This is a genomic window from Candidatus Rokuibacteriota bacterium (genome assembly GCA_030647435.1).
In the GTDB taxonomy this organism is placed as follows: domain Bacteria; phylum Methylomirabilota; class Methylomirabilia; order Rokubacteriales; family CSP1-6; genus AR37.
Map to the genome: position 1 here is coordinate 56,162 of JAUSJX010000155.1, position 48,038 is coordinate 104,199.

Below are 48,038 nucleotides of genomic sequence, written 5' to 3' on the forward strand. Positions count from 1 at the left end.
GCTAAGCACGGGACACAAGCCGATGGAGGCGGTTCACGCCGACGACCGGCCGTGGGAGACGCTGCGCTGGCCCGGTCAGTGGAGCAAGATGCTCTTCCACCCCGATCCCCACTTCGAGCCGCCGCTCGTGACGAAGACCGGCGGGCTGATGCTCTTCTGCCAGTACCAGGGACCGACGACCCAGGGCCGCCCGATCTACGACGGCCGCTTCAACATGACCGCCCGCAAATCCGTCGCCGAGGAAAACGTCGACATCTGATCCGCAAATGATCCGGAGCGGTGGTAGGATGGCCGCTCGATGCCCTCGGTCACGCAGATCCGCGTCCGCTACAAGGACACCGACACCATGTCGGTCGTCTACTACGGCAACTACCTGACCTACTTCGAGGTCGCCCGCGTCGAGTACCTGCGGCAGAGGGACCTGCCGATGTCCGAGGTGGACAAGCGCATCCACATGCCCGTCGTGGAGGCCTTCGTGAAGTACGTCAAGCCCGCCAAGCTCGACGACCTCCTCGAGGTCAGCTCGCGAGTCAGCGAGCGCAGGCGGGCGAGCTTCACCTTCTCGTACGAGATCAGGAACGAGGCCAAGGAGCTCGTGGCCACGGGGTTCACGCGGCACGCCTGCTGGGATCCCGCCACGGCCAAGATGATCGCGCTGCCCGACTGGCTCAAGGAGATCATGCCGGATGCCGACCTCGACCCGACCGATCGCTGACATCGCCCGCGAGCTGGGGCTCGCGGCGGAGGAATGGCTGCCGTATGGCCGCGACAAGGCCAAGGTGCTGCTGCCGGCGCTCCACGCCCGGAGCGGCAGGCCCGACGGCAAGCTCGTCGTCGTCTCGGCGATCACCCCGACGCCCGCCGGCGACGGCAAGACCACGATGACGATCGGTCTCGGCCAGGCGCTGTGGCGCGTGGGTGCGCGGCCCGTCATCGCGCTCCGCGAGCCTTCGATAGGCCCCACGCTCGGCATGAAGGGCGGCGGCACGGGCGGCGGCCGCTCCCAGGTCGTGCCGATGGAGGACATCAACCTCCACTTCACGGGCGACTTCCACGCCGTCACCTCAGCCCACAACCTCCTCGCCGCCGCCGTGGACAACCACCTTCACCACGGCAACGTGATCGGCATGGACGTGCGCCAGGTGCTGTGGGGGCGCGTCCTCGACCTCAACGACCGCGCGCTGCGCAACGTGGTCGTGGGGCTCGGCGGCCGGATGGACGGCGTGCCGCGCGAGGCGGCCTTCCTCATCACCTCGGCCTCCGAGATCATGGCGGCGCTCTGTCTCGCCGAGGACCTCTCGGACCTCAAGGCGCGGCTCGGCCGCATGCTGGTGGCGCTCAAGCCCGACGGCACGGCGGTCCTCGCCGACGAGCTCAAGGTCACGGGCGCCATGGCCGCCCTGCTCCGCGACGCCGTCCACCCGAACCTCGTCCAGACCATGGAGGGCACGCCGGCCCTCGTCCATGGCGGGCCCTACGGCAATATCGCCCACGGCTGCAACTCAGTCGTCGCGACGCGCATGGCGCTCAAGCTCGGCGACATCTGCCTCACCGAGGCCGGCTTCGCGACCGATCTCGGCGCCGAGAAGTTCTTCGACATCAAGTGCCGGCTGGCGGGGCTCCGGCCCGACGCGGCCATGATCGTGGCGACGGCGCGCGCGCTCAAGTACCACGGCGGCGTGCCGCTGACCGAGCTGGGCAAGGAGAACGTGGAGGCGCTCGTCCGCGGTCTCGACAACCTCGACGCCCACGTCGCCTGCGTCCGCCAGTTCAAGGTGCCGGTGCTGGTCGGGCTCAATCGCTACCCGACCGACACCGAGCGCGAGTACCAGGCCGTGCTCGACCGCTGCGGCAGGCTCGGGGTGCAGGCCTACGTGGCGGATGTCTTCGGCAGGGGCGGGGAGGGGGGCGAGGACCTCGCGCGTGGGCTCCTCAAGCTCCTCGAGACTGAGCGCTCGGCCTTCGCGCCGCTCTACCCGCTCGACGCCTCCGTGAAGGCCAAGCTGGAGACCATCGCCACCCGCATCTACGGCGCCGACGGGGTCGAGTACCCGAAGAAGGTGGACCGTCAGATCGCCCAGGCCGAGGCGCTTGGCTACGGCCGGCTGCCCGTCTGCGTGGCCAAGACGCAGCGGTCGCTGTCCGACGACCCGACCCTGCTCAACCGGCCGCGCGGTTTCCGGATCACGATCAACGACCTGCGGATCTCGGCTGGGGCGGGGTTCCTCGTGGCGCTGGCCGGCGACATCACGACCATGCCGGGGCTGCCGCGCAAGCCCAATGCCGAGGGCGTGGACGTCACGCCGGACGGGGTGATTACGGGGCTCTTCTAGCCGTGTGATATACTGCGCGATGGCCCAGGCGGAAAACGGGCCAACTCCATGATCCAAGTCGACCGACTGACGAAGAGCTACGGGCCGGTGACGGCCGTCCACGACGTGTCGTTCAACGTCGAGAAGGGGCAGATCGTCGGCTTCCTGGGTCCCAACGGGGCCGGCAAGTCCACGACGATGAAGATCCTGGCCTGCTTCATGGCGGCCAGCGGCGGCAGCGCCCGGGTCGCGGGTTTCGACGTCTTCACCCAGTCTCTCGAGGTGCGCCGGCGCATCGGCTACCTTCCGGAGAACTCCCCGCTCTACACCGACCTGCCGGTGGCCGCGTATCTCGACTTCGTTGCCGAGGCCAAGGGCGTCCCGCGCGGGGTGCGCCGGTCCAAGGTCGCCGACGTGATGGACCGCTGCTCGATCACCGACATGCAGCACCGGCTCATCGGTAAGCTCTCCAAGGGATACCGGCAGCGGGTGGGGCTGGCGCAGGCGCTCTTAGGCGACCCGGAGGTGCTGATCCTCGACGAGCCCACCATCGGGCTCGACCCGCGCCAGATCGCCGAGATCCGCGCGCTGATCAAGTCGCTGGGCGGTCAGCACACGGTCATCCTCTCCACGCACATCCTGCCGGAAGTTTCCATGGTCTGCGACAGCATCATCATCATCAACCGCGGCCGAGTCGTGGCCAAGGGCACCCAGGCGGAGCTGGTGGAGCAGGTCTTCCCCGCGGCGCGTGTGGAGGTGGAGGTGGCCGGCCCCGGAGAGGCCATCGCTTCATCTCTAAAGACCCTGCCCGGCGTGACGTCGGTGGAAGGGGTCGGCGCCCGTGACGGCGCCTCCCGGTTCGTCGTCGAGTCGCCGCGCGGGCGCGACGTGCGCGGGGAGCTGGTGCGGCTCGTCGCGGGCCGCGGCTGGGAGCTTCTCGAGCTGCACCAGGTCGGGCTCTCCCTCGAGGAGGTCTTCATCCGCGTCGTGGCGGGCGAGGAGCACGCGCCGCAGATCCTGGAGTCGGTGGTGGAGGAGACGCAGTGAGGGGCTGGCTCCCGGTCTTCAAGAAAGAGATGCGCCTCTACTTCGGGTCGCCGGTTGCGTATGCCGTCGGGACCTTCTTCCTCTTCATTGCCGCCTTCTTCTTCGCGCCGAACTTCATCCAGTACGCGGACGTCTCGATGCGCGCGGCCATGCAGCCGCAGATGGGACAAAGCCTCAACGCCACGGAGAGCATCCTGCGCCCGCTCACGTACAACATGGCCGTGGTGCTGCTCTTCTTCATCCCGATGCTGACCATGCGCCTGTTCGCGGAGGAGAAGCGCTCGGGTACCATGGAGCTCCTGCTGACCTACCCGCTGCGCGACGGCGAAATCCTCGCGGGCAAGTTCCTGGCCGCCCTGTCCCTCTACGCCTCCATACTCGCGCTGACGCTCTCGTACCCCATTACCGTCGCCTGGTTCACCCGGATCGAGTGGGGCGCCGTCCTGACCGGCTACCTCGGCCTCCTGCTCGTGGGCGCGGCCTTCCTGTCCATCGGGCTCTTCGTGTCGTCGACCACGGAGAACCAGATCGTGGCGGGCTTCGGCACCTTCGGCGCCCTCTTGACCCTCTGGCTGCTCGGCTGGTTCGCCGACTCGGCCCAGGGCACGCTCCGCACCGTGATCCAGCAGGCCGCCATCATCGAGCACATGGAGAGCTTCGCCAAGGGCGTCCTCGACACGAAGGACCTCGTCTACTACCTCTCGGTGACCGCCTTCGCGCTCTTCCTTACGCTCCGCTCGCTCGAGTCGAAGCGGTGGCGGGGTTAGGGTAGTCCCCATGACGTTGCTCATGACGCTGCTCAAGCGCTGGGGGATGTGGGGCGCCGTGCTCTGCCTGCTGGGCGCCGGCGGGCTCGCGCTCTTTGCGTCGTGGATGACGCGGCTGCAGTGGGCGCTCGTGATCGCCGCCGCCGTTCTGTTCGTCGCGGCGGCCGCGCTCAACTGGCGCGAGGGCGCCTCGCTCCTCGGCCGCCGCGGGATGCGCCACGGCGCAAGTGCGGCCTTGCTGGTGCTGATGGCCCTGGGCGTGGCGGTGCTCGCCAACGCCGTGTCGCTCCGCTACAACGCGCGCTGGGACCTGACCGAGAACAAGCGCCACAGCCTCTCGCCACAGACGGTCAAGCTGGTCCGGGGGCTCACCGCGCCGGTCGAGGTCATCAGCTTCTTCCGCTCCGACATGCCCGGCAAGCGCACGGCCGAGGACCTGCTCAAGCAGTACGCCCAGGCCTCCGGGGGCAAGTTCACCTACCGCATGGAGGACCCCGACCGCTCGCCGGGGCTCGCGCGGCGCTACGGCGTTGAAAGCTACGGCACGCTCGTGATGCAGAGCGGGGACAAGTCCGAGAAGGTGCTCGACGCCGATGAGGATCGGCTGACGAATGCCGTCGTCAAGGTCACCCGCTCCGGCAAGCCCGTGATCTACGTCGTCAAGGGGCACGGGGAGCGCGATCTCTCGACCGCCGAGCGGGCGGGTCTCAGCCAGGCCAAGGAGCAGATGGAGAAGGCCAACTACACCGTCAAGGAGCTCGAGCTGGCGCGCCAGGCCAAGGTGCCGGCCGACGCGGCCGTCGTCATCGTCCCGGGGCCGAAGACCGATCTCCTGCCGCCCGAGCTCGCGGCTCTCGATGCGTACCTCGCGCAGGGCGGCCGTGTGCTCTTTATGGCCGACCCGCTCCAGGCCGACGGCCTCGTCAAGTACCTCGCCAAGTACGGCGTCGCGCTGGGGAACGACATCGTCGTTGAGCCGAGTCCCATCGGCCAGCTCTTCGGCGTCGGGCCCGAGGTGCCGATCGTCACGGGCTACGAGCAGCACCCGATCACCAAGGACATGGCCAACGTCATGACGGGCTTCCCGGTCACGCGCTCGGTCGCGCCGGCGAAGGAGGAGCGCCCGCTCGAGGGAATCAGGGCGACGGCGCTGGCCAAGACGAGCCGCGATTCTTGGGGCGAGACCGACCTGGCTGGGCTCAGGCGCGGGCAGCCCGCGCGCCGGGATCCGGCGGATACACCGGGGCCCGTGTCCGTGCTGACCGCCGTCACGATCGTGCCGGCGCCGGGCGCCAAGACCGAGCCCAAGGCCGAGCCCAAGGCCGAGCCCAAGACAAATGGTGACGCGGCCAAGAAGCCCGAGGGACGCCTGGTCGTCCTGGGCACCTCGACCTTCGCCGCGAACCAGGGGCTCGGCTTCCAGGGCAACCGCGATCTCTTCCTCAACATCGTTTCCTGGCTCGCCGGGCAGGAAGGCGAGATCGCCATCCGTCCGAAGGACACGCGCCAGAACCCGATCTTCCTCACCAGCGCCCAGAGCCGGACCGTCCTGTGGCTCTCCATCGTCATTCTGCCGGGCGCCGTGATGGTGTGCGGGATCTGGTTGGTTGTCCGCCGCCGCCGCATCAACTAGCCGCCCAGCGATGAGCTGGAAGACCCTGACCGTCCTCGCCGTTCTCGCCGCGGGCCTCGGCGGCTTCCTCGTCGTAGACAGCTACTGGCTGACCCCGAAGCGCGAGAAGACGGCCGGCGTCAAAGGACGCCTGTGGACCATCGAGCCCAAGGACGTCCTAGGGCTGACCATCAAGCGCAAGGACGACACGATCAAGCTCAAGCGCGCGGGCGACGGATGGGAGATGCTGGAGCCGGTGAAGACGCGGGCCAACAGCGGCGCCGTCAACGAGATGGTGACGGGGCTCGCGACCGTGAGGGTGGACCGGGAGATCGACGCCAACCCGTCCAAGCCGAGCGACTTCGGCCTCGAGCCGCCGGAGGCCCTGGTCACGCTCGAGGTCAAGGGCCAGGCCGCGCCGCTCACCCTCGCCGTGGGCGGCAAGAACCCGACGGGGGTCTGGGTCTACGCGCGCGAGGGAAGCAAGCCGGCCGTGGTCGCGATCGGCGACTCGGTCTCCCGCGATGTTACGCGCCCGGTCGCCGAATTCAGGGACAGGACCCTCTTCGCCTTCGACCGGCGGAACGTCAGCGCGGTCGACCTCGACCTCGACGGGTCGAAAATGACGTTCGAAGCGGAGGAGGGGGGCAAGTGGCGCATCGCCAAGCCCGGCCCCTTCCGGGGCGACGCCGAGATGATCACGGAAATGCTCGACAAGCTCGCGAGCGTCACGGCGAAGGAGTTTCTCGGTCCACAGAAGTCGCCGGCAGCCTACGGCCTCGACAAGCCCTCGCGGGTGACGCTCTGGCTCGGCAAGGACAAGGACCGCACGTCCAAGACCCTCCTCCTGGGCAAGGTCGACGCCGCGAAGAAAGGCGTCTACGTCCAGCGCCAGGGCGAGCAGGAAGTGCTGTTGGCCCCCAGCGAGACCTGGGACAAGCTGCCGAAGACCGTCGCGGCGGCGCGCGACAAAGTGGTCTTCGCCTACGCCTACGACAAGGTCAACCGCGTCGAGATCGAGAGCGCGGCGGGGACCGTTAAGCTCGAGCGAGATGGCATCAACTGGAACATCACGGCGCCAGAGGCTCTCAAGGCCGACAGCGGCGCCGTCAATGGCCTGCTCTGGCGCATCCGCGACCTGCGCGCCTCGGGCTTCCTCGACGAGTCGCCGGCCGGCGTCGCGCGCTACCTGTCCAAGCCCGACGTGACGGTGAAGATCTGGGAGGAAGGCGCCAAGGAGCCCAAGATCCTGCTCCTGGGGCTGTCCAATGCGGTTAAGGTCGGCGAGCCGACGGGCGTGGCGGCGCCGAGCGCGAAGGGTCCGGTCTTCATGGTCGAGGCCAAGGACATCCGAGATTTTTCCAAGACGACGACGGACCTGCGCGACAAGAGCGTGGTCGCCTCCTTCGATATGAAGGAGGTCAAGCGCGTACGCCTTACGGTCGGCGACAAGCGCCTGCTGCTGGAGCGCCGCGGGGAGGACGAATGGCGGGTGCTCGAGCCGTCGAAGGGTCCGGCCAAGGAGATCAAGGTCACGGGCCTGCTCCTGACGCTGCGCGCCCTCAAGTGGAAGGAGATCGCCGCCGCGGACGGCGCCGACGCGGCGCGGTTCGGACTGGACAAGCCCGAGGTCGAGATCGCCGTGCTCAAGGCGGACGGCAAAGAGATGGCGGGCCTGGCCATCGGACGGACCGACCCCAAGCTGAGCTACGTGCGGAGCAAGTCGTCGCCGGTCATCTACGCGGTCGACCCGAAGTTGCTGGAAGACATCCGCAAGGCGCCCTCCGAGATCCCCGGCTAGCCTTTCGACAGCGCCATGACGTCTCCCTCCGCCGGCGTCTACCTCAGGCAGATGGAGCTGGGCCCGATGCAGAACTTCGTCTACCTCATCGGTGACCCGGAGACGCGGGACTGCGTCGCGGTGGATCCGGCCTGGGAGATCGACGCCATCCTGGAGCAGGTCAGGGCCGACGGGATGCATCTCACCGGCGCGCTCGTCACCCACACGCACCAGGACCACGTCGGCGGCCACCTCTTCGGCCGCGACATCCCCGGGATCGAGGATCTCCTGGCCAAGGCCCCGGCCAAGGTCTACGTCCACGCGGCCGAGCGCGAGTTCCTCCGCGGCTTCGGCTCGGACCTCGTCAAGGTGGGCGGCGGGGACACCCTCGACGTGGGGCGCATGAAGATCACGTTCGTCCACACGCCGGGGCATACGCCGGGCTCCCAGTGCTTCCTCGTGGACGGCCGCCTGATCTCGGGCGACACGCTCTTCATTCGCTCCTGCGGCCGCACCGACCTGCCCGGCAGCGACCCCAGGGAGATGTACACCTCGCTGACCCAGCGGCTGGGCGCTCTCCCGGACGACACGGTGGTCTTCCCCGGCCACAACTACGGCGGGACCGTCACCACGATCGGTGACGAGAAGCGCCACAATCCAATGATGCGCTTCCCCACGATGACCGAATTCCTGAGGGCGATGGGCCGCGGCTAGACTCACGCGAGCGGCTCAAAGACCCACAGGCCGGCGAGAAGGGTTCAGATGCGAGGCGGCGCCCCGCTGTTCGAGTTGAGCGACGGCCTGTGCCGTCGCGAGACGAGGGCTGGGTTGATTCCGCACGCGAGGCGTACGATCGTCTCAGCCCTCGCCTCGGGGCTCCGCCCCTCAGCTCGAACGGCCACGAGCGTGCGGCCGAGGGCGCCCCAACAGTCTTCTTGCTAAATGGCGCAGATGGGCCCTTATCGGCGGCCTGCTAGACGGTGGTCGCGCCTCCGTCTACGTAGAGCACCTGGCCCGTGATATAAGCCGGGCAGGTGGCGAAGAAGCGCACCGCCGCCGCCACGTCGTCCGGGTGCCCGAGCCTGCCCATCGGGATCTTCGCCCGCAGCCGCCGCTTCGACTCGCGCGGGAAATCCTCGGGCAGGAGGACCGCGCCGGGTCCCACCGCGTTGACCTGGATCCGGGGCGCCAGCGCCGCCGCGAGCCCTCGCGTCAGCATCACCACGCCCGCCTTGGAGATGGCGTAGGGGATATAGCCCGGCCACGCCCGCTCGGCGCCCACATCCGCCAGGTTGATGATGCGGCCCCCCCGACGACCCATCGCGCGCGCGGCGGCCTGGGAGCAGAAGAAGGCGCCCTTGACGTTGACGGCGATGAACCGGTCGAAGTCGGCAGGGGTGACGGTGTCCCAGGGCGTGCGCCAGAAGACGCCCGCGTTGTTGACCAGCAGGTCGAGCCGCCCGAGCCGTCGGACGGTCTCTGCCACCAGCCGCCGCGCCTCCGCCGGCTTGGCCACGTCGGCGCGGATGCTCACCGCGCGGGCGCCCAGCGCGCCGATCGCGGCGGTCGTGGCGCGCGCTCCGGCAGCCGAGCGGTGAAAGTTGACCGCGACGTCGAAGCCCGCCCGGGCGAGCTCGAGCGCGATGGCGCGGCCGAGGCGGATCGCGCCGCCCGTTACGAGAGCGACCTTGCGGGCCGTTTTGTTGACTTGTTTAATTCCCTGTGGTGTCATGAATTTATCATGTCCGGCCCGCTTCGAAACTGGGTCAAGGTCCGCTTCATCACCGGTTTCTTCGTCACGGTCCCCGTCATCGCCAGCGCATGGCTCCTGTACGTGTTCTGGGATTTCATCGACACGTTTTTCTCCCCCGGCTACGAGCGGCTCTTCGGCCGGCGCATCCCCGGCCTGGGCTTCCTCACCGCCGTGCTGTTCATCCTGTTCATGGGCACCATCGCCACCAACGTCGTGGGCCGCCGCATCCTCGCGCGCATCGAGCGCGTGTTCGCCCGCGTGCCGATCTTCCGCAGCATCTACCCGTCCATCAAGCAGCTGATCGAGTCCTTCTCGCCCGAGAAGCGCCAGTCCTTCAAAGCCGTCGTTCTCGCCGAGCACCCCCGCGAGGGCGAGTTCGTCTTCGGCTTCGTCACCTCCGAGGTCCTCGTGGAGACGCCCGGCCGCAAGCGAGAGATGGTGACCGTCTTCGTCCCGACCAACAACCTCTACCTGGGCGACGTCATCATGGTGCCGCGGCAGGACGTCATCTCCACCGGGCTCACGGTCGAGGAGGGCATTCGCATCATCCTCTCGGCCGGCACCGCCACCCCCTCCCGGCTGCCGCGCGAGCGGCTCTGATCACAGCCCCAGCGGGTCAGATCACAGCCCCCGCGGGTCAGATCTAGGGCGCCCACGTCCGCAGCCACCGTTCCACCGCCTCGCTCAGGGGGAACAGCTTGCCGAAGAAGAAGTGCTCAGCGCCCTCGATGATCTCCGCCCTGGTGCCGAGCCGCATCCCCAGCCGCTCGAGCGCCTCCGCGGGGCAGTACTGGTCTCGGCTACCCGACACGAGCAGCGTATGCGAGGGCGCGTGGCCGAGGAAGTCCAGAGCGTACATCCCGAGGGGGGGCGCCAGCAGGGCCAGCGCGGGCAGGGCAGGCATGGCCGCCGCGACACGCGCCGCTACCCAGGCGCCGAAGGAGTAACCCGCGAGGCCTATCGGGCTCTTCGCGGGCAGCCGCCCGGCCAGCGCCGCGAGCGCCGCGGCCACGTCGTCCTGCTCGCCCTCGCCGCCTGCATGGACGCCGCCCGATGCTCCCACTCCGCGAAAATTGAAGCGGAGGGTCGCCATGCCCACGCCTTGGGCAACTTCGGCGACCCGGACCACCACGGGATTGTCCATGTCACCCCCGTAGAGGGGGTGGGGGTGGCAGATCACCAGGCCGGCCTTGGGGCTCTCCGGTACGGCTAAGAGGGCCTCCAGCCGCAGACCGCCCCGGACGTCAAGCGCTACAGGCGTTTCCACCTCACGACCTTAGGGTGGTGGGGGCAAATATTCAAGGGTGGATAGCCGTCCAAGGCGTGGAGGTATACTGCCGACTATGGGGAGTATGAGCTGTGCTTGGGTACGTCCCCGCCTCGAGCGGCACATTGATGGTGCCCTGGGGGTCCGTGCCGGGCGCTTCGTGGCGGGTCACCTTGAACGCTGCGCCGGTTGCCGGGCCGCCTCGGAAGACCTGGCTCGGCTGAAGGCCTTCGTGCGACAGGCGAGCCCCCAGGTGGTCGAGCCGGACTGGTCGGGCTTCTGGGCCACCGTGCGGGCGCGCCTCATGAGCGAAGAGCCCCGTCCGGTGCGCGAATCGTGGTGGTTCCCCTTCTGGAAGCCTGTCTGGGGGCATCCGCGGCTGGCATTCGGCGCGGTGCTCCTGGCGGTCCTCGTCACCGCGTTTACCTTCTGGCCCGCCGACGACACCGCGTATGCCTCGCCGGTGCGCGTGCAGGACGTCTCGGCCGACGACCCGGACCGGAGCGTGATGGTCTACTCGAGTCACGCCCACGGCGTCACCGTCATCTGGGTCTTCGGCTCCAACGACACCTATGACCCGGAAGGCGACGCGCCCTGAAGGATCTACTGGCCTAGGTTCTTGAGGCGCTCCCGGGCGAGGGGCGCCTCCTCCGACTGCGGGAAGTTGTCCACCAGGTACTGCAGTCTCGCCTGCGCCACCTTCACCTGCTTGAGCTCGACCAGCGCCAGCGCCTCCTTGTAGAGCGCGGTCGGCACCTGGCGCCCCCGAGGATAGTTTACGAAGACCTTGCGGAACTCCTGCACCGACTGCTCCAAGGCCTCCCGCGCCTTGTCCGCCTGGCCGGCCGAGGCCGCGGCGCGCCCCATGCTGAAGTAGGACTCGCCGATCCAGTACTGGGCGCCGTCGGCCTGTGACGCGTCCGGGTGGCGCCGGACGAACTCCCGGAACTCCGCGATGGCGAGCGTGTAGTTGCCCTTGGTGAAGTCCAGGTAGGCTGCCTTATAGCTCTCCGCGGCCGTGCCGTCACCCGGCGAGCGGGCCCCGCCCGAGGGCGATGGGGTCGGAACGGGCGACGGGGCCGGGCGCCCGCCCGGCCCGTCGCCCTGCGGGCGGTTCTGGCTGTCGAGCCGCTGTGCCAGCTCGTCGAGCCGCGCGGAGAGACGATTCATCTCGGCCGTGAGGCCGTCGGTCCGGGCGTTCATCGCCGACAGCTGGCGCGCGCTCTCTCCCGATTGCTCGCGGGTGCGCCGCTCGAGCTGGCTCAGCACGGTCCCGGTCTCGCCTCCGCTCCTGTGCAGGGCCAGGTTGAGGGCGTCGAGGTCCCTCCGCATCTGCGCCAGGTCCTGCTGCACAGCCTCGTCCGCGCCGCTGGCGCACCCGGCGGCCGCGAGGGCGACGGAAAAGACGAAGGGGAGCCACAGGCTCCCCTTCGTCACCGCGGACTGCATCACCACCGACCCTGTGACGCTAGCGGGCCTTGGTCAGGAAATTGTCGCGCCGGTTCTTGGCCCAGCAGGCTTCGGTCTTCTCCGTGCACACCGGCCGCTCTTTGCCGTAGGAGATGATCGTGATGCGGCTGGCCTGGACACCCTGCGCCACGAGGTAGTTCATGGCCGCCTTGGCGCGCTTCTCGCCGAGGGCCAGGTTGTACTCGTTGGTGCCCCGCTCGTCGCAGTGGCCCTCGATCAGCACGAGGTTGTTGGCGTTGGCCTTGAGCCAGGCGGCGTCGCCGTCGAGCGTCTTGGCGTCATCCGGCCGGATGTTGTACTTGTCGAAGTCGAAGTAGATGGTCTTGAGATTCGGGTTCGGAGAGAACTCGCTGGGCTTCACCATCGGGGCTGGGGCCGGAGCCGGTCTCAGGGCCGGAGCGGGCGCCGGGGCCGGAGCGGGGGCCGGGGCCGGAGCGGGGGCCGGAGCCGCCTGCGACGCCGAGGGAGCCGGGGCTACAGCGCCCGTAGTGGCGGGCCGCTTCGGGCACCCCACGAGGAAAAGGGTGAGAGCAAGAAGAGGCACCACCAGATACGCGTGAGCCCGTGGCTTCGCCATAGCGTCACATCCTCCTTGTCGAGCTTTGGTGAACAGTCCAACGCAAACGCCACGATTCTATCACGGAAGTCGGGGCGACCAAGCCGGACTTGACGCCTGCCCGGGCCCCCCGGTCAGGACCTGCTGCTCCGACCCGTCGGCCAGCATCGTGAAGAGCTGCGTGCCCCCGAGGCGGCTCGACTGGAAGACGAGGTGTCGCCCGTTCGGCGACCAGGAGGCGCTCTCGTTGTCACCGGGGCCCGCCGTCAACCGCCGCAAGTTCGAGCCGTCCGGGCTGACCGCCCAGATGTCGTGGTTGCCATGCCGGGAGGTGAAGGCGATCGTGTCGCCCTTGGGCGACCATCGCGGCTGGGTGTTGAACCCGCTCGAGGTCACGCGCCGGACGTTGGTGCCCTCAGCGTCCATCACGAAGACCTGCGCCGCTCCCGAGCGGTCGGACACGAAGGCGAGCTCTCGCCCCGTGGGCGACCACGTCGGCTCGGTGTCGATGGCCGCGTGCGTCGTCAGCCTCCGGAAGGCGCCCGTCGCCACGGTCAGGAGGTAGATCTCGGGGTTGCCGTCCTTGGACAGGGTCAGCGCCACCGTGCGGCCGTCCGGGCTCCAGGAGGGCGAGGTGTTGATCCCCGCGTAGCCCGCCAGGAGCTGCACCGGCCGCCGCTCGAAGGGGAAGATGCGGTACAGGAACGGGTATTCGTTCATGTACGAGGTGAAGGCGAGCGAGCGCGAGTCGGGGCTCCAGTTCGGCGACATGTTGATGGACTTGTTGGCCGTCACGGCCGCGGGGCCCGCGCCGTCGTAGTCCATCACGTAGAGCTCCTTGACCCCCGAGCGCGTGCTGGCAAACGCCATCTTGGTGTCGGCGACGCCGGGCTCACCGGTGACGAGCAGTACGACTTCGTCGGCCATCTTGTGGGCGGCGCGGCGGGGCTCCGAGACGTGCGCGAGGAGCTTCTTCGATCCGATCAGGCGGAAGTCGGGCGAGGTCAGGTCGTACAGCCGCATCTCGACTTCGAAGCGGTCGCCGCGCACCGCCAGGAGCCCCTGCAGCGCCTGCAGGGCCCCGGCCGCCGCGAACTCCTGGAGCCGCGGCCTGAGCGCCTCGGCGCCGCCCTGCGGTAAGGCGGGCGTGCCCGACACCACGCTGAAGAGCGAAGTGAAGGCAAGATCCGCGGAGGTGATCTCCGGCAGCCGCTTGGCCCAGTTCTGCGGGTCGGCGCCGCCCACGATCGTGAAGTCCGGGACGGCGATATTGATCTTCTTGATCTGCCCCGGCCGGACGTTGAGCTCGACATCGGGATTCTGCGAGCGGGCCGGCGCGGGACCCAGGACCGCCGCGGCGAAGATCGCGAGCGCGGCGGCGGCCGGAGCAGCCAGCCGGCGGGCAGGGCGCGGGAGGCTCGTCATCCGCGCTTCAAGTCGAAATTGAAGAGCACGCGGAGGGAGGGATTGGCCCAGTCCGCGGGAAGCGGCGGGAACGGGCTCGCCTCGGTGATGGCGCGAAGCGCGGCCCGGTCGTAGAAGCTGCTGCCCGAGGTCTGCTCGATGCGGGGCGGCGCGATGGAGCCGTCCCGCCGGATCTCGACGTAGATGCGCGGCTTTTGGGCGGGCTCGCTGGAGCGGTTCTGCGTCTGCCAGCGCTCCTCGACCTTCTGGAGCACCTGCCGCAGGTACCACGCGTAGGGGAAATCGGTCACGTCGAGCGTGAGCGAGCCTTGCCCGGAAATGGAGCCCGTCGCCTGCCCGAGCGCCGCCGCCGACGGCCTCGCAGCCGGCTCGGCCGCCGTCTTGCCGCGCCGGTCCGACGGAGTGGACATCGGCGGGAGGTCGCGCTCGCCCGGGCGCGGCGTCACCGCGCGTGAGGGCAGGGCCGCCTCCGTGGGCTTCACCGCCTCGCGCGCGGTGACGGCGCGGGAGGGCAGGGCGGTCTCCGGGGGCTTCACCGCCTCCCGCGCGCGCGGCTCGGGGTCGGGCGCGAGCTCGCGGGTGGTCGGCTTGAGCGTGCGCGCCGGCAGGGACGCCGCGCTCCCCGCCGGATTGCCGATGGCCGCGATTGACGTGACGAGGTTGACCACGTGCACCTTCGGGCGGTCCCAGATGCCCGAAAGGGCCACGCCCACGAGCGCGGCGATGATGACGACGTGGGCCAGCACGGAGAAGGCCAGCGCCTTGACCGGCACCGGCGCCGGCGCCGGAGCCGCCGCCGCCCGCCAGCGCGTCGCGTGAAGGGGGGAGGGCATGGGCAGCCCGCGGGCGACGGTCAACGCCCTCATGATCCCCGCACGGGTTCGGTGACCATGCCCAGCTTCTCGATGCCGGACTTGCGGATCCTGTCCATGGTCTCGACGACGAACCCGTACTGAAGGGCCTGGTCCGCCTTGAGGTAGAGCGTCTTGTCCGTGCGGTTCTTGAAGGTGTCGCGCAGCGTCTGCTCGAGCGTGGCGAGCGCCAGCGGCTTGCCGTTGAGGTAGATCTGCTGGTCCTTGGTGAGCGTCACCTCCATACGCTCTTCCGTCACCGTCGGCTTGCCGGCGGTTCTCGGCAGGTTGACGTCGATGCCCCGGTACATGAGCGGCGCCGTCAGCATGAAGATGAGCAGCAGCACGAGGACGACGTCCACGAGCGGGACGATGTTGATCTCGGCCAGCGCGCCGCCGGCGCGGCGGCCTCCACCGCCGCCGTTCCCGTGGTCCATGGTGAAGGCCATGGCTACCGGCTCGCGGCCTTTGCGGGCGCGGGCCGCGCGAAGATGTTCACGAGATCGAGCGTGAAGCCGTCCATCTCCGTCGCCAGGCGCCTCGTGCGATTGATGAAGAAGTTGTAGCCCATGACGGCCGGGATCGCCGCGCCCAGCCCCGCGGCCGTGGCGATCAGCGCCTCGGAGATGCCCGGCGCCACGACGGCCAGGCTCGCGGAGCCCTGCTGCCCGATGCCGTGGAAGGCGCTCATGATGCCGACGACCGTGCCGAAGAGGCCGATGAAGGGCGCGGCGCTGGCCGTTGTCGCGAGGAAGGGCAGGTAGCGCTCCATGCGCGCCACCTCGATCTCCGTCGCGCGGCGCATCGCCCGGTGCGCGGCGTCGAGCGCGTCACGCGGCAGGCCTTCGCCGTCCTCGAGCGCGGCGTCCACCTGGTCCACGCCGCCGTAGACGCTCGACAGCTCGAGGCCCGCGGCCGAGTAGAGCTGAGCGAGCGGGCTCGAGCGGAACTTCTTCGCCGCGCCGTAGATGATCGAGAATCGGCGCCCCTCGCGGTAGGCCCGCGTGAAGCCTTTCGCGTCGCGCTTGATGGCGCGAAACTCCCACCACTTCTCGACGATGAGGGCCCAGCAGATGACCGAGAAGAAGAGGAGCACGCCCAAGACGAATCTGGCGAGAGGACCCGCCTGAAGGATTGGGTCGAGGACGTCGGAAGACATCGCGGCCTGAGGTGGCAAGCGGGACTCCTCTATTGACGGAGAGTGATACCAAGGGGCACAATTGATGATACCCAAGCAGCGCGATGAGTGTCAACGAATTTGGCCAGGAATGCCCGATTTATTTGACAGCGCTGGGAGCGGGCCGTATAAGGGAAGCCGTATGTTCCACTCCCCCGGCGCCATCGTCGCGCAGCTGGGCCCCCTGACTTTCCGCTGGTACGGCATCCTCATGGCCAGCGCCATGGCGTTGGGCCTCTGGCTCGCCTACCGCGAGGCGGTGCGGCGAGACGTGGACCCCGACAGCCTGCTCAAGGCTTGCGAGCTGGGGCTCCTCGGCGGGCTCGTGGGCGCGCGTCTCTACTACGTCGCCTTCAACCTCGACTACTACACCCGCTCCCCGGCCAAAATCCTCGCGGTGTGGGAGGGCGGGCTTGCCATCCACGGCGGGGTGCTGGGCGGACTCCTCCTCGGCGGCGGCTACGCGCTGTGGCGCGGGTTACCGGCCGTCACGTACCTGGATATCGCCGCGCCGAGCCTCGCGCTGGGACAGGCCATAGGCCGGTGGGGCAACTTCTTCAACGAGGAGGCCTTCGGCACGCCCACGGACCTGCCGTGGCGGCTCTACATCTCGGCGCCGCACCGACCCGTCCAGTACGCCCAGGATGAGTTCTTCCACCCGACGTTCCTCTACGAGTCGGTGTGGGACCTCCTCGTCTTCGTCGTCCTGGTCTGGGTCTTCCGGGACCGGCTCGAGCGGGCGCCGGGCGCGCTGTTCCTGACCTACCTCGGGCTCTACTCCGTCGGCCGTTTCATCACCGAGGCTCTCCGGACCGACGCGCTCATGCTCGGGCCTCTTCGGGTGGCACAGCTGGCCAGCGTCGTCGGCGTGGCGCTCGCGCTCGTGGGCGTCCCGCTGCTTCTGCGTCGGGCCCGCGCCGCCGCCTGACGCCGTGCACTTCGTCTTTCTCGGCAGCTCGGGGGCCATCCCCGGGCGGAACCGCGACACGACATCCCTCGTCTTCGTCAGTGAGCGCGACGCCGTCCTCGTGGACTGCGGCGGCAGTCCGGCCCAGAAGCTCATGCTGGCGGGGACGGACCCGCGCGCCCTGAGCCGCGTGGTGATCACCCACATCCATCCCGACCACGCCTACGGGCTGCCTTCCCTCGTCCAGACGCTCTTCCTGTTGGGCCGGACGACGCCGCTGCACCTTGCGTGCCGCGAAGAGCACGAGGCGCCGCTCCGCGCGCTGCTGGGCCTCTTTGGGCTGCTGGAGCGCCCGGGGCTATTCCCCGTCGTGTGGGAGCCGGTGCCTCCGCGGGAGGGGTTCACTATCGGTACGCCGGGAGACTTCGCGATCACGGCGTCGCCGAATGCCCACGGCGGCATGCCGAACATGGCGCTGCGCTTCGAGGCGCCCGGCGGGCCCGCCGTCGTCTACTCCTCCGATACCGAGCCCTGCGCCGCCGTTGAAGCGCTCGCGCGCGGCGCCCACACGCTCATCCACGAGGCGACGTTCTCAGAGCGGCGGCCGCGCGGCATCGGCGCGCACTCCACGGCCGCCCAGGCCGGGGAGATTGCGGCTCGGGCGGGCGTGACGCGGCTCATCCTCGCCCACATCGATGCCGGCCTCCACGGCGAGCTCGACGCGCTCCGAGAGGAGGCGCGCGCCAGGTTCTCCGGCGAGGTGGAGATCGCCCGGGAACTCGTGCCGTACCCGCTGTGACGCCGCGCATCGTCCGCGCCCAGGCGGTGCAGGCGCGGCTCCGCTCCCGCGTCCGAGCCAGCGGCGGGCCCCGGCGCGTGAGGCTCGTGGCGGGGGCCGATCTGGCTTATCGCGGCGACGGATCGCGCGCGTGGGCCGCCGTCGTCCTCTGGTCGCCCCGCGACGGCGCCGTCGTCGAGACCGTCACTGCGGCCGGTCGCCCGCGCTTCCCGTACGTACCCGGCTATCTCTCCTTCCGCGAGGGGCCGCTGCTCCTGCGTGCCTTCGGGCGCCTCCGGCACAGGCCCGATCTCGTCCTCTTCGACGGGCAGGGCATCGCGCACCCGCGCGGGATCGGTCTCGCCTCGCACTTGGGCGTGCTGCTCGACCTTCCGAGCGTCGGCTGCGCCAAGTCGCGTCTGGTCGGAGAACACGACGAGCCCGGGCCGCGGCGCGGCGACTGGACGCCGCTCGTGCTCGCGGGTTGTCAGGTAGGGGCGGTGGTGCGCACGCGGGACGGCGTCAAGCCGCTCTGGATCTCGCCCGGCCACCGCATCGGCGTCCGCCAAGCCATCAGATGGACGCTCGCCTGCTGCCGCACGCGCGTGCCCGAGCCGATCCGCCTGGCCGAGCAGGTCGTCAACCGTCTCAAAGCCGGCTGGCGCCTCAAGGCCGGCCGGTGATCGCCTACGGGAGCAGGGACGGACGGGCGCAGCTCTACCAGGGCGACAGCCGCGATCTCTCGCCGGTCCCGACGGCGAGCGTGGGCGTCATCCTTACGTCACCGCCCTACTGGATCGCAGACAGCGGCCGCGCCGCCGCCGACCGCTACGCGCGAAGCCTGGCCGTCGGCTTCGGCCGCGAGTGGCGTCGGGTGCTGGCACCCGGCGGCGACCTCTGGCTCGTCCTTGGTGACCGCCACGACGGCCGCGAGTGGGTGGGCTTCGACGGGCTGGTGACCGCATCGCTCAGGCGCACGGGCTGGCGGCTCCAGTCCAAGGGAATCTGGGTGCAGACGCGCCCGCGCGAGCGCTGGGACAACCGCATCAACTACCTGCTGCGCTTCCGCAAAGCCGGGAGCCGCGTGCGTCCGACGGGCGCCACGCTCTGCTGGATGCTGCCGCTGCCGCGCACGCACCCGGAGAGCATCTGGGACGCCACGCCCGAGCCCGTGCTGCGCGCGCTGCTTCTGGCGAGCCGGAAGCGCGGGGCGGTGCTGGACCCATTCTGCGGCGCGGGGACGGTGGGGCGCGTGGCGCTCGGCCTCGGCCGCGAGTGGATCGGCGTCGAGCGCGACCCGCGCATGGCGCGCCTCACCGCGCGACGGCTCAAGCTCGTCCGCGCGCGCTGACTCCGGCTGCCGGGGTCAGGTCTTGACACCCGGGGTCTGACACCCGGACACCCGGGGTCAGGTCTTGCAATCCGACATCAGGCCACTGCAGATGAACGCTCGCCGCCGCGGAGTCCGGCGGGCAATGTATGAATGCAAGACCTGACCCCGGTGCCGCGCCACTCTTGACGACTGCCCGCGCCCGGCGCACTATCGGTCCCGAGTGGAACCCGGCTTTGTCCGCGCTGTGAGGAGGCTTTCCCGGAGGGTCCGTGGCTGATAACGGTCTTTGTGCCTATCGGGTTGACTCCGAACGATCCCATGGGTGGGCTCGGCGCCACGGCACGGGCCCCCCTGCCTACGACCAGTTGTGTGCTTCGGAGTCAACCCGATAGGCACAACGGTCCTTATGTTTCCTACGCGCACCGTGTTCATGGTCGCGCCTCGGAGTCCGGGTCCCACCCGCTGGTGGCACGCTGCTATTCCTAGTGAACCGTTTACTCTGGCGTGATCTTCGGGATCTCGATGCGGCTCGCCTCCACGGACCCTTCGTGGATTGTGCGACCGATCACGACCACGAATGTTCCCACGGGCCATCGGTAAATACTCGTCGCCCGTTCGCGCCACGTCCAGGGGTCCACGGGGTCGCGCCAGACGCGAACCACCTTCGCGCTTTGAATCCGTACCTCGAGTACCTCGGAGACGCCATCCCTGCCAAGCTCTTCGATGATGAGCATGCCGTCCGAAGGCCGTACGGAATGGATGTGTCCGGCATGCCGGGCAACCCCACCACCGCCGGCCAAGGCATCGAGGGACGTCAGTGGCAGGAACAGGACAGCACACACGATCTGAACGATCCGGACAAGTTTCATGATCCTCTCCTACGAGTGCGTCTTATACCCGCGAGAAGATGCCTATCCCCTAGTACGCCCCCGGCAACAGGAGAAGCTCAGGGGTCGAGCAATGGCATCAGGCCATCGCCTGATGATTGCTCGCGCACGTGCAAGCCATCGCGTTCTGAGGACGTCGCGCAGCAGTGCCCGCATCTCAGCGTCGTCATCGACGATCATCACGCTTGGCCGATGAGCCGGGTTCGAACTCGTCGCTCCCTGGTCCACAATTGCGTTGCCGTCCAGCGCCGTTGCAACGCGCGGACCACCAGCCCCACGGATGGGCTGGGTGCCGCACGCCGCGGGAAACGCTTGGGTTTGGCGTGGCCGGGCAGCGAGATCGGGCGCCGGTGCGCGTCGCCCAGTGCGACATCTTGTCGTCTCGGCGACAGCCTGTCATCATGCGGCGAGGACGACCGGGCGAAATGAGTAGCCGCTTCGTGATCGTCGCGCTATCGTAGGCAGTGGCCATGCGATCCTTCCGGACTCATCCCGGCATCGCGTCGTTCTTCGTGCTGGCAATTCTGATCCTCCCGGCGAGCACAGGCGATATCGGGCCCGACCCCGCCCTCGTGTCGCGCCGCGTGTCGCCTGGCGGCTCGCCATCGATCAAGACAACGGTGCTGAAGTCGCGGGAAACTCTCGAGATGGCGCTCCGGCGGAGCGGAGTGTCCCGACTCGACGCACTGGAGATCAGCGCTGCCCTCCGTCGCGAAATGAATCTGCGGCGACTGACGCCCGGCGAGCAGCTCGTCTTCGAACGGGGGAACGACGGAGAGTTGCTGGGCGTGGTGCACCAGCGATCCCCCATCGAGCGTTACGAGATCCGGCCCCACAGTGCGCCGGAGCCGAACAAAGGCGCGGATGGTTCAGGGGGGCGGACCTGGACCGCGAAGGCGTACCGGCTCCCGGTCGAGACGCGCGTCGACACGGTCGCGGGCCACCTCGAGGACTCGCTCTTCGCCAGCGTGGAACGTCTCGGTGAGGGGCCCGTGCTGACCGCAAAGTTCGTCGCCCTGTTCGAGTGGGACTTCGACTTCGCGGCGGATGCCCTGCCCGGCGACGAGTTCCGGATGCTCGTGGAGAAGCGCTTCGCCAAGGGCGAGTTCGTCGGCTACGGCGACATCACGGCCGCGGAGTACCGGAGCGCCGACCGCCCGACGCTCTCGGCCGTCCGCTTTCCCGACCGCGACGGGTCATCGCGGTACTACGACTTCCAGGGCCGGGCGACCCGGAAGATCTTCCTCCGCGCCCCGCTCGAGTTCACCCGCATCACCTCGGGCTACTCGCATGCCCGGCGGCACCCCATCCTCGGCGGTCTCCGGCCCCATCTCGCCATCGACTACGGCGCGCCCATCGGGACACCCGTGCGCGCCGTGGCCGACGGCGTGGTGACAGCCGCTGGCTGGGCGGGAGGATATGGTCTTAGCGTGACCGTCCACCACGCCCGGGGGTACGAGACGATGTACAACCACCTTTCCAGGACGCGGGTCCGCCACGGCGATCGCGTGCGTCAGCGTGACGTGATCGGGCATGTCGGTGCCACCGGACTCGCCACGGGACCGCACCTCGACTACCGGTTGCGCAAGAACGGCCGGGCGATCGATCCGCTGAGCGAGACGTTCATCCCCGGGGAGCCGGTGTCCGCCGCGCGCCTGTGGGAGTTTCAGGCCTACGTGCAGGCCGTCAGGGACCGGCTCGCGCTCGCGCCGGCGGAGAACCGCGCGGCAGATCCGCTCTCCCGGTAGGCCTCAGGCCGGAGTCGACGCCTGCACACCGCCGTCAAGCGGTTGCCGCCAGGAAACCTTCGCTGGAGCGTCCGCACCGAAACGCCGAGGATCTTCGCCGCCGCCCCCTTGTCGCCGCGCACTTCTTCGAGCACACGTCGCACATACTTGCCCCTCGAGCTTCGCGTCGGCCGGAGGGGGAAGCTGGCCTGGTCCAGGGTGAACTCGGTACCGAGTCGGCTCGCGTGATTCTGGCGTCACGCGCCAGCACGACCGCGCGCTCGACCACGTTCTCGAGCTCCCGGACATTTCCCGGCCACGTGTGCCGCTCTATCCACTGCACCGCCGTCTCGTCGGATCCGGCAATCCTCTTCCCGAGACGGGCAGCCGTCTCCCGGAGGCAGTGCTCGGCGATCGGCATAATGTCCTCCAGCCGCTCGCGGGGCGACGCCAGCCGGATGGGGATCACCGCCAGACGGAAGTAGAGGTCCTCGCGGAACCGACCATCGTTAACCATGGCGGGGAGGTCCTTGTTGGTGGCCGCCACGATGCGAAGATCCAGTTGCACCGATGCCGTCCCTCCGAGGAGGCGGACCGCGCTCCTGGAGCACGCGAAGCAGCTTGGCCTGGGTGGCCAAGGACATATCGCCGATCTCGTCCAGGAACAGCGTGCCCCCGTTGGCCGCGGGCGAACAAGCCCTTCCCGCCTCCGATCGGCTGGATTGAGCCACCATTGGGATCATGATGACCTCCTCCGCGACGGCACCCGGAAGCAGTGGCTTTATGTTGCGGCGAATTGCGTGCTGCTGCGCGATGTGGGTGAACAATCTCGGTGACAGGAGTCCGACCGGATTCGAACCCGTGTTTACAGTCTGCCGCGCGCTTCTTCAACTGTTTCCGGCAGTTCTTGGACACTGCGGCCCTGGGCCTTGTCATAGTCTGGGCAACTCACGAAGGTCGAGAAGGAAGGGCGGACCCACGGGCACTGGGCCGTTCTCGGCGCTCGTGGTATCTTGGGAACCTTCAACTTCCTCCCCAGTCGATCTTCCTCAGCTGTCTGCGCCGATCACGGAGCGCCCGACGCCGATCCCGACCGTACTCGACCGCGAGCCACATGAGGCCACACACGAGCACAGCCACCACCCAGGCGCCGTGCCTCAACAGCGACGGCACGCTGCCCGCAGGATCGGCGAGCATCCAGGGCAGCCCTACTACGATCCCGGCACCGACCGCCATCAATAGCGTCACGATTCCGATGCGATGTCCCATGGTCGTGCCCTCCGTGGTGTTTATCTTTTCCATAGTCTCGCGCGACCGTGTAGGACTCCCGTTCCCGATTTTCACGCTTGTGCGTTCACTCAAGTAGGGAATCTGGCCTTCTGCGGGCTCGACCACTCAGCGCCGACGTCTGACGTCCCCTATCCCGAGGGCGTTCCACCAAACCCACGAGGAGCAACACCGCCCCCCCCCCGATCATCGCGGCGTCGCGTACCGGTGAACTGCTGGAAATCACTACCTGTACCAAAGTCAGGACGACTGCCCCCACGAACAACCCTTTGCCCATCGGCAGCTCCTTCTCGGTATCCTTAGCTCCGAGGCACTGGAAGTGGAGTTTTGATGGTTCGGGGCGCCTGAGCTACTGCCTGAGCTACTGGTTGATCAGTTTGGCGCACTCGTCGGCAACCCTGCTATCCGCTTCCCCTTCGCCAGGCATCTTCGCCCACCCGTGCTTCTTCACATAATCCCCTCTCTCGTACGCATTCATTTCTCTCAGCTCTTTCAGCTTCTGACTTTTCGCCGGATCCTGCGGGAACTGGACAACACAAATTGGCGCCAGGTGCTTGACGACCGCATCCTCAGCCTCTGCCTCAGCCATGCTCCGCGCCGTAGCCCCCCGAACCCATCCACCCCACGTGAAACCGACGATCATAGTCAGCACTGCACAGGCCACCCACGACCAAAAGACAATCGTTTTCGTCGGTCGAGCCTTTAGCCACCGCTCTCTAAGGCCCATTCTCTCGTTCCTTCCTTCCATGGATCTCCTCCGTCACCGAAGTATTGTCCGGACATCTTCTCCATACGGCAGCCTCAGCCCGACCGGTCATCGAGCAGCAGGGTGGACAGGAGCATCGAAAGTACGATCCCCGCGAACGCGGCGTACAGTCGGTCTTCCTCCCGAGAAACGGTGTCTCACCGGCCCAACGAATGAACGCTCCAAGCGAACGCGATCTGTGCCAAGAGGTCGATGGCCGCCGCCCGGTCGACGACCCAATAAGGTGTCGCGGCTGCCAGCCGCCCGACGTGTACCGCATAGCCATGTTCTCGAAGCGCCAGATAGGCGTCCTCATCCGCGTCGTCATCGCCAAGGTAAACGACGACTGGCTGACCGCGTCCCTCCCGCACCCATTGCTCCAGGATCCAGAGAGCACTGGAGCCTTTCCGCCAATCCAGGTCCGGGAAAAGGTCTACCGTTGACTCGGACTGGCACACCTTGAACTCGGACGCGGATTTCCGCCTGAGCTCCTCCGCCTGGGCAATGATCACAGGAACGGCTGAAGGGTCGACTCGGCGAGTATGCACCGTGACGCCGAGCTCTTTGATCTCCACTTCTACACCCGGCAGGGGCGCAAGACATTCCGACAGCTCTTGAGCCAGGAGCGGTAGCATCTCTCTCAGTCGGGCGGCGGCAGGGTGATAAAAGGCTATCCCCGCCCCTTGGATCTGAAGTCCTCGGCAGCCGGCGTAGATGACACCCGGCACGTTGATGCGGGTTTCGAGATCGCACGCATCCTCTCCAGAGATGATGACGACTCGCGTGGCGGGTGTTGTCGCCAGGGCCACCAGAGCGCCACGGACCAGCAGCGGCAACCCGACGCTGCGTCGATCCCGCACGCTTGGGCAGAGCATGCCGTCATAGTCCGTGAAGAGCAGCAGCCCCCCGCGTGACCGAGCTTCCCGCGCAATTTCCCGGGCCAACTCGGCTGGATCCGCAGGCTCATTCTTCGGATAGGCCGATCGGGGCAGATTCACCTGACTATGTCCGGTCGCCATTCACAACCCAGATTCGCCCTGCCGGCGGATCGCTCTCCCGTGTGGCCTGGCTGACCACCGCTCGCAGCACCTCGAGCAATCGGGCAACCCGGAAGGGCTTGTCCATGTAATAGGCCGCGCCGAGTCTCAGCGCCTCGGCCTCGACCTCCGACCCGCCAAATGCGGTGACGAGCACGACTGGCGTGCGCGGATGGCGTCGCCTGATGTCCGGCAGCAGATCGAGCCCGTTCGACCCCGCCATCTCCGTGTCCAATACGATGGCATCAGGAATCCAGTCCTCGAGCAGTGGCACGAGCCCATCGCCCGCTGAGTGTTCGTGTACGAGGAAGCCGTCGCGTTCAAGGACGTCACGCAGGAGGGCCCGCATCTCGGCGTCGTCATCGACGATCATGACGCGCGGCTGAAGATCAGGGTTCAGCTTCGGGGGCCCCTGGTCTGCCATATGTCGTACGGACATTGCAACGAGCAGACCACCGGCTCGGTGTGGCAGCGGTGCACCCTACGCCGTGGAAATGCTCTGCTTTCTTCTGGTGGGCTTGCGGCGCCCGATCCTGCTGCCCCCGGTGGGCACGACAACCTGTCGCTTCAGCGACAGCGTGTCATCGAGAACAGAGAGCCCGTAGGCGCAGCTACAGCTCCTTGAACCTTCGCTGGAGCGTCCGCACGGAGACGCCGAGAATCTTCGCGGCCGCCACCTTGTCGCCTCGCACTTCTTCGAGGACGCGGCGGACGTATTGCCCCTCGAGCTTCGCCAACGTCGGCCGAAGCGGGGAGTTGGTCTCATACAGGGTGAACTCGGTTCCGAGGTCGGCCCGCGTGATTCTGGGCGTATGCGTGAGAACGACCGCCCGTTCGATCACGTTTTCGAGCTCGCGAACATTTCCCGGCCACGTGTGATGTTCCATCCAGCTGAGCGCCGTCTCGTCGAATCCCTCGATCTCCTTGCCGAGCCGAGCGACCGTCTCTCTGAGGTAGTGCTCGGCGATCAGCCTGATGTCCTCTGGCCGTTCGCGGAGCGAGGGCAGCCGGATGGGAATCACCGCCAGCCGGTAGTAGAGATCTTCACGGAACCGACCGTCCTTGACCATGGCCGGAAGATCCTTGTTGGTGGCGGTTACGATGCGAAGGTCCAGCTGCGTCGATGCCGTCCCTCCCACTGGCCGGACGGCTCGGTCCTGGAGCACGCGAAGGAGCTTGGCCTGAGTAGCCGGCGGCATGTCCCCGACTTCATCCAGAAATAGCGTTCCTCCGCTCGCCGCGGCAAAGAGTCCTTCCCGACGGCGGTCGGCGCCCGTGAACGCGCCCTTCTCGTGGCCGAAGAGCTCCGACTCGAGCAGGGTCTCGGGCACCGCAGCGCAATTCACCGCCATGAACCGCCCGCCGCGCCGCGGGCTGGCCCAGTGGATCGCCTGCGCCACGAGCTCCTTCCCGGTTCCGCTCTCCCCCAGCAGCAGCACCGAGGAGTCACTCCCAGCGACGGCGCGGATCTGGCTCACGGTCTCCTGCATGATCTTCGAGCGTCCCAAGATTCGGTCCAGTCCCTGCTGCCGCTCGACCTCCGCGCGCAGTCGTGCGTTCTCGCGGCGCAAGCGGTGGTCGTCCAAGGCCCGGCCCACCGCCACTGTGACCTCGGCCAGCTTGAAGGGTTTCGCCAGGTAGTCATAGGCGCCCTGACGCATGGCCTCGATGGCCGTCTCCAGGGTGCCGAACGCGGTCATGAGGATGATGCGCGGCGCGGGTCGGCACCGGGTGGCGGCGGCCAGCACCTCGAGGCCACCAACATCGTCCATGACGAGATCCGTGATGACCACATCGAACTCCTGGGAGGTAAGCGCCTTCAACGCCTCCCGGCCGCCCGTCGCGGCCACGACGGCCATGTCTTCGCTCTCCAGATGGCGCGCCAGCATTGCGCTCATTTCCGCATCGTCGTCGACGACGAGAACGCGCCGCTCGGTCATGCCAGCCCCTCCCACGCGGGCAGCCAGACGGAGAAGGTTGAGCCGTGGCCGGGACGGCTCTGCGCGAGGATGAGGCCTCCATGATCGCGGATGATGTCGCGGGTGATGGCGAGGCCGAGCCCCGTGCCCTCTCCGAGGGACTTCGTCGTGTAGAACGGCTCGAAGATCTGACCCACCGCGTCCGGAGGAATTCCTGCTCCAGTATCCGTGACCTCGATCGATACCCCGGCACGCCCATCATTCGGGCATGGCTCTGCCTTGACGCTGATCATCCCGTCGGGTGGCGTGGCTTCGACCGCGTTCATCATGAGATTGATGAAGACCTGCTGGAGCCGGCTGGGATCTCCGGCCACGTCGCGCAAGTCCTTCGGGATGCTCGTCGTCATGGAGACCCCGCGCTTGCGCACCACGTGCTCCAGCAAGAGGAGCAACTGGCTAATCAGCGTCTCGACGGACACGCGTTGCACCTCGAGCTTGCCGAGCCGCACCGTGTCGAGCAGGGATCGAACGATGTTCGACAGGCGGTCAATCTGATGAATGATCCGCTCAAGATCCTGGCGGCCGGGATGCTCCGGGGGAAGCGAGCGCAACACCATCTCGGCGCGCCCAGAGATGATGTTCAGCGGCGTACCGACCTCGTGGGCGATCCCGGAGGCAAGCTTTCCGGCCACCGCCAGGGTCTCCGACCGGCGCAACTTCTGCTCGAGGTCCAGAGCGTACTCGGCCTCCGCCACCATGGCCTGCCGGGCCTCTTCGAGACGCTCTGTCATGCGGTTGAATGCCGCCGCTAGGTCTCCGAGCTCATCTTGCCGTTTCACCGGCAGGGGCGGCCCTCGACGGCCTTCACCGAGGGCCCGGATCGAGCGGGCCAAGTCCGCCACGGGACGCAGGACCTGACGCTGCAGCACGACGGCAATCAACAGCGCCAGACTGACAGTCAAGACCCCGACTCGCAACAACACGTCGCGGATGGCCTGGCGAGCCATCATCCGGCTGTTCGGCGGGACGAAGGCGATCTCCAGCGCCATCCGCGCGGCGGCCGAATGGTCGCGGCCCCCCAGGGGGGAGTACCTGACAGGCAAGATGTACACCCACGAGTCTTTGTCGCGGACATGGCTCTCGACGAGGTCGCCTGTCCCCCTCTCGATCACCCGTGCTACCGTCTCAGCGCTCGGAGGTAACGCCGCCGTTCGGGCATTCGAGGCAGCAAGGACCTGGCCCGTTCGGTCGAAGACGCGAATCCGATCGATCGCCGTCTGTCCGAGAGTCAAGTCATCCAACAGGCCCACCAGTTCGGTGTGTGGCCGACCACGCACGGCCAAGGCGCTCTCCACCGCGATCTGGATCGTGCGCGCCATCCCTGCGGCGCGCTCGCGCTCGTCCTCCACCTGTGCGCGCGTTTCCTGCTGCACACGAACCATCCCGTAGACACCGCTCATGACCAGGAGCGGCACCATAAGGAGCACGACGAGGCGGAGTCGAAGCCTCATGGATTCGGGCCAATGATAACGCTCGCTTGTCAAGGTAAGCAATCGAGGTTCTGAGGGCAGGACGTCGCATCACGCGCAGGCGGGCCGACCCGCGGACAAGTTGTCGTAGCCACGACAAGCTGTCGTGCGCGGCGTCGCCACACGGCGGCGTCTTGTTCTCGCTCCGGCCTCCAATGACTGAGGATTGCTGCGCTGAACAGGCACGCTCACCGGGCGTGGGGTTGGCCTCAAGGTTGCAGCAGTGACTCAATCTTCGGTGCCCTCAACGCTCCTCGACGCGGAGGTGGTGGCGATGAGACATTCTCGCGCTCTCTTGCAAGCCTTCCTGGCACTGCTGCTGGTTGGGTACGCGGTGTCGCCTGCGACCGCTGCTGACGGCAACGTGACGTGGGGCGTGCACGTCTCCCTGGCCCCGACCTGGTTCGACCCGGCCGAGGCGCCCGGCATCATCACGCCGTACATGATCTACTACGCCCTGCACGACGCGCTGGTGAAACCCATGCCCGGGCAGCCCGTGACGCCGAGCCTCGCGGAGTCATGGTCGGTGTCCAAGGATGGGCTCGTCTACGAGTTCGTCCTCCGCAAGGGCGTCAAGTTCCACGACGGCGAGCCTCTCACCGCCGAAGACGTGAAGTTCTCCTTCGAGCGTTACCGCGGCAGCGCCAATAAGACCTTGAAGGAGCGGGTGGTCGCCATCGAGACGCCCGATCCGAGCCACGTGCGATTCCGGCTCAAGGCGCCGTGGCCCGACTTCCTGACCTTCTACACCGGCGCGAGCGGCGCGGGGTGGATCGAGCCCAAGAAGTACGTGGAGAAAGTGGGTGACGAGGGCTTCAAGAAGGCGCCCGTGGGCGCCGGTCCCTACAAGTTCGTCTCGTTCACGCCCGGGGTGGAACTGGTCCTGGAGGCCTACGACCAGTACTGGCGGAAACCCCCACACGTCAAGCGCCTCGTCTTCAAGGTGATCCCCGACGAGGCGACGCGCCTGGCTGCGCTCAAGCGCGGCGAGGTGGACATCGTCTACTCGGTACGCGGGGAACTCGCCGAGGAGATCCAGCGGACACCGGCGCTGAACCTCAAACCCACCGTGATCCAGGCCCCGTTCTGGCTTTACTTCCCCGATCAGTGGGACGCGAAGTCGCCGTGGCACGACCAACGCGTGCGGCTCGCAGCCAGCCTCGCCATCGACCGGCCGACGATCAACCAGGCGCTGACGCTCGGTTTTTCCAAGGTCACCGGAAGCATCATCCCCAACAACTTCGAGTTCTTCTGGCAGCCGCCTCCGCCCGTCTTCGACCCGGCCAAGGCGAAGAAGCTCCTGGCCGACGCGGGCTACCCGAACGGCTTCGACGCGGGCGACTACTATTGCGACGCCTCGTACTCGAACCTCGCCGAGGTCGTCCTCAACAATCTCCAGGCCATCGGCATCCGGGCCCAGCTGCGGCCGCTGGAGCGGGCGGCGTTCTTCAAGGCCTATGCTAAGAAGAAGCTCAAGAACATCATCCAGGGCGCTAGCGGAGCTTTCGGCAACGCCGCCACTCGCCTTGAGGCCTTTGTCATCACGGACGGCATCTACGTCTATGGCAGCTACCCTGACCTCGACGGCCTCTTTCGGGAGCAGGCGGCCGAGAGGGACTCCAAGCGACGCGAGGCGACCCTGCAGAAGATCCAGCAGCTGGTGCACGACAAGGCCGTGTACGCGCCCATCTGGCAGCTCGCGTTCATAAACGGCGTGGGGTCACGGGTGGGAGAATCGGGCCTTGGGCTGATTGCAGGCCACGCCTACTCGGCCCCCTACGAGGACGTCACGCTGAAGGGAAAGTAGAGGAGGAATTCGAGCCCCGTGCCCGCGCGACGTTGTTGAGATGTTCCCGGCCGAGGGAGATTGCATCTCCGGAGATGGTGGACGGAAAGGCTACCGAAGCCGGAACCCCATCCTCTCGGAACCCGAAGCGTGTTCCATGACGCGTCATAATCCAAAGTCCCACGCCCGCTGGAGGTGTCAGATGACTGCCAAAATTCGACGGCATTGGACGTTGCTCACACTCGCTCTCGTCGCGCTCCTGGTCGGCTCCGCGATCGTGGCGACGCCCCCCGTGGTCCAGGCGGCGGAGACCCCACGCCAGTGACACCCGGGGTCATGACACCCGGGGTCAGGTCTTGCAATCCGACATCAGGCCACTGCAGATGAACGCTCGCCGCCGCGGAGTCCGGCGGGCAATGTATGAATGCAAGACCTGACCCCGGTGCCGCGCCACTGCTGGATGCTGCCGCTGCCGCGCACGCACCCGGAGAGCATCTGGGACGCCACGCCCGAGCCCGTGCTGCGCGCGCTGCTTCTGGCGAGCCGGAAGCGCTGGGCGGTGCTGGATCCATTCTGCGGCGCGGGGACGGTGGGGCGCGTGGCGCTCGGCCTCGGCCGCGAGTGGATCGGCGTCGAGCGCGACCCGCGCATGGCGCGCCTCACCGCGCGACGGCTCAAGCTCGTCCGCGCGCGCTGACTCCGGGGCCCGCTACGACGGCGGGGAACTGTCCGGGCCGCGAGCGGAAGGGAGCGACCCGAATGCTCCCACCACCACCGCGCGGGCGCGCGCGGCGTCGACATTGTTGGCGCGCTGACAGGGCGTGGTCTCGGCGAGGACGCGCTCCGGGTCCTGCCAGAGGCGGTACTTCTTGAACTTGTCCTCGAACTCGATGCCGAGCCCGCGGCCGAAGACGGAGAGGTAGTGCTCAATGGCGATGGGGCTCTCGGGCTCGAAGACGCAGAGATAACGCTGGCAACCGTGGTAGATCGTGGCGAGGGTGTCGGCACCCACCGCCCGGGCGCGGTCGATCTCTTCGCGCGCCATCTGGTTCCACACCTCGGGTCCGACCTGTTGCTGGACGGACGGCGTACAGCTCCGGCCGAAGCGCGGGTTGGGCTCGATGTCCACGAAGCGAAGCCCGGGCACCGCCTCGAGCAGCCGCTGCCCCGCGAGCCCCTCGCTCCGCCGGGGCTGATTCACGTTGTGGTAATGCAGCGCGACCGTTGCGTTCACCCGCCCGGTGAACCGGATCTCCGGGAGCTTCGACACGAGGAACTCGGCGGCATGACTGACCTTGAAGGGAAGCCGGGCCTGTCGGATTTCATCGTAGAAATAGATGCAGGACGGGCACCACACCACGACCTCTTCGGGCTCATAGCGCTCGAAGAGCTTGATGGTGTGATCCGCCATGCCGCCGGCCGCGACCGTATCGCCCTGCTGATGGTGGACGATCCCGCAGCAGTACGTCGGGCCGCCCACCGCGACGTAGTCGAGCCCGAGGCGGTCGAAAATCGCGATGACGGTCTGAACCATGTGGGAGGTGCGGAAGACGTTGCACCCGAGGTAGAGGACGATCCGGTGGCGCTCGCCGTCCTGCGCCGGGGCGGCGGTGCGCCACTTCATCTCCTCCGGCATATTGGTCAGGTCGCGGATGACCGCGATCTCGTCGAAGTAGCGCTTGTAGTCGTAGGCCATGTCACCCTCCTCCGGGGATGCTAGGCCGGGGGGCCGGCCAAGTCAATCGAGGCACGAACTTTCTGCAGCGTCCTCAGCGGCGCGGAGGATGGATGACATGCGTGGGATCGGGCTGCTCTTCCGGCGGCCCCTGGCTGTAGTCGGCGAACGGTCCGTCCCGCTCGGCGATGACCGCGCCGACCCCCTCGCGCGCGGCGAGCCCGATGAAGCGGAGAGCGTCCGGCGTGTTGCGCATGAGGAGCATAGGCGAGATAAAGGCTATTATCAGACCGGGCCGGGGCTGGCGGGGTCCGGCGGCGGGGTGGTTGGCGCCGAGAGAGCCACGCGGACCGCAGCATCGATCCCCCAGCCAGGGCAGTCATCAACGGCGATCGTGCGCCGGCGACCGCGGGGCAGTCAAGCTACGGTCTTCAGGGGCAGAGTCCCAGTCGGAGGTTCGAGCCCTCCACGGCCCACCATCTGACGATCGGGCGCTTCCAGAGAATCGGGAGCGCCCGATTTGCTTTTGGTGCCGAAGTCCGACCTGTTTCGGTGCCTCGCGGGTTGAGATCGTACTACGGAGTTCGTGTGGGGCTCAGTGCAGCAGCAGGGAGTTCATGGCAAGAAACGGCTGCCGTTCTTTCACTGTGGAAAACACGACGTCCGCGGTCGACGGGACAACCGGCGCTGGACCTTGACGAATATACCACAATACGTATACTCGTATAATGAAGAGTGACGTAAAGCCAATAATCTGGATGGGCTCAAGCCGGGATGACCTGCGCAGCTTCCCGGAGCAGGTCCGCCGGGATATGGGCCAGGCGCTCTACACCGCCCAGCAGGGCGAAACCGATCCGGCAGCCAAGCCGCTAAAGGGCTTCGGGGGAGCCCGCGTGATGGAGATCGTCGACCGTCACGACACCAACACGTACCGCGTGGTCTACACAACGCAATTCGCCGGCAGGGTTTATGTCCTTCACGCTTTCCAGAAGAAGTCGACGAAGGGCATAGCAACACTGCAGAAGGATATCGAACTGATCCGCCGCCGGCTGATGGAGGCCGGGCGGCTTCATAGAGAAAGGCAGAACTGAGATGAGGAAGAACAGGAAAGAGAGAATCCGCTTCGAGGAGGGCAGCGGCAACGTGTTTGCCGATCTGGACCTCGAGCAGCCCGAGCAGGAGCTTCTGAAGGCGCGCCTGACGCTGCAGATCTACAAGCTCATCAAGGCGCGCGGCCTCACCCAAGCCAAGGCCGGCGAGATCCTCGGGACTAAACAGCCGCACGTCTCCGCGCTGATGCGCAACCGGTCGGGGACGTTCTCGGTCGAGCGTCTGATGCAGTTTCTAACCGACCTCGGGCAGGACGTCGAGATCACCGTGCGCCCGACCCGCAAGGAGCATGGGCGGCTCTCGGTCATCGTGGCGGCGTGATTGACGTGATCGACACACCCATAATGGATTCGTAGGGGCACGCCTATGAAGGTTGATCTGGCGGGCAAGATCAAGAACAGAGGCCCGGTAGCTGGGACGGGATGAACACCTCGACGAGAGAGGGTTGAAGCTTCTTCAGAATGAGCGCATGACGCGAACATGCGTTCGCGCCGCCCCAGAGCCTCGATGCGACGAGCCCGACTTGGGCCGATGCGTGAGGCTGCACTGCCGGGGATCGTTGAGCGCCGCCATGACGTGGTAGATTCGGGAGCATAGGCGACATAAAGGCCATTATCAGACCGGGCCGGGGCCGGCGGGGCCCGGCGGCGGGGTGGCGGGCGCCGAGAGAGCCACGCGGACCGCAGCATCGATCCCCCAGCCAGGCCAGTCATCAACGGTGATCGTGCGCCGGCGACCGCGGGGCAGTCAAGCTACGGTCTTCAGGGGCAGAGTCCCCGAGAGTGGGACGGATTACTGACGGGAGGGGGCAGCAGCGGGAGCCCCATCCACATCGGCACGCTCCGCCTCGAGCACCGGCTCATCATGGCCGCCATGGGCTCGGGCTTCGCGAGCGCCGAGGGGCACGCCACCGATCGGCTCGTCCGCTACCTCGCGCGGCGCGCCGAGGGCGGCATCGCGCTCGTGACCACCGAGGCCACCGCGGTGGACGCCTCCGGCGCGCCCTTCCCGGTGGCGCTCCGCGCCGACGACGACAGCATGATCGAGGGTCTGCGCCGGGTGGCGGAGGCCGTTCACGCCCACGGCGTGCCGATCTCCATGCAGCTCTATCACGCCGGCCGGCAGATGAGCCTGCGCGTCTCCGGGCGCCAGCCGGTGGCGCCCTCGGCCATCCCCTGCCCCATGGTCCGCGAGATGCCGCGCGCGCTCGAGGGCGAGGAGATCCCGGCCCTCGTGGAGCGCTTCGCCGAGGCCGCGGCACGCGCCCGGGAGGCGGGCTTCGACGCCATCGAGCTGCATGGCAGCCACGGCTATCTGATCCACCAATTCCTCACCCCGCTCGCCAACCAGCGCACCGACCAGTGGGGCGGCGACCTGGCCGGGCGCGCCCGCTTCGCGCTGGCCGTGGTGCGCGGTCTATGGTGGAGTGTCCAGGACCTCACGCACCTTCCGGGCGAGGGCGTGGAGCAGGAACGGCTTCTGGAGAAGGGAGAGGCCCGGGTCCAGGATGCCGTGCTGGGCTACCGCGTCGGCCGTGTATCCGGACATGTAGAGCACCTTGATGCCCGGGCGGAGCGGGGCGATGTCCTTCGCGAGCTGGGGCCCGCTCATGTGCGGCATCACCACGTCGGTCAGGATGAGATGGATGGGGCCGTCGTGCCGCTCGGCGATCCCCAGGGCCTCGGCCGGCCCGCTGGCGGCGAGGACGGTGTATCCGCTCTGTTCGAGCACCTCGAGTGCGAGTGCCCGGACCTCGTCCTCGTCCTCTACGACGAGAATCGTCTCTGAGCCCCCAGCGGGCGTGGAGACCACCTGCCCCTCCGTCGCGACGGGAGCCTCGACGCGGGGGAGGTAGATCTTGAGGGTGGTCCCACGGCCGGGCGCGCTCGAGAGGGAGATGTAGCCGTCGCTTTGCTTGACGATGCCGTACACGGTGGATAGGCCCAGCCCCGTCCCCTTGCCGGGCTCCTTCGTCGTGAAGAAGGGCTCGAAGACGCGCGCCTGGATCTCGGCATCCATGCCGATGCCGGTGTCGCTCACCGCAAGCATCACGTAGGACCCCGGGTGCGCGCCCGGGTGCTGGCGGGCGTAGCGGGCATCGAGCTCGATGTTGGCGGTCTCGAGGGTGAGGTGCCCGCCCTGCGGCATGGCATCGCGGGCATTCACGACCAGATTGACGATCACCTGCTCCACCTGCCCGGGGTCGGCGTTCACGTGGCCCAGGTCCGGACCGGGACGGACCGCGAGGTCGATGTCCTCGCCGATCAGCCGCCGCAGCATCACGGCCAGACCGGACACGAGGGCGCTGAGGTCCAGCACCTTGGGCTCGAGGACCTGCTTCCGGCTGAAGGCGAGGAGCTGGCGGGTGAGCGCCGAAGCCCGCTCCCCCGTCTGCTGAATGAGGGTGACGTCCTGGCGCGCCCGATCGTCGATCTGGGAGCGGGCCAGCAGGAGCTGGCTGCGCCCCAGGATCACCGTCAAGAGGTTGTTGAAATCGTGCGCCACGCCACCGGCCAGCCGGCCCACGGACTCCAGCCGCTGGAGCTGGCGCACCTGCGCTTCGCTCTGCCGGAGCACCTCCGCCGCGCGCTGCCGCTCCACAAAGTGGCCCACCCGCTGGGTCACGTCCTGCATCACCGCGAGCAGACGGTCGTCGCGGGGGCGCGGCGCCCGGCTGAAGCAGGCAAGCACCCCGACCGGCGCCTTGCCGCGCAGCGGGCAGGCGAGCGCCCCGTGCAACCCCGCGACCGCCGCCGCCTCGGCCCTCATGAACCCCGGGTTGGCGAGAACGTCCTCGTCCCACACCGGCTGGCCTTCCCTCCAGGCCTTACCGGCCAGGCCCCCACTGCGCCCCACCGGCATCTCTCTGCTGGCCGCCAGGAACGGGCTCGCCTCGAGCTCAGGCCGGTGCCAGCTCCCTTGCCATCTGAGCTCGTCCCCGTCGGCGACCCACATCTCGACGAGGTCCCAGTCCGCCCCCAGGCAGACCTCCTCCAGCACGCGGGGGGTCGCCTCGTCGAGCGTCGTGACTTCGGCCAGCACCCCGGCCACCGCGAGCCCCATCGCCTGAAAGCGCTCCGCCCGCTGGCGCTCGGTGACGTCGCGGATCACCCCGCTCAAGAACCGCTGACCGCCCGTCTCCCAGCCGGCCAGCGCCAGCTCGAGCGGGAATTCCGTGCCGTCCCTCCTTCTCCCGTGGAGCTCGACCACCTTGCCAAGGAGCCGCGACTCACCGGTGGCTCCCAGCCGCTCGAGACCGGCCTGGTGAGCCTCGCGATGGCGCTCCGGCATCAGAAGCGCGAGCGGCCTCCCCAGCAGGTCGTCCTCCCCGTAACCGAACATCGCCTGCGTCGCGCGATTCGAGAAGAGGACGGTCCCATCGGCTCTGGCGACGATGATGGCATCGGCGGCGGACTGCGCCACCGATCGGAAGCGGTCTTCGCTCGCTCTGAGCGCGTCGTCGGCTCGCTTGCCCTCCGCCGTCCGCTGCTCCAGCGCGGCGGCCATGTCGTCAAAGGCGCGGGCGAGCTGGCTGAGCTCGTCCGACCCTGCCCTGGACTGGAGCCCGGTGCGCGCGCCCAGATCGCCCGCCCCCAGCCGCTGTGTCGCCCTCACGATGGGATGCACCCGGCGCAGAATCAGCAGGTTGCCGGCGATCCACGTTGCCCCGAGAGCCAGGGCTCCCACGAGCCCGAGCCCGCGGAGATTGCGTGTCCGGGCCCGGTCCGCCTCGGCGAAGACGACGGCTGTCGGGGTCCCGATGCCGATGTACACCTCTCCCGACTCGGCACGCGTGGGCAGCCGGGTGAAGGCGTACAGACGTCGAATCCCATCGAGCCCCGGCGCCTCGGCGGTGCCCTCGGCCTGTCTCGACAGCACGGCCCGAACGATGGTCGCCTCCGGCACAACCCTCCCGACCCAGCCTCGCGAGTCAGGATAGCGAGCCAGGACCACCCCGTCCTGGTCGACGACGGAGAGCGTCGATGCTGGCGGCAGCAATGCCTGCTCGGCCAGGCGGTGGAGCCAGTGAAGATCCAGGACGACGGCGACGACAACCCGGACGACGCCGGACTCGTCCACGAGGGGATAGAGGAAGATGATCGTGGGCTTGCCGGTGGTCCGGGCAACCACGTACTTGCTGGCGACGAAGTCACGCGTCTGGAGGACGCGCTGGAAATGCTCCCGGTCCGCGAGGTTGATCGGGCCGGGCAGCGGCACGGCGCTGCAGAAGATATCGCCGTTCGGCTTCGCGGCCACGATGTTCGAGTACGACGGGAACTGCCCGAGCATGCCGACGAAGGTCTTCGCGCACGCGCCGGCGTCGAGGCGCCTCACAGCGGGAAGATGGGTCAGGCCGACGAGGAGATGGTGGGCCGCCTCGACCAGGTGGGAGTGCTGGAGGGCAGCGAGCCGGACGATTCGGAGGGCGTCCTGCTCCGCCTGGGCCGTGGCCAGGCGACGGTCTTCCCGCGCCGCGTAGAAGATGAGACCGAGGGCCGGAAGGAGGGCGAGGAGAACGAGCACCGCCAGGCGGACGCGCAAGCTGGACAGACCGCGTCGAGTCGCGCCTCCGGACGAGATGAGCCAGGAATGCAGACGTGCCGCCCGCCCCCTCGAAGGCGGCCCCCCTGATCCGTCGCCGCGCGCTTGAGCCTCCATCGGGATCCGTGCTCCGTGCGTTATCCTACCCGACAGGGGCGCCCCACACCGAGGATTCTCGTCGGCGGCTGACTCGCGCGCTGCAGGCGTGGCCGCTCTCGCGCGCTCGCCCCTTCGCGGGCACACTGACTCGGGAAGCGCGCCGCGCCGGCCGGTCCGCAGGTTGCCTGCGGTGGCGTTGCCATTCACCCATAGTCGACTCGCGAGACGAGGCTCGGAACCCCATGGCACCTCTCGACTTCGTCATCTTGATCGGCCTCGGAATGACGATCGGCGCGTTCGGCACGCTGATCGGGGCCGGCGGCGGATTCCTGCTCGTCCCCATCGTCGGCATCCTCTCGAGCGTCCTCGGCATCGGCGGTGGCATCGTCCATGTCCCGTTTCTCATCGTCGTCCTCGGCCTGCCGGTTCACGTCGCGACGGCGACCTCGCACTTCGTCCTCAGCATCTCCACACTCGTCGGAACCGTCACGTTCCTGGCGCTGGGACACGTCGATGTCCGGTTCGTGGCTTTCCTGGAGGCGGGAGTCCTGGTCGGGGCCCAGATCGGAGCGCGGGCATCGGTGCGCGCCAGCGCGCGAGTGATCCGGCAGGTTCTCGCCGGCTCGCTGGCACTGGTCGGGCTCCGGATGGTCCTGGAGGCGGCGCGCCGCCTTACCAGTCTCTTCAACCGCCGGTACATGGAGGACGCCAAGCACCGCGCCGAGCAACTCCGTGTGGCCGTCAGGTCGCTGCGGCTCCCCCATGAGGACGGGGGGCCTCGGGTCGGTGTCCGTCTCGATCGGTGTGGCCACCTACCCCGACCACGGCCTCGACACCCCGGGACTGCTGAAGGCGGCCGACGCAGCCCTCTATCGCGCCAAGCGCGAACTTTCACAACGGCGTGTAATTCGTTCCCCGCCTTCCTGCTCGCTGTCGGCAACGGTGGAGCCCTCAGGCCATGCACTCTCCGTCTTGCGTCTCGACCTTGAACTCCATCTCCTCGCCGAGGTCGACAAAGTCCGCGGGCAGCGCGTCCTCCGCCGTCAAGGCTTCGAGGTCGGCGAGCAGGGCCTTCACCCGCGACAGATCCACACGGCGGAAGAATGCGAGCGCCGTCTCCCCTTCGACCCGCTCGGTCGTGTAGAGCGCCACCAGCCGCTCCACCGCCTGCGGGATCCGGCGCGCGGGCACCTTCGCCGCCAGCCGGCCGAAGGTGGCGCGGGCCTCGCCCACACCGCCCCCCAGCATCACGAAGTACTGCGGCACGGGCTTGCCCCCGACCTTGCGGACGCTCCCCTGGAAGCCGAGGCCTGCGATGTGGTGCTGACCGCAGCCGTTGGGGCAGCCGCTGATCTTGATGCTCAACCCGGGCGCGGCAGCCACCAGGTCGGGCCGTTTGCGAAGGTGAGCGCCCAGCAGTTTTCCGAGGCCGCGCGACTGCGTGACGGCGAGGCGGCAGGACTCGGCCCCAGGGCAGCTCGTGACATCCGCCAGGGTGTTCGCGTCGCCGAGGCCGAGGCCCGCGGCGGCGAGGCGCCGGTGCAGCTCCGGCACCTCGGTCGCGCGCACCCAGCGGAACAGCAGATCCTGGTTGTGGGTCACGCGCACGGTCCCGTCGCCATAGGCGAGGGCGAGGTCCGCCAGGACCCCCATCTGTCGGCCGGTGAGGTCGCCCATGGGCACGGTGACCGTGACGATGGCGTAGCCCTGTGATCCTCGGCGCACCCCTCGAAGGCGATCTTGAACTTCCGCGGCAGCGCCGCGCTCAAGGGATGGCGGAGGAAATAGCGCCTCGAACCTCGCCTGGCCTCAGGCTCCCGAAGGTTTCCCGGACCCCGCGGGGACAGCAACTCATATCAGTGAGGGCACCCAGCCGGGCACTCCGTCCAAGCATCCCTCTCGAGCCTTTGGCAACCTCTCCCGTTCTGCTCATTTTCCCTCTGCACGGGACAATAGTGCCTTCCCGATCGGAATTGTCAAGAGACACTTTTGTAACCGGGGGCCTCGCCGGCTCGGCGTCACGGTTCGCATCCGGGGCCCTGCCCGCTGTCTCAGCGCTGGCGCTGGCGCCACTCCTCCAGCTGCTTGGCGACAACGGTGGCGTTGCACTCCGGACAGATGCCGTGGCTGAAGGTGGCCTGCGAGCGCTCGCCGATGTAGGTCTCGATCTGCTCCCAGTAGTTCCGATCATTGCGGACCTTCTTGCAGTACGCGCAGATGGGCAGCAGGCCGTGGAGCTGCTTGACCTGGCTCAGTGCCATCTCGGCCTCCCGCCGGGCCTGGACGGCGGCCTCGTACAGTCGCGCGTTCTCGATGGCGATGCCGGCCTGGTCGGCCAGGCCCTGGGCGACGTTGACGGCGTCGTCGTCGAAACGATGGCCGCGCGGGCCATAGACGATCAGGGTGCCGAGAACCCGGGAGCCCATCCTGACCGGCACGCACATGAGGGCGCCGGTCCGGTCGGCCTGGACCCGCGCGCGGTGCGCCGGGATGATGTGGGAGTCCTCGGCCGTGTCCGCGGTGACGTATGGCCGGGCCGTGGCCGCGACCCTTCCGCTGATCGACTCACCGATCCTGATGCGGTCGCTCGACATGGCCTCCATGGCGCCGGGGGTTGCGCCGACGCGGACCAGCCACTCTCCCTCGGCGAGCCGGAAGCCCGCCTCTCCCTCGAAGATCTCGGCCGCCGCCTCGGAGATGGAGCCCAGCAGACCGGGCAGGTCCAGCTCCGCGGTCAGGCGACGGGAGACGGCCGCCAGGGTTCCGACGCGCTGCCTCCGGCGCTCGGACTCCTCGAGGAGGCGCGACACCGCGGCGTTGGACGCCTCCAGCTCCCGCCTGGCGGCTTCGAGCGCCGCCGTGCGATCGACCACGCGCTGCTCCAGCTCCTGGTTCAGCCGGAGCAGCTCTGCCTCGGCCTTCCGGCGCCCGGCCTCCGCCCGGGTCTGGATGCGATGGGAGACGCGGACGGCCCAGAAGAGGGAGAGGTACAGCAGAAGGCCGCCCAGGGTCGTCGTGGCCCAGACGGTGTTCCGGGCTTTGCGGATCTCCCCGTAGAGCCGCTGCGGGACCTTGTAGACCTCGAGCACGCCGATCACGGGCCCGCGATCCTGGGCGGCGAAGATCGGCACATACACTTCCGCCAGCGTCCCGAAGAACTCGCGCTCCTGCACGTTCTCGGGCTTCTGCAGGCTCTTGAGCTGAACGCGGACCTGCCCCCGCAGCGCGGCCGCGAGATCGGGGTTGTCGGAAAAGCTCCGGCCGATGAGTCGTTCGTCGTCCGACCAGAGCACGACGGCGTCACGGTCCCATGCCTTGACGCGAACGACCTCGGGCAGGCTGAGGAGCGGGCTCAGGGACGATCGGATGCGCGCCCGGTCCAGCCGAGCCTCGGGATCGATGAAGATCTGCTCAAGCCCGTAAGTGCGAGCTTGATAGCGGACGATCTGGGCGGTGGTCTGCCACTCGCTCTCTTGCATGTTCTGCACGAGCACACGAGAGGTCACCCACCCGAGGGCGGCCATCAGGGCCAGCACGCACCCCAGACTCAGCAGCGAGAAGCGCGCGAGGAGACTCAGGCTGGGAACACGCATCGCAAGGCCTCCACGCATTCGGCGGACCATTCGCCTTGCGGCGAGCATCCCCCTGCGAGTGTGGGCGTGGGGACGGTCACCATGGCACCAACGCCCAGGAAGCGGTTGGCGCCACTCTTCGACGCAATGGATCCAGTTGGAGCGTCAGTCGTCTGGTGCCGCCGACCACGTTAGCGCACATGACGGACGATCACCTTCCTGATCGCGGGCGGAGACAATGCTCGCATGTCCAAGGGTAACGCAAGGCCGGGCTTCCGCCAGAGGGATATGCGGTCAGCGCCGCGCGACGCGGCCTGGGTGCGCCGGCTCAGGAAACAGCAGCGCGAAGCGAGAGGAGCGGCCGCGATTACCACTCGACCGGGTGGTGGCCATGACGGGATTCGGGGCCGCTTCTGGCGGAGGCCCAGGGGACCACCCACGATACTGAGATCGGCGAGGCGCCGCTTGCCGGCGTCTCCCGGCCAGTGACCGTCGAGGGGCCGTGAGCCGGCGCTCTTCGGAGTCGGCGCGGCCGCCGGTCGTTGACCCCTGCCTCGGCGCGGGGCGCCGATTTCAAGGCCGCCTCCGCTTGATCGCCCTCTCGACGTCGTCCTCATCGCCTGGCTGATACGCGGCGGGGTTCTGCCTCATGGGGCCGAACAGGAAGTACAGTCCGGGAGCGCGCCGGAGCTCCTGCAAGATCCCCAGTTCGTGCTGCGAGGGGAATGACCGTACGAACCGGAGCACATCGACCAGCTCCCCCCGCGGGAGCTTGAGCATAGGCGACATAAAGGCCATTGAACGAAACCGCTTCGCGGTGGAGGAACAGCGAGGAGGTGGGGCAGCGTCGTCGGCCGATGCTATCGACGGAGTGCGTGTGGCCCGAGTGGCCCAGGGGCGGCAAGCGGCAGCATCGTTCTTGACGTCCCAGAACGAGAGGGCTACGATGCGTGCGCCTCCCTTTCCCGCAGGAGGCGGGTGGGCGATCAATCCACATTAAGAGCAAGCGGAATGCCAACCCGCCAGCCGGCTTCGTTCAACGCGACTTTTTCACGCATCGCGGCATCGCGTGCTGCCTGTCTCCAGCTCGGCGCCGCGACGCGCGAAAAAGCCCTCTTCATTATCAGACCGGGCCGGGGCCGGCGGGGCCCGGCGGCGGGGTGGCGGGCGCCGAGAGAGCCACGCGGACCGCAGCATCGATCCCCCAGCCAGGGCAGTCATCAACGGCGATCGTGCGCCGGCAACCGCGGGGCAGTCACGCGACGGTCTTCAGGGGCAGAGTCCCACGCCGAGACTGGGACGAATTACTGACGGGAGGGGGCTACAGCGGCAGCAGCGCGCAGGGCGGCCGGCGGCGGGGCCGGCCCCGGAGAGTCCGCGGGGTGGAGCAGGGCCAGGTGCGCGAGGATCTTGCCCACCACGGCCGGGTCCTCCACCGTGGCGATGCGCCGCAGCCGGCCGCCACAGCGCGGGCAGGCGAGGACATCGAGATCGAACACGCGGCGCATCAGGGCGGCCCTGGTCCACGCGCCCGGGGTGCCGCCGGCGCGGGGGCTGGCCTCGCGCTCGCGCGCATGGATGTCAGGGGCCGGGCGGCCGTAACGGACGACGTGCGCGCGCCAGCGAGCATGCGGGGCGAGAACGCCGTGATACAAGACGAGGTTGACCGCGGGGCGGGGGATGATCGCCGCGAGCTTCTCCAGGAACTCGATCGGCTCAAAGAGCAGATGCGAGGTGCCATCGCGCCAGACCGTCTTCAGCGTGACGAGGACGCGTCCGTCGGCCCGGAGCTGGACGCGGTCCTGGGCGAGCGGGGGGCGGAGGAGGTAGCGGCCGAGCTGCTCGAGGCGGGCACGATCGTTAGGGGGGACCCAGACGTTGGCGTGGAGGTCGAAGCCGTCGAGCTGGGCCTGACGCGGGCCGCGGGCGGCGACGTGACCGAGGTCCGGCTCGTCGCCGAGGCGCCGGACGCGGGCGCCGGCGCGGGGGCCGAGGGCGACGCGGCCCTGGACGGAGGCGCTGGCGAGGCCGGCCAGGACGGGCGAGGCGTCGGCGAGCGGGTCCGCCGGGGCCGTGTCGTCAGCGGGCTCGAGGTGGCGGCGGGCGAGCAGCCGCCCCACGCCGGTGCGGACGGTGGCGAGGACGTGCGCCACGTCCTCGTCGCTCGGTAGGGGTGCAGGGTGAAAGGTGAGGTGCCCGGGTCGAGTCTCGCTGAAGACGCCGTCGAGCACGAGCGTGTGGAAGTGAACGTTGAGTTGGAGGCCACTGCCGAAGCGTTGGATCACGGTCACCGTGCCGGTCTGGCCCTCCGGGATGCCGTGGGACCGCGCGGTGCGCGCGTAGAAGGCGAGGAGCCCACGGGCATACACGCCCAGCACGGCGCGGCACAGGGCGTGATCCCACGCCAGTCGGTAGCGCAGGCGATACGGCAGCGTCAGCACCCACTGGCGCACCGGTACCTGTGGCAGCACCTCGTCGACCAGATAGGCGGCGCGCTCGGCCATCCGTCGCCCCCCACAGCTCGGACAGAAGCCGCGTCGCTTGCACGAGAAGGGCAGGAGGCGCTCGAAGGTGCAGTCGGCGCACCGAAGCCGCGTGAAGCCATGGGCCAGGACTCCGCACGTGAGGAACTCGCGGAACTCCTGCTCGACGAAGCGGGGCAGGCCGTGTCCGTCGCCCCGGTCGGAGGCTTCCCGCAGGAAGGGCTCCAGATGTTCGCGGATGACGGCGTGGAGGACAGAGTGCTCGGTGTCGCGGGGCTGATACGTGCGATGGGGATACGCCACGCCCAGGGGTAGCCCGTGCCGCGAGTGGCGGCAATGCCCAGAGATGGATACACGACCTGCGTACCCAGCGGGGGCGACCCTCAGCGGCGCGGGGGATGGATCACGTGCGTGGGATCGGGCTGCTCTTCCGGAGGCCCCTGGCTGTAGTCGGCGAACGGCCCGTCCCGCTCGGCGATGACCGCGCCGACCCCCTCGCGCGCGGCGAGCCCGATGAACCGGAGCGCGTCGGGCGTGTTGCGCATGAGACCGTCGAGGATGGGGCCGAGGGTCTGGGTGCTGGCGAGGCCCATCTGCTCCCATGCGTGGTTCACGATGAGCTTCATGGCCGAGAGCTGCGAGAGAGGAATGGAGGCGAGCTGCAGGGCGGTGCGCCGCACTTCCTCCTGGAGCCGGGCGAACGGCACGGCCTTGTTGATCAGGCCGATCTCGGCCGCCGCCTTTCCGGACAGCGGCCTGCCGGTCAGCGCGTACTCCTTGGCACGGGTGAGGCCCAGGCGGTAGAGCCACATGCCGGACAGGTAGCATCCCCACATGCGGGCGTACGGCGTGCCGATGCGCGCGTCCTCGCTGGCGATCACGAGGTCGGCGCAGAGGGCGGTGTCGGAGCCGCCCCCCACGCACCAGCCGTGCACTTGCGCGATCACGGGTTTGGGACAGCGCCACATGCTCATGAACTTCTGGGTGGGCGCGAACTGCGGGAAGGCGGCGAAGACGAAGTCCTTGCCGGGGTCCCACCGGCCGTCGGTGCTGATCTGCGAGTCCCAGTGGCGGAAGCCCCCGCTGAAGTCATAGCCCGCGCAGAAGGAGCGCCCGGCGCCCTGGACGACCACGACCTTCACGGTGGGATCGGCCGCCGCGGCGTGGATGGCGGCCTCGAACTCGTCGGGCATGGGCGGCACGATGGTGTTGAGCCGCTCCGGCCGGTTGAGGGTGATGAACGCGATGGGGCCGTCGGTGTCGTAGAGGGTCGTCTCGAAGTCCATGCGGATCTCCCGTCAGGGCGGTGGAGCGACGCCGGCGGCTACGAGGCGCCGCATGGTCGCGATGATGTCCTCCGGCAGGGCGCCGGGGCCGAACGCCGCCGCCACTCCCTTGGCCAGGAGCGTCGCTCGGTCGGCGGCGGTGATCACCGAGCCGCCGAGCACGACGGGAATGGCGAGGCCGGCCGCGGCGAGGCCCGCGAGCAGCTCGTCTGTGTAATGGAGGTACTCCCACGAGTGGCACGACAGCCCGATCACGTCGACGCTCTCCTCCCCCGCCGTCTTGACGATGACCGGGGGCAGGTTGAAGCGGCCGGTGTAGACGACCTCGAAGCCCGCATCCCGCAGCAGTCGCGCCACCGTCACCGCGCCTACCTCGTGCTGGTCGAGGCCGAGCATGCCGATGAGGATGCGGCCGCCGCTCACCACGGTAGAGGCACCATCCCGAATGGATCGGGCGGCCGGCCGTAGCCCGCGCGGAGCGCACCCGCCATCTCGCCGATCGTGGCGCCCGCCTCGGTCGCGGCGATGAGCGGCGGCATCAGGTGGGCCGCGCGGTCCTCCGCCGCCCCGCACACGGCGCGGAGAGCGGCCGCCACAAGCCCCGCGTCCCGCTCGCGCCTGAGCGCGCGAAGCCGCTCGATGCGCGGCGCCGCCGGGGCGATCTTCCGCTCGGTGACGTTCCGCAGGAGCGTGTCCTCGGCCTCGGGCATTTGCTGGGCGTTCACGCCCACCTGGACGAGGCGCCCGGCGTTCAACTGATGCGCCCGCCGCTCCATGGCGTCGAGGAAGAGGGCGCGGAACCACTTGCCGTCGCAGAGCCCTTCCGGCGGGCCCATGGCCTCGATGCGCTCGATCATCTCGCGGATGCGGTGCTCGAGCCGGCCGGTGAGCGATTCCAGGTACCACGAGCCGCCGAGGGGGTCGGCCACGCGCGTGACCCCGGTCTCGAGGGCGATCACCTGCTGGGTGCGGAAGGCGACCAGATGCCCTTCCGGGCTCGGTGTCCGGAAGGCCTCGTCGAAAGTGGAGACCTCGATCCCCTGCACGCCCGCGAGCACCAGTCCCAGCGCCTGGGTGGCGCCGCGCACCACGTTGTTGACCGGCTGCTGGGCGGTGAGCGTGAGGCCCGAGGTGTGCGCGGCGATGTTCACCGCCCACGCGCGCGGGTCGGCCGCCCCGAACTCCTCGCGCATCATCCGCGCGTACAGCCGGCGGGCGGCGCGGATCTTCGCGATCTCCTCGAAAAAGTCCATGCGGAAGTTGACGAGGATGGCGATGCGCGGGGCGAAACGGTCGACCGGAACCCGGCGGCGGACCAGCTCCCGCACGAGATGACGGATCTCGACGAAGCCGAGCGCCATCTCTTCGACGGCGTCGAGACCCCCGTCGCTGATGTAGTAGGTGTCCTCGAGGAAGGCATGAAAACGGGGCATGGCGCGGCTGGCGAACTCGATGGAGTCGACGGCGAGCCGCACGCGCAGCTCGAACGGCATGTGCGTGGCGTAGCCGCAGTCCTCGCAGTAGAAGGGGGCCTGCACGACGGAGCCGCGCAGGAGGGTGGGGTCCACGCCGCGCCGCCGGGCGGTGAGGTAGAGGCCGGCCACCGCGAACGGCGCGGGAACGGAATGAGAGAGCGTGAGCCGATCGAGCGGCAGGCCGTCGTAGAGATCGAGCCAGTCCTGGAGGCAGCACAGCGACACGCCCTGGGTGCCGACGGCCGGCGCCGAGACGGGGTGGTCGGGATCCATCCACGCCATGGTCGGCGTGTCGCCGATGACATCGAGGCCGGTGGCGCCGTGGGCGATGAGGTAGCGGAACTGCTCATTGGAGCGCCCCGAATCGCCTTCACCGGACAGCTCGCGCTGGATCCAGCCGCCGTCGGCCCCGGCCGGGCGCCGCCCTCGCGTAAAGGGGTACGCCCCGGGGTCGCCGAGGCGCTCCGCGTAGTCGCCGGCGGGAGCGTCGGCGGGCCCGTACACGGGCCGCAGCGGGAGGCCGGAGTCGGTCTCGCGCCCGTGGGGCGCAGCGCCGGCGTCGCTCACGGCGTTCCCCCCGCGTCGCGCACCTCGCGCCGGCTGGCGAGCGAGAGCGTGTTGAGCCGCAGTCCCCCGTCGATGGGAATCTCCGCGCCGTTGATGAAGCCGGCGCGGTCCGAGGCGAGGAAGGCGATGAGGTATGCCACCTCGCCGGGCTCTCCCAGGCGCCGGACCGGCGCGGCACTCGCCGCTGCTTCCCGGATCTCGGCGGGCATCGCGCAAACGTTCTCGGTGGCGATGAGCCCAGGCAGCACGGCATTGCAGGTGACGCCGTGGCGGCCATGCTCGAGAGCCACCGTCTTGGTGAGGCCGAGAAGCCCTGCCTTGCTGGCGGCATAGGCCGCCTGATGGTGGAGCCCGCCCGTGCCCCCGATCGAGGACACGTTGACGATGCGCCCCCAGCGGGATGCCACCATGTCACCAATCGTCGCCTGGATCATGTGGAAGGCGCCGGAGAGATTCACGTCCACCTCCCGGTGCCACGCGGCCGCGGTCATCCGCGCGACCGGCGCGACATTGGCGACGATGCCGGCATTGTTGACGAGGATGCCGGGAGGGCCCAGGGCCTCGCGCAGCCGCGCGACGGCGGCGCGCACCGCCTCGTCATCCGCGATGTCGAAGACCGCGACGGCGGCGCGGCGGCCGCGCGCCCGCACCTCCGCCGCAACGGCCTCGACCTCGCTCAGCACGTCGGCCACCGCCACGTCCGCGCCTTCCTCGGCGAGCACAAGCGCGGTGACGCGCCCGATTCCGCGGGCGGCACCGGTGACGAGCGCCACTCGGCCGGCGAGGAGCAAGGGCGGACTCATAAAGTCTCCCTACGCTACCACAGGCTCGACCGTGCCGGTGCCACCCGCCCTGATATCCTGCGGGAGCCCTGCCGTTCCTCGTGCCCGCCTGAGCGGCTATGATACCGTCATCTCCCGGACCGAGGCGAAGCGGTGCAGGGACGGACAAACCGGAGGCAGGTATGAGACACGCGTTGCCCGCACTGATGGTCATTCAGGCGCCCTGAGCCCAGCCCGGATATGCGTGAACACATGCGGCACCCTCACCCCGACCCTCTCCCTCGGAGAGGGAGAGGGAGCTGTTTCGATCCCCTCGCCCCCAGAGGGGGAGAGGGACAGGGTGAGGGGGCGCAAAGGACGCGGAACACGCGTTCGTGAATAGCGGTCGTATGCCGCTCCGCGGCCGGAGATCGGAAAGTAACATTGTGCGAGGACGGGGGATCGGTTAGGGTGCCCGCGGATGTGTCGGGTCGAGAAGGCCGACCGTTCAATGGT

At 68.5% G+C, this 48,038-nt stretch carries 46 protein-coding genes and 3 pseudogenes (1 of these 49 cut by a window edge); 22 read left to right on the forward strand and 27 right to left on the reverse strand.

From position 1 onward, the window contains the following. The 8 genes in view from Q7W02_26955 to Q7W02_26990 are tightly spaced (at most 48 nt apart) and all read left to right on the forward strand, a layout consistent with a single transcriptional unit that may run on beyond the window. Positions 1-259: the 3' portion of a hypothetical protein gene (locus Q7W02_26955; GenBank protein MDO8479772.1), read on the forward strand. 14 nt of this gene lie to the left of the window's left edge; 259 of the gene's 273 nt are visible here — the last part of the coding sequence; its start codon lies off the left edge, out of view; its stop codon occupies positions 257-259. Between the two features lie 39 nt (positions 260-298). Further along, complete coding sequence (locus Q7W02_26960) at positions 299-715, forward strand: thioesterase family protein (GenBank protein MDO8479773.1); 417 nt, start codon at positions 299-301, stop codon at positions 713-715. Further along, positions 687-2,333, forward strand: a complete 1,647-nt coding sequence (locus Q7W02_26965; GenBank protein ID MDO8479774.1) for a formate--tetrahydrofolate ligase — start codon at positions 687-689, stop codon at positions 2,331-2,333. The genes Q7W02_26960 and Q7W02_26965 overlap by 29 nt, the downstream gene beginning before the upstream one ends. Positions 2,334-2,381: 48 nt before the next feature. Further along, entirely contained in the window at positions 2,382-3,359 is a 978-nt protein-coding gene (locus tag Q7W02_26970) for an ATP-binding cassette domain-containing protein (GenBank protein MDO8479775.1), read from the forward strand. Continuing rightward, positions 3,356-4,126, forward strand: coding sequence for an ABC transporter permease (locus tag Q7W02_26975; protein ID MDO8479776.1), 771 nt, complete (start codon positions 3,356-3,358; stop codon positions 4,124-4,126). The genes Q7W02_26970 and Q7W02_26975 overlap by 4 nt, the downstream gene beginning before the upstream one ends. Before the next feature lie 10 nt (positions 4,127-4,136). Then, a complete protein-coding gene (locus Q7W02_26980; GenBank protein ID MDO8479777.1) occupies positions 4,137-5,759 on the forward strand; it encodes a Gldg family protein in 1,623 nt (540 codons plus the stop codon). A 10-nt stretch (positions 5,760-5,769) separates the two neighbouring features. Beyond that, on the forward strand, positions 5,770-7,539 hold the full coding sequence (locus Q7W02_26985) for a DUF4340 domain-containing protein (GenBank protein MDO8479778.1): 1,770 nt from the start codon (positions 5,770-5,772) through the stop codon (positions 7,537-7,539). Positions 7,540-7,554: 15 nt separating this feature from the next. Beyond that, positions 7,555-8,232, forward strand: a complete 678-nt coding sequence (locus Q7W02_26990) for an MBL fold metallo-hydrolase (GenBank protein MDO8479779.1) — start codon at positions 7,555-7,557, stop codon at positions 8,230-8,232. Positions 8,233-8,491: 259 nt separating this feature from the next. On the opposite strand, the gene Q7W02_26995 is transcribed toward Q7W02_26990, so the two are convergent. Then, positions 8,492-9,250 carry an SDR family oxidoreductase gene (locus tag Q7W02_26995; GenBank protein MDO8479780.1) on the reverse strand — a complete coding sequence of 253 codons (759 nt, stop codon included), beginning with the start codon at positions 9,248-9,250 and terminating at the stop codon, positions 8,492-8,494. A gap of 9 nt (positions 9,251-9,259) precedes the next feature. Here Q7W02_26995 and Q7W02_27000 point away from each other — a divergent pair, with 9 nt between their 5' ends. After that, a complete protein-coding gene (locus Q7W02_27000; protein MDO8479781.1) occupies positions 9,260-9,871 on the forward strand; it encodes a DUF502 domain-containing protein in 612 nt (203 codons plus the stop codon). Positions 9,872-9,914: 43 nt separating this feature from the next. On the opposite strand, the gene Q7W02_27005 is transcribed toward Q7W02_27000, so the two are convergent. Further along, positions 9,915-10,415 carry a CocE/NonD family hydrolase gene (locus tag Q7W02_27005; protein ID MDO8479782.1) on the reverse strand — a complete coding sequence of 167 codons (501 nt, stop codon included), beginning with the start codon at positions 10,413-10,415 and terminating at the stop codon, positions 9,915-9,917. 355 nt (positions 10,416-10,770) lie between these two features. Here Q7W02_27005 and Q7W02_27010 point away from each other — a divergent pair, with 355 nt between their 5' ends. Then, complete coding sequence (locus Q7W02_27010) at positions 10,771-11,136, forward strand: hypothetical protein (GenBank protein MDO8479783.1); 366 nt, start codon at positions 10,771-10,773, stop codon at positions 11,134-11,136. Between the two features lie 5 nt (positions 11,137-11,141). Here Q7W02_27010 and Q7W02_27015 read toward each other — a convergent pair whose 3' ends face one another. The 6 genes from Q7W02_27015 to Q7W02_27040 form a co-directional block, all read right to left on the reverse strand. Then, positions 11,142-11,975, reverse strand: a complete 834-nt coding sequence (locus Q7W02_27015; GenBank protein ID MDO8479784.1) for a tetratricopeptide repeat protein — start codon at positions 11,973-11,975, stop codon at positions 11,142-11,144. Between the two features lie 31 nt (positions 11,976-12,006). Continuing rightward, positions 12,007-12,372, reverse strand: a complete 366-nt coding sequence (gene pal, locus Q7W02_27020; protein ID MDO8479785.1) for a peptidoglycan-associated lipoprotein Pal — start codon at positions 12,370-12,372, stop codon at positions 12,007-12,009. 273 nt (positions 12,373-12,645) lie between these two features. Further along, the gene (tolB, locus tag Q7W02_27025) at positions 12,646-13,989 is read right to left on the reverse strand and encodes a Tol-Pal system beta propeller repeat protein TolB (GenBank protein ID MDO8479786.1); all 1,344 of its coding nucleotides are present in this window, start codon (positions 13,987-13,989) and stop codon (positions 12,646-12,648) included. Then, a complete protein-coding gene (locus tag Q7W02_27030) occupies positions 13,986-14,855 on the reverse strand; it encodes a TonB family protein (GenBank protein MDO8479787.1) in 870 nt (289 codons plus the stop codon). Before Q7W02_27030 ends, tolB begins: the two co-directional genes overlap by 4 nt. Further along, positions 14,852-15,289, reverse strand: coding sequence for a biopolymer transporter ExbD (locus tag Q7W02_27035; protein ID MDO8479788.1), 438 nt, complete (start codon positions 15,287-15,289; stop codon positions 14,852-14,854). The genes Q7W02_27030 and Q7W02_27035 overlap by 4 nt, the downstream gene beginning before the upstream one ends. Before the next feature lie 2 nt (positions 15,290-15,291). After that, entirely contained in the window at positions 15,292-15,999 is a 708-nt protein-coding gene (locus tag Q7W02_27040) for a MotA/TolQ/ExbB proton channel family protein (protein ID MDO8479789.1), read from the reverse strand. 160 nt (positions 16,000-16,159) lie between these two features. Between Q7W02_27040 and lgt the strand changes: the two genes are divergently transcribed. The 4 genes from lgt to Q7W02_27060 are packed head-to-tail and all read left to right on the forward strand — an operon-like array spanning position 16,160 to position 19,053. Next, positions 16,160-16,945 carry a prolipoprotein diacylglyceryl transferase gene (lgt, locus tag Q7W02_27045; GenBank protein ID MDO8479790.1) on the forward strand — a complete coding sequence of 262 codons (786 nt, stop codon included), beginning with the start codon at positions 16,160-16,162 and terminating at the stop codon, positions 16,943-16,945. A gap of 4 nt (positions 16,946-16,949) precedes the next feature. After that, on the forward strand, positions 16,950-17,723 hold the full coding sequence (locus Q7W02_27050) for an MBL fold metallo-hydrolase (GenBank protein MDO8479791.1): 774 nt from the start codon (positions 16,950-16,952) through the stop codon (positions 17,721-17,723). Beyond that, positions 17,720-18,385 carry an endonuclease V gene (locus tag Q7W02_27055; GenBank protein MDO8479792.1) on the forward strand — a complete coding sequence of 222 codons (666 nt, stop codon included), beginning with the start codon at positions 17,720-17,722 and terminating at the stop codon, positions 18,383-18,385. The genes Q7W02_27050 and Q7W02_27055 overlap by 4 nt, the downstream gene beginning before the upstream one ends. After that, the gene (locus Q7W02_27060; protein MDO8479793.1) at positions 18,382-19,053 is read left to right on the forward strand and encodes a site-specific DNA-methyltransferase; all 672 of its coding nucleotides are present in this window, start codon (positions 18,382-18,384) and stop codon (positions 19,051-19,053) included. The genes Q7W02_27055 and Q7W02_27060 overlap by 4 nt, the downstream gene beginning before the upstream one ends. Before the next feature lie 476 nt (positions 19,054-19,529). Here the strand turns inward: Q7W02_27060 and Q7W02_27065 are convergent, their stop codons facing one another. Further along, positions 19,530-19,904: a hypothetical protein gene (locus tag Q7W02_27065; protein ID MDO8479794.1), complete on the reverse strand. Its 375-nt coding sequence runs from the start codon at positions 19,902-19,904 to the stop codon at positions 19,530-19,532. Between the two features lie 488 nt (positions 19,905-20,392). Between Q7W02_27065 and Q7W02_27070 the strand changes: the two genes are divergently transcribed. Further along, positions 20,393-21,670, forward strand: a complete 1,278-nt coding sequence (locus Q7W02_27070; GenBank protein ID MDO8479795.1) for a M23 family metallopeptidase — start codon at positions 20,393-20,395, stop codon at positions 21,668-21,670. Positions 21,671-21,704: 34 nt separating this feature from the next. Here the strand turns inward: Q7W02_27070 and Q7W02_27075 are convergent, their stop codons facing one another. From Q7W02_27075 to Q7W02_27105, 7 genes are all read right to left on the reverse strand, one after another. Then, positions 21,705-22,295 carry a sigma 54-interacting transcriptional regulator gene (locus Q7W02_27075; GenBank protein ID MDO8479796.1) on the reverse strand — a complete coding sequence of 197 codons (591 nt, stop codon included), beginning with the start codon at positions 22,293-22,295 and terminating at the stop codon, positions 21,705-21,707. Positions 22,296-22,672: 377 nt separating this feature from the next. After that, positions 22,673-22,918 (reverse strand): hypothetical protein, encoded by a 246-nt coding sequence (locus tag Q7W02_27080; protein MDO8479797.1) that lies wholly within the window; start codon positions 22,916-22,918, stop codon positions 22,673-22,675. Positions 22,919-23,297: 379 nt separating this feature from the next. Next, positions 23,298-23,684: a hypothetical protein gene (locus Q7W02_27085; GenBank protein MDO8479798.1), complete on the reverse strand. Its 387-nt coding sequence runs from the start codon at positions 23,682-23,684 to the stop codon at positions 23,298-23,300. Between the two features lie 155 nt (positions 23,685-23,839). Further along, on the reverse strand, positions 23,840-24,700 hold the full coding sequence (otsB, locus tag Q7W02_27090) for a trehalose-phosphatase (GenBank protein MDO8479799.1): 861 nt from the start codon (positions 24,698-24,700) through the stop codon (positions 23,840-23,842). Continuing rightward, a complete protein-coding gene (locus Q7W02_27095; protein ID MDO8479800.1) occupies positions 24,684-25,091 on the reverse strand; it encodes a response regulator in 408 nt (135 codons plus the stop codon). Before Q7W02_27095 ends, otsB begins: the two co-directional genes overlap by 17 nt. Positions 25,092-25,329: 238 nt before the next feature. Then, positions 25,330-26,658: a sigma-54 dependent transcriptional regulator gene (locus Q7W02_27100; GenBank protein ID MDO8479801.1), complete on the reverse strand. Its 1,329-nt coding sequence runs from the start codon at positions 26,656-26,658 to the stop codon at positions 25,330-25,332. Then, positions 26,655-28,070 (reverse strand): HAMP domain-containing sensor histidine kinase, encoded by a 1,416-nt coding sequence (locus Q7W02_27105; protein ID MDO8479802.1) that lies wholly within the window; start codon positions 28,068-28,070, stop codon positions 26,655-26,657. Before Q7W02_27105 ends, Q7W02_27100 begins: the two co-directional genes overlap by 4 nt. A gap of 370 nt (positions 28,071-28,440) precedes the next feature. Here Q7W02_27105 and Q7W02_27110 point away from each other — a divergent pair, with 370 nt between their 5' ends. The 3 genes from Q7W02_27110 to Q7W02_27120 all read left to right on the forward strand — a co-directional run bounded on the left by Q7W02_27110 (position 28,441) and on the right by Q7W02_27120 (position 30,649). Beyond that, complete coding sequence (locus Q7W02_27110; protein MDO8479803.1) at positions 28,441-29,973, forward strand: ABC transporter substrate-binding protein; 1,533 nt, start codon at positions 28,441-28,443, stop codon at positions 29,971-29,973. Between the two features lie 181 nt (positions 29,974-30,154). Beyond that, complete coding sequence (locus Q7W02_27115; protein ID MDO8479804.1) at positions 30,155-30,277, forward strand: hypothetical protein; 123 nt, start codon at positions 30,155-30,157, stop codon at positions 30,275-30,277. Between the two features lie 99 nt (positions 30,278-30,376). Next, positions 30,377-30,649, forward strand: a complete 273-nt coding sequence (locus Q7W02_27120) for a DNA methyltransferase (protein MDO8479805.1) — start codon at positions 30,377-30,379, stop codon at positions 30,647-30,649. Between the two features lie 12 nt (positions 30,650-30,661). Here Q7W02_27120 and Q7W02_27125 read toward each other — a convergent pair whose 3' ends face one another. Continuing rightward, the gene (locus Q7W02_27125) at positions 30,662-31,648 is read right to left on the reverse strand and encodes a heterodisulfide reductase-related iron-sulfur binding cluster (protein MDO8479806.1); all 987 of its coding nucleotides are present in this window, start codon (positions 31,646-31,648) and stop codon (positions 30,662-30,664) included. Positions 31,649-31,721: 73 nt separating this feature from the next. Beyond that, positions 31,722-31,892: pseudogene (locus Q7W02_27130) on the reverse strand (enoyl-CoA hydratase). A gap of 463 nt (positions 31,893-32,355) precedes the next feature. Between Q7W02_27130 and Q7W02_27135 the strand changes: the two are divergent. The 3 genes and pseudogenes from Q7W02_27135 to Q7W02_27145 all read left to right on the forward strand — a co-directional run bounded on the left by Q7W02_27135 (position 32,356) and on the right by Q7W02_27145 (position 34,138). Next, on the forward strand, positions 32,356-32,718 hold the full coding sequence (locus Q7W02_27135) for a type II toxin-antitoxin system RelE/ParE family toxin (protein MDO8479807.1): 363 nt from the start codon (positions 32,356-32,358) through the stop codon (positions 32,716-32,718). A gap of 1 nt (position 32,719) precedes the next feature. Next, positions 32,720-33,058: a helix-turn-helix transcriptional regulator gene (locus Q7W02_27140; protein MDO8479808.1), complete on the forward strand. Its 339-nt coding sequence runs from the start codon at positions 32,720-32,722 to the stop codon at positions 33,056-33,058. 510 nt (positions 33,059-33,568) lie between these two features. Continuing rightward, positions 33,569-34,138 (forward strand): annotated as a pseudogene (locus tag Q7W02_27145) (NADH:flavin oxidoreductase). 15 nt (positions 34,139-34,153) lie between these two features. Here Q7W02_27145 and Q7W02_27150 read toward each other — a convergent pair. After that, positions 34,154-37,279 carry a PAS domain S-box protein gene (locus Q7W02_27150; GenBank protein ID MDO8479809.1) on the reverse strand — a complete coding sequence of 1,042 codons (3,126 nt, stop codon included), beginning with the start codon at positions 37,277-37,279 and terminating at the stop codon, positions 34,154-34,156. Positions 37,280-37,581: 302 nt separating this feature from the next. Beyond that, the gene (locus Q7W02_27155; GenBank protein ID MDO8479810.1) at positions 37,582-38,190 is read right to left on the reverse strand and encodes a hypothetical protein; all 609 of its coding nucleotides are present in this window, start codon (positions 38,188-38,190) and stop codon (positions 37,582-37,584) included. Between Q7W02_27155 and Q7W02_27160 the strand changes: the two are divergent. Further along, positions 38,174-38,266: pseudogene (locus tag Q7W02_27160) on the forward strand (diguanylate cyclase). The gene Q7W02_27155 and the pseudogene Q7W02_27160 sit on opposite strands and share 17 nt — an antisense overlap. Positions 38,267-38,329: 63 nt before the next feature. On the opposite strand, the gene Q7W02_27165 reads toward Q7W02_27160, so the two are convergent. From Q7W02_27165 to Q7W02_27195, 7 genes are all read right to left on the reverse strand, one after another. Next, the gene (locus Q7W02_27165) at positions 38,330-39,103 is read right to left on the reverse strand and encodes a hypothetical protein (protein MDO8479811.1); all 774 of its coding nucleotides are present in this window, start codon (positions 39,101-39,103) and stop codon (positions 38,330-38,332) included. Positions 39,104-39,429: 326 nt separating this feature from the next. After that, on the reverse strand, positions 39,430-40,971 hold the full coding sequence (locus Q7W02_27170; GenBank protein MDO8479812.1) for a GAF domain-containing protein: 1,542 nt from the start codon (positions 40,969-40,971) through the stop codon (positions 39,430-39,432). A gap of 1,283 nt (positions 40,972-42,254) precedes the next feature. Next, a complete protein-coding gene (locus tag Q7W02_27175) occupies positions 42,255-43,736 on the reverse strand; it encodes a transposase (GenBank protein MDO8479813.1) in 1,482 nt (493 codons plus the stop codon). A gap of 80 nt (positions 43,737-43,816) precedes the next feature. Next, on the reverse strand, positions 43,817-44,725 hold the full coding sequence (locus tag Q7W02_27180) for a crotonase/enoyl-CoA hydratase family protein (GenBank protein ID MDO8479814.1): 909 nt from the start codon (positions 44,723-44,725) through the stop codon (positions 43,817-43,819). A gap of 6 nt (positions 44,726-44,731) precedes the next feature. Next, positions 44,732-45,145 (reverse strand): cobalamin-dependent protein, encoded by a 414-nt coding sequence (locus Q7W02_27185; GenBank protein ID MDO8479815.1) that lies wholly within the window; start codon positions 45,143-45,145, stop codon positions 44,732-44,734. Continuing rightward, entirely contained in the window at positions 45,139-46,761 is a 1,623-nt protein-coding gene (locus tag Q7W02_27190; GenBank protein MDO8479816.1) for a methylmalonyl-CoA mutase family protein, read from the reverse strand. Before Q7W02_27190 ends, Q7W02_27185 begins: the two co-directional genes overlap by 7 nt. After that, on the reverse strand, positions 46,758-47,564 hold the full coding sequence (locus tag Q7W02_27195) for an SDR family NAD(P)-dependent oxidoreductase (GenBank protein ID MDO8479817.1): 807 nt from the start codon (positions 47,562-47,564) through the stop codon (positions 46,758-46,760). The genes Q7W02_27190 and Q7W02_27195 overlap by 4 nt, the downstream gene beginning before the upstream one ends. Positions 47,565-48,038: the final 474 nt, after the last annotated feature.

Excerpts from the sequence above, each read along its gene's own strand:
- Q7W02_27065 (MDO8479794.1), bottom strand. The coding sequence starts at position 19,904 with ATGAAACTTGTCCGGATCGTTCAGATCGTGTGTGCTGTCCTGTTCCTG.
- Q7W02_27030 (MDO8479787.1), bottom strand. The coding sequence starts at position 14,855 with ATGAGGGCGTTGACCGTCGCCCGCGGGCTGCCCATGCCCTCCCCCCTT.
- Q7W02_26980 (MDO8479777.1), top strand. The coding sequence starts at position 4,137 with ATGACGTTGCTCATGACGCTGCTCAAGCGCTGGGGGATGTGGGGCGCC.
- lgt (MDO8479790.1), top strand. The coding sequence starts at position 16,160 with ATGTTCCACTCCCCCGGCGCCATCGTCGCGCAGCTGGGCCCCCTGACT.
- Q7W02_27095 (MDO8479800.1), bottom strand. The coding sequence starts at position 25,091 with ATGATCGTCGATGACGACGCCGAGATGCGGGCCCTCCTGCGTGACGTC.
- otsB (MDO8479799.1), bottom strand. The coding sequence starts at position 24,700 with ATGGCGACCGGACATAGTCAGGTGAATCTGCCCCGATCGGCCTATCCG.
- Q7W02_27125 (MDO8479806.1), bottom strand. The coding sequence starts at position 31,648 with ATGGCCTACGACTACAAGCGCTACTTCGACGAGATCGCGGTCATCCGC.
- Q7W02_26990 (MDO8479779.1), top strand. The coding sequence starts at position 7,555 with ATGACGTCTCCCTCCGCCGGCGTCTACCTCAGGCAGATGGAGCTGGGC.
- Q7W02_27000 (MDO8479781.1), top strand. The coding sequence starts at position 9,260 with ATGTCCGGCCCGCTTCGAAACTGGGTCAAGGTCCGCTTCATCACCGGT.
- pal (MDO8479785.1), bottom strand. The coding sequence starts at position 12,372 with ATGGTGAAGCCCAGCGAGTTCTCTCCGAACCCGAATCTCAAGACCATC.
- Q7W02_27135 (MDO8479807.1), top strand. The coding sequence starts at position 32,356 with ATGAAGAGTGACGTAAAGCCAATAATCTGGATGGGCTCAAGCCGGGAT.
- Q7W02_27195 (MDO8479817.1), bottom strand. The coding sequence starts at position 47,564 with ATGAGTCCGCCCTTGCTCCTCGCCGGCCGAGTGGCGCTCGTCACCGGT.
- Q7W02_27040 (MDO8479789.1), bottom strand. The coding sequence starts at position 15,999 with ATGTCTTCCGACGTCCTCGACCCAATCCTTCAGGCGGGTCCTCTCGCC.
- Q7W02_27005 (MDO8479782.1), bottom strand. The coding sequence starts at position 10,415 with ATGGACAATCCCGTGGTGGTCCGGGTCGCCGAAGTTGCCCAAGGCGTG.
- Q7W02_27070 (MDO8479795.1), top strand. The coding sequence starts at position 20,393 with ATGCGATCCTTCCGGACTCATCCCGGCATCGCGTCGTTCTTCGTGCTG.
- Q7W02_27085 (MDO8479798.1), bottom strand. The coding sequence starts at position 23,684 with ATGGAAGGAAGGAACGAGAGAATGGGCCTTAGAGAGCGGTGGCTAAAG.
- tolB (MDO8479786.1), bottom strand. The coding sequence starts at position 13,989 with ATGACGAGCCTCCCGCGCCCTGCCCGCCGGCTGGCTGCTCCGGCCGCC.
- Q7W02_27100 (MDO8479801.1), bottom strand. The coding sequence starts at position 26,658 with ATGACCGAGCGGCGCGTTCTCGTCGTCGACGACGATGCGGAAATGAGC.
- Q7W02_26985 (MDO8479778.1), top strand. The coding sequence starts at position 5,770 with ATGAGCTGGAAGACCCTGACCGTCCTCGCCGTTCTCGCCGCGGGCCTC.
- Q7W02_26995 (MDO8479780.1), bottom strand. The coding sequence starts at position 9,250 with ATGACACCACAGGGAATTAAACAAGTCAACAAAACGGCCCGCAAGGTC.
- Q7W02_27115 (MDO8479804.1), top strand. The coding sequence starts at position 30,155 with ATGACTGCCAAAATTCGACGGCATTGGACGTTGCTCACACTCGCTCTC.
- Q7W02_27110 (MDO8479803.1), top strand. The coding sequence starts at position 28,441 with ATGAGACATTCTCGCGCTCTCTTGCAAGCCTTCCTGGCACTGCTGCTG.
- Q7W02_27120 (MDO8479805.1), top strand. The coding sequence starts at position 30,377 with ATGCAAGACCTGACCCCGGTGCCGCGCCACTGCTGGATGCTGCCGCTG.
- Q7W02_26965 (MDO8479774.1), top strand. The coding sequence starts at position 687 with ATGCCGACCTCGACCCGACCGATCGCTGACATCGCCCGCGAGCTGGGG.
- Q7W02_26960 (MDO8479773.1), top strand. The coding sequence starts at position 299 with ATGCCCTCGGTCACGCAGATCCGCGTCCGCTACAAGGACACCGACACC.
- Q7W02_27080 (MDO8479797.1), bottom strand. The coding sequence starts at position 22,918 with ATGGGACATCGCATCGGAATCGTGACGCTATTGATGGCGGTCGGTGCC.
- Q7W02_27140 (MDO8479808.1), top strand. The coding sequence starts at position 32,720 with ATGAGGAAGAACAGGAAAGAGAGAATCCGCTTCGAGGAGGGCAGCGGC.
- Q7W02_27170 (MDO8479812.1), bottom strand. The coding sequence starts at position 40,971 with ATGCGTGTTCCCAGCCTGAGTCTCCTCGCGCGCTTCTCGCTGCTGAGT.
- Q7W02_27035 (MDO8479788.1), bottom strand. The coding sequence starts at position 15,289 with ATGGCCTTCACCATGGACCACGGGAACGGCGGCGGTGGAGGCCGCCGC.
- Q7W02_26970 (MDO8479775.1), top strand. The coding sequence starts at position 2,382 with ATGATCCAAGTCGACCGACTGACGAAGAGCTACGGGCCGGTGACGGCC.